At 59.6% G+C, this 56,765-nt stretch carries 50 protein-coding genes, 1 other RNA gene, 2 pseudogenes and 1 riboswitch (1 of these 54 running past the window's edge); of the genes and pseudogenes, 20 read left to right on the top strand and 33 right to left on the bottom strand.

Annotated features, from left to right (window positions below; translation table 11 throughout):
* The 6 genes from ACW9JC_RS02845 to rsmI form a co-directional block, all read right to left on the bottom strand.
* Positions 1 to 1,696, bottom strand: partial view of a peptidoglycan D,D-transpeptidase FtsI family protein gene (locus tag ACW9JC_RS02845; RefSeq protein WP_416126409.1) — the 5' portion only. It extends 44 nt beyond the left edge of the window; the window shows 1,696 of its 1,740 coding nt (coding positions 1-1,696); it begins with the start codon at positions 1,694 to 1,696; the stop codon falls past the left edge of the window.
* Positions 1,696 to 1,989, bottom strand: coding sequence for a cell division protein FtsL (gene ftsL / locus ACW9JC_RS02840; protein WP_338582919.1), 294 nt, complete (start codon positions 1,987 to 1,989; stop codon positions 1,696 to 1,698). The genes ACW9JC_RS02845 and ftsL overlap by 1 nt, the downstream gene beginning before the upstream one ends.
* Positions 1,986 to 2,933, bottom strand: a complete 948-nt coding sequence (gene rsmH / locus ACW9JC_RS02835) for a 16S rRNA (cytosine(1402)-N(4))-methyltransferase RsmH (RefSeq protein WP_445177282.1) — start codon at positions 2,931 to 2,933, stop codon at positions 1,986 to 1,988. The genes ftsL and rsmH overlap by 4 nt, the downstream gene beginning before the upstream one ends.
* Complete coding sequence (gene mraZ, locus ACW9JC_RS02830; RefSeq protein ID WP_338582920.1) at positions 2,930 to 3,385, bottom strand: division/cell wall cluster transcriptional repressor MraZ; 456 nt, start codon at positions 3,383 to 3,385, stop codon at positions 2,930 to 2,932. Before mraZ ends, rsmH begins: the two co-directional genes overlap by 4 nt.
* Before the next feature lie 354 nt (positions 3,386 to 3,739).
* Positions 3,740 to 4,093, bottom strand: an RNA gene (gene rnpB, locus ACW9JC_RS02825) — RNase P RNA component class A.
* 75 nt (positions 4,094 to 4,168) lie between these two features.
* The gene (rsmI, locus tag ACW9JC_RS02820; RefSeq protein ID WP_457453440.1) at positions 4,169 to 5,041 is read right to left on the bottom strand and encodes a 16S rRNA (cytidine(1402)-2'-O)-methyltransferase; all 873 of its coding nucleotides are present in this window, start codon (positions 5,039 to 5,041) and stop codon (positions 4,169 to 4,171) included.
* A 208-nt stretch (positions 5,042 to 5,249) separates the two neighbouring features.
* On the opposite strand from rsmI, the gene ACW9JC_RS02815 reads away from it, so the two are divergent.
* From ACW9JC_RS02815 to ACW9JC_RS02800, 4 genes are all read left to right on the top strand, one after another.
* Complete coding sequence (locus ACW9JC_RS02815) at positions 5,250 to 7,061, top strand: penicillin-binding protein activator (RefSeq protein ID WP_457453438.1); 1,812 nt, start codon at positions 5,250 to 5,252, stop codon at positions 7,059 to 7,061.
* Positions 7,061 to 7,423, top strand: a complete 363-nt coding sequence (locus ACW9JC_RS02810; RefSeq protein WP_457453463.1) for a YraN family protein — start codon at positions 7,061 to 7,063, stop codon at positions 7,421 to 7,423. Before ACW9JC_RS02815 ends, ACW9JC_RS02810 begins: the two co-directional genes overlap by 1 nt.
* Before the next feature lie 101 nt (positions 7,424 to 7,524).
* Positions 7,525 to 8,118, top strand: a complete 594-nt coding sequence (locus ACW9JC_RS02805) for a phosphoheptose isomerase (RefSeq protein ID WP_007972584.1) — start codon at positions 7,525 to 7,527, stop codon at positions 8,116 to 8,118.
* Entirely contained in the window at positions 8,115 to 8,693 is a 579-nt protein-coding gene (locus ACW9JC_RS02800) for a BON domain-containing protein (RefSeq protein ID WP_338582924.1), read from the top strand. Before ACW9JC_RS02805 ends, ACW9JC_RS02800 begins: the two co-directional genes overlap by 4 nt.
* Positions 8,694 to 8,864: 171 nt before the next feature.
* Here ACW9JC_RS02800 and ACW9JC_RS02795 read toward each other — a convergent pair whose 3' ends face one another.
* The 7 genes from ACW9JC_RS02795 to rplM form a co-directional block, all read right to left on the bottom strand.
* Positions 8,865 to 9,278: a ClpXP protease specificity-enhancing factor gene (locus ACW9JC_RS02795; protein WP_338582925.1), complete on the bottom strand. Its 414-nt coding sequence runs from the start codon at positions 9,276 to 9,278 to the stop codon at positions 8,865 to 8,867.
* Positions 9,279 to 9,294: 16 nt separating this feature from the next.
* Positions 9,295 to 9,912 (bottom strand): glutathione S-transferase N-terminal domain-containing protein, encoded by a 618-nt coding sequence (locus ACW9JC_RS02790; protein WP_007972581.1) that lies wholly within the window; start codon positions 9,910 to 9,912, stop codon positions 9,295 to 9,297.
* Between the two features lie 150 nt (positions 9,913 to 10,062).
* A complete protein-coding gene (locus ACW9JC_RS02785; protein ID WP_419708622.1) occupies positions 10,063 to 10,845 on the bottom strand; it encodes a cytochrome c1 in 783 nt (260 codons plus the stop codon).
* Positions 10,845 to 12,056 (bottom strand): cytochrome b, encoded by a 1,212-nt coding sequence (locus tag ACW9JC_RS02780; RefSeq protein ID WP_034149536.1) that lies wholly within the window; start codon positions 12,054 to 12,056, stop codon positions 10,845 to 10,847. The genes ACW9JC_RS02785 and ACW9JC_RS02780 overlap by 1 nt, the downstream gene beginning before the upstream one ends.
* The gene (gene petA, locus ACW9JC_RS02775) at positions 12,056 to 12,649 is read right to left on the bottom strand and encodes a ubiquinol-cytochrome c reductase iron-sulfur subunit (RefSeq protein ID WP_338582928.1); all 594 of its coding nucleotides are present in this window, start codon (positions 12,647 to 12,649) and stop codon (positions 12,056 to 12,058) included. The genes ACW9JC_RS02780 and petA overlap by 1 nt, the downstream gene beginning before the upstream one ends.
* 268 nt (positions 12,650 to 12,917) lie before the next feature.
* Positions 12,918 to 13,310, bottom strand: a complete 393-nt coding sequence (gene rpsI, locus ACW9JC_RS02770; RefSeq protein ID WP_003228056.1) for a 30S ribosomal protein S9 — start codon at positions 13,308 to 13,310, stop codon at positions 12,918 to 12,920.
* A 14-nt stretch (positions 13,311 to 13,324) separates the two neighbouring features.
* A complete protein-coding gene (gene rplM, locus ACW9JC_RS02765; protein WP_019693576.1) occupies positions 13,325 to 13,753 on the bottom strand; it encodes a 50S ribosomal protein L13 in 429 nt (142 codons plus the stop codon).
* A 245-nt stretch (positions 13,754 to 13,998) separates the two neighbouring features.
* Here rplM and ACW9JC_RS02760 point away from each other — a divergent pair, with 245 nt between their 5' ends.
* Positions 13,999 to 15,039 carry an NADP(H)-dependent aldo-keto reductase gene (locus ACW9JC_RS02760; RefSeq protein WP_457453434.1) on the top strand — a complete coding sequence of 347 codons (1,041 nt, stop codon included), beginning with the start codon at positions 13,999 to 14,001 and terminating at the stop codon, positions 15,037 to 15,039.
* Positions 15,040 to 15,144: 105 nt separating this feature from the next.
* Here ACW9JC_RS02760 and ACW9JC_RS02755 read toward each other — a convergent pair whose 3' ends face one another.
* Positions 15,145 to 16,281, bottom strand: coding sequence for an acyl-CoA dehydrogenase family protein (locus ACW9JC_RS02755; protein ID WP_457453432.1), 1,137 nt, complete (start codon positions 16,279 to 16,281; stop codon positions 15,145 to 15,147).
* Between the two features lie 221 nt (positions 16,282 to 16,502).
* Between ACW9JC_RS02755 and ACW9JC_RS02750 the strand changes: the two genes are divergently transcribed.
* The 5 genes and pseudogenes from ACW9JC_RS02750 (at position 16,503) to ACW9JC_RS02730 (ending at position 22,924) form a co-directional block, all read left to right on the top strand.
* A complete protein-coding gene (locus ACW9JC_RS02750; RefSeq protein ID WP_178120848.1) occupies positions 16,503 to 17,423 on the top strand; it encodes a GlxA family transcriptional regulator in 921 nt (306 codons plus the stop codon).
* Positions 17,424 to 17,614: 191 nt separating this feature from the next.
* Positions 17,615 to 19,560, top strand: a pseudogene (locus ACW9JC_RS02745) (flavin monoamine oxidase family protein).
* A 178-nt stretch (positions 19,561 to 19,738) separates the two neighbouring features.
* Positions 19,739 to 20,626 carry a nitrilase family protein gene (locus ACW9JC_RS02740; RefSeq protein WP_457453431.1) on the top strand — a complete coding sequence of 296 codons (888 nt, stop codon included), beginning with the start codon at positions 19,739 to 19,741 and terminating at the stop codon, positions 20,624 to 20,626.
* A gap of 19 nt (positions 20,627 to 20,645) precedes the next feature.
* Positions 20,646 to 21,848 carry a hypothetical protein gene (locus ACW9JC_RS02735; RefSeq protein WP_457453429.1) on the top strand — a complete coding sequence of 401 codons (1,203 nt, stop codon included), beginning with the start codon at positions 20,646 to 20,648 and terminating at the stop codon, positions 21,846 to 21,848.
* A gap of 77 nt (positions 21,849 to 21,925) precedes the next feature.
* The gene (locus ACW9JC_RS02730; RefSeq protein WP_457453427.1) at positions 21,926 to 22,924 is read left to right on the top strand and encodes an asparaginase; all 999 of its coding nucleotides are present in this window, start codon (positions 21,926 to 21,928) and stop codon (positions 22,922 to 22,924) included.
* Between the two features lie 96 nt (positions 22,925 to 23,020).
* Here the strand turns inward: ACW9JC_RS02730 and zapE are convergent, their stop codons facing one another.
* The 3 genes from zapE to ACW9JC_RS02715 form a co-directional block, all read right to left on the bottom strand.
* Positions 23,021 to 24,115 carry a cell division protein ZapE gene (gene zapE, locus ACW9JC_RS02725; RefSeq protein ID WP_150702964.1) on the bottom strand — a complete coding sequence of 365 codons (1,095 nt, stop codon included), beginning with the start codon at positions 24,113 to 24,115 and terminating at the stop codon, positions 23,021 to 23,023.
* Positions 24,116 to 24,205: 90 nt separating this feature from the next.
* Positions 24,206 to 25,561: a tryptophan--tRNA ligase gene (locus ACW9JC_RS02720; protein WP_457453425.1), complete on the bottom strand. Its 1,356-nt coding sequence runs from the start codon at positions 25,559 to 25,561 to the stop codon at positions 24,206 to 24,208.
* Between the two features lie 24 nt (positions 25,562 to 25,585).
* Positions 25,586 to 26,215 (bottom strand): alpha/beta hydrolase, encoded by a 630-nt coding sequence (locus ACW9JC_RS02715; RefSeq protein ID WP_338586583.1) that lies wholly within the window; start codon positions 26,213 to 26,215, stop codon positions 25,586 to 25,588.
* 144 nt (positions 26,216 to 26,359) lie between these two features.
* Between ACW9JC_RS02715 and ACW9JC_RS02710 the strand changes: the two genes are divergently transcribed.
* Positions 26,360 to 26,794 carry a YhcB family protein gene (locus tag ACW9JC_RS02710; protein ID WP_008016678.1) on the top strand — a complete coding sequence of 145 codons (435 nt, stop codon included), beginning with the start codon at positions 26,360 to 26,362 and terminating at the stop codon, positions 26,792 to 26,794.
* A gap of 188 nt (positions 26,795 to 26,982) precedes the next feature.
* Here ACW9JC_RS02710 and ACW9JC_RS02705 read toward each other — a convergent pair whose 3' ends face one another.
* From ACW9JC_RS02705 to ehuR, 8 genes are all read right to left on the bottom strand, one after another.
* Positions 26,983 to 28,368 carry an aminotransferase gene (locus ACW9JC_RS02705; RefSeq protein ID WP_457453423.1) on the bottom strand — a complete coding sequence of 462 codons (1,386 nt, stop codon included), beginning with the start codon at positions 28,366 to 28,368 and terminating at the stop codon, positions 26,983 to 26,985.
* An 11-nt stretch (positions 28,369 to 28,379) separates the two neighbouring features.
* Positions 28,380 to 29,852: an NAD-dependent succinate-semialdehyde dehydrogenase gene (locus ACW9JC_RS02700; protein WP_457453421.1), complete on the bottom strand. Its 1,473-nt coding sequence runs from the start codon at positions 29,850 to 29,852 to the stop codon at positions 28,380 to 28,382.
* A gap of 187 nt (positions 29,853 to 30,039) precedes the next feature.
* The gene (locus tag ACW9JC_RS02695) at positions 30,040 to 30,519 is read right to left on the bottom strand and encodes an Lrp/AsnC family transcriptional regulator (protein ID WP_448109265.1); all 480 of its coding nucleotides are present in this window, start codon (positions 30,517 to 30,519) and stop codon (positions 30,040 to 30,042) included.
* A 131-nt stretch (positions 30,520 to 30,650) separates the two neighbouring features.
* Positions 30,651 to 31,652, bottom strand: coding sequence for a N(2)-acetyl-L-2,4-diaminobutanoate deacetylase DoeB (gene doeB / locus ACW9JC_RS02690; protein ID WP_457453419.1), 1,002 nt, complete (start codon positions 31,650 to 31,652; stop codon positions 30,651 to 30,653).
* Positions 31,653 to 31,655: 3 nt separating this feature from the next.
* A complete protein-coding gene (gene doeA, locus ACW9JC_RS02685; protein ID WP_457453418.1) occupies positions 31,656 to 32,846 on the bottom strand; it encodes an ectoine hydrolase DoeA in 1,191 nt (396 codons plus the stop codon).
* 43 nt (positions 32,847 to 32,889) lie between these two features.
* Positions 32,890 to 33,882 carry an ectoine utilization protein EutC gene (gene eutC / locus ACW9JC_RS02680; protein ID WP_457453417.1) on the bottom strand — a complete coding sequence of 331 codons (993 nt, stop codon included), beginning with the start codon at positions 33,880 to 33,882 and terminating at the stop codon, positions 32,890 to 32,892.
* A gap of 36 nt (positions 33,883 to 33,918) precedes the next feature.
* The gene (eutB, locus tag ACW9JC_RS02675; RefSeq protein WP_457453416.1) at positions 33,919 to 34,890 is read right to left on the bottom strand and encodes a hydroxyectoine utilization dehydratase EutB; all 972 of its coding nucleotides are present in this window, start codon (positions 34,888 to 34,890) and stop codon (positions 33,919 to 33,921) included.
* 106 nt (positions 34,891 to 34,996) lie between these two features.
* Positions 34,997 to 36,391: a MocR-like ectoine utilization transcription factor EhuR gene (gene ehuR, locus ACW9JC_RS02670; protein ID WP_457453415.1), complete on the bottom strand. Its 1,395-nt coding sequence runs from the start codon at positions 36,389 to 36,391 to the stop codon at positions 34,997 to 34,999.
* 291 nt (positions 36,392 to 36,682) lie between these two features.
* Here ehuR and ehuB point away from each other — a divergent pair, with 291 nt between their 5' ends.
* From ehuB to ehuA, 4 genes are all read left to right on the top strand, one after another.
* Positions 36,683 to 37,540: an ectoine/hydroxyectoine ABC transporter substrate-binding protein EhuB gene (gene ehuB, locus ACW9JC_RS02665; RefSeq protein WP_457453413.1), complete on the top strand. Its 858-nt coding sequence runs from the start codon at positions 36,683 to 36,685 to the stop codon at positions 37,538 to 37,540.
* A 75-nt stretch (positions 37,541 to 37,615) separates the two neighbouring features.
* Positions 37,616 to 38,275, top strand: coding sequence for an ectoine/hydroxyectoine ABC transporter permease subunit EhuC (ehuC, locus tag ACW9JC_RS02660; protein ID WP_457453411.1), 660 nt, complete (start codon positions 37,616 to 37,618; stop codon positions 38,273 to 38,275).
* Complete coding sequence (ehuD, locus tag ACW9JC_RS02655; RefSeq protein ID WP_457453410.1) at positions 38,272 to 38,928, top strand: ectoine/hydroxyectoine ABC transporter permease subunit EhuD; 657 nt, start codon at positions 38,272 to 38,274, stop codon at positions 38,926 to 38,928. The genes ehuC and ehuD overlap by 4 nt, the downstream gene beginning before the upstream one ends.
* Positions 38,928 to 39,803 (top strand): ectoine/hydroxyectoine ABC transporter ATP-binding protein EhuA, encoded by an 876-nt coding sequence (ehuA, locus tag ACW9JC_RS02650; RefSeq protein ID WP_412071275.1) that lies wholly within the window; start codon positions 38,928 to 38,930, stop codon positions 39,801 to 39,803. Before ehuD ends, ehuA begins: the two co-directional genes overlap by 1 nt.
* 130 nt (positions 39,804 to 39,933) lie before the next feature.
* Here ehuA and ACW9JC_RS02645 read toward each other — a convergent pair whose 3' ends face one another.
* From ACW9JC_RS02645 to ACW9JC_RS02615, 7 genes are all read right to left on the bottom strand, one after another.
* Complete coding sequence (locus ACW9JC_RS02645) at positions 39,934 to 40,665, bottom strand: OmpA family protein (protein ID WP_416126380.1); 732 nt, start codon at positions 40,663 to 40,665, stop codon at positions 39,934 to 39,936.
* Positions 40,666 to 40,769: 104 nt separating this feature from the next.
* On the bottom strand, positions 40,770 to 41,411 hold the full coding sequence (locus ACW9JC_RS02640; RefSeq protein WP_223588427.1) for an MBL fold metallo-hydrolase: 642 nt from the start codon (positions 41,409 to 41,411) through the stop codon (positions 40,770 to 40,772).
* 87 nt (positions 41,412 to 41,498) lie between these two features.
* On the bottom strand, positions 41,499 to 44,234 hold the full coding sequence (locus tag ACW9JC_RS02635; RefSeq protein ID WP_457453407.1) for a LuxR C-terminal-related transcriptional regulator: 2,736 nt from the start codon (positions 44,232 to 44,234) through the stop codon (positions 41,499 to 41,501).
* Positions 44,235 to 44,407: 173 nt separating this feature from the next.
* The gene (locus ACW9JC_RS02630; protein WP_457453405.1) at positions 44,408 to 45,772 is read right to left on the bottom strand and encodes a DUF1329 domain-containing protein; all 1,365 of its coding nucleotides are present in this window, start codon (positions 45,770 to 45,772) and stop codon (positions 44,408 to 44,410) included.
* Positions 45,773 to 45,800: 28 nt separating this feature from the next.
* The gene (locus ACW9JC_RS02625; RefSeq protein ID WP_457453403.1) at positions 45,801 to 47,687 is read right to left on the bottom strand and encodes a DUF1302 domain-containing protein; all 1,887 of its coding nucleotides are present in this window, start codon (positions 47,685 to 47,687) and stop codon (positions 45,801 to 45,803) included.
* Positions 47,688 to 48,024: 337 nt separating this feature from the next.
* Positions 48,025 to 49,707, bottom strand: a complete 1,683-nt coding sequence (locus ACW9JC_RS02620) for a fatty acid--CoA ligase (RefSeq protein WP_457453401.1) — start codon at positions 49,705 to 49,707, stop codon at positions 48,025 to 48,027.
* A 152-nt stretch (positions 49,708 to 49,859) separates the two neighbouring features.
* Entirely contained in the window at positions 49,860 to 50,489 is a 630-nt protein-coding gene (locus ACW9JC_RS02615) for a LysE family translocator (RefSeq protein WP_008060238.1), read from the bottom strand.
* Positions 50,490 to 50,580: 91 nt separating this feature from the next.
* Here ACW9JC_RS02615 and ACW9JC_RS02610 point away from each other — a divergent pair, with 91 nt between their 5' ends.
* From ACW9JC_RS02610 to ACW9JC_RS02600, 3 genes are all read left to right on the top strand, one after another.
* Complete coding sequence (locus ACW9JC_RS02610; protein WP_448109280.1) at positions 50,581 to 51,546, top strand: 2-hydroxyacid dehydrogenase; 966 nt, start codon at positions 50,581 to 50,583, stop codon at positions 51,544 to 51,546.
* A 33-nt stretch (positions 51,547 to 51,579) separates the two neighbouring features.
* On the top strand, positions 51,580 to 52,578 hold the full coding sequence (locus ACW9JC_RS02605) for a methyltransferase (RefSeq protein WP_448109281.1): 999 nt from the start codon (positions 51,580 to 51,582) through the stop codon (positions 52,576 to 52,578).
* 39 nt (positions 52,579 to 52,617) lie between these two features.
* A riboswitch (yybP-ykoY riboswitch) is annotated at positions 52,618 to 52,743 on the top strand.
* Between the two features lie 89 nt (positions 52,744 to 52,832).
* Complete coding sequence (locus ACW9JC_RS02600) at positions 52,833 to 53,417, top strand: TMEM165/GDT1 family protein (protein WP_338582973.1); 585 nt, start codon at positions 52,833 to 52,835, stop codon at positions 53,415 to 53,417.
* Positions 53,418 to 53,482: 65 nt separating this feature from the next.
* Here the strand turns inward: ACW9JC_RS02600 and ACW9JC_RS02595 are convergent, their stop codons facing one another.
* Positions 53,483 to 54,301 carry a M48 family metallopeptidase gene (locus ACW9JC_RS02595; RefSeq protein ID WP_416126388.1) on the bottom strand — a complete coding sequence of 273 codons (819 nt, stop codon included), beginning with the start codon at positions 54,299 to 54,301 and terminating at the stop codon, positions 53,483 to 53,485.
* 156 nt (positions 54,302 to 54,457) lie between these two features.
* On the opposite strand from ACW9JC_RS02595, the pseudogene ACW9JC_RS02590 reads away from it, so the two are divergent.
* Positions 54,458 to 55,858: pseudogene (locus ACW9JC_RS02590) on the top strand (HAMP domain-containing protein); the annotation flags it as partial.
* 15 nt (positions 55,859 to 55,873) lie between these two features.
* Positions 55,874 to 56,716 (top strand): methyl-accepting chemotaxis protein, encoded by an 843-nt coding sequence (locus ACW9JC_RS02585; protein ID WP_457453460.1) that lies wholly within the window; start codon positions 55,874 to 55,876, stop codon positions 56,714 to 56,716.
* The last annotated feature ends 49 nt before the right edge of the window (positions 56,717 to 56,765 follow it).

Genomic DNA, 56,765 nt, shown 5'->3' with positions numbered 1-56,765 from the left:
CGTTCGCTTGTTGAGTAGGTGGCAGGTTGTCCGGTGTGACGTTCATCAGGCGCAGGGTGCCGGACATCACACGGCTGAATACCGGCGCCGATACCAGGCCACCGAAGTAACCGGCCTTGGTCGGTTCGTCGATCACCACCACGATGGCGTACCGCGGATCGCTCATCGGGCCGAAACCGGCGAACAGCGAGCGGTAGGAATTCTCGGCATAGCCTTTGGTGCCGACCGAGGTTTTACGTGCAGTACCGGACTTGCCGCCCACGTGATACGCCGGCACCTGCGCACGGAATACACCGCGCGGGGCTTCGATCACTTGTTGCAGCATGCCTTGCATGGTTTTCGCGACAGCTTCCGGCAATACCTGGGTGGTTTGCGGCGCCTTGTCGGTTTTGATCAGTGTCAGCGGTGCAAGACGACCGTTGTTGGCCAGCGCCGAGAAGGCGTGCACCAGCTGGATCGCCGTCACCGAAATACCGTAGCCATAGGACAGCGTTGCGGTTTCAGCCTTGCGCCACTCGCGGTAGTTCGGCAGGTTGCCGACGCGCTCGCCCGGAAAGCCAAGACCGGTGTCCTGGCCGAGGCCGACTTTCTGCGCCAGACGGAAAATGGTTTCGCCGCCGATATCGAACGCGACCTTACTCATGCCGACGTTACTGGAATTGATCAGAATGCCGGTCAGGTCGAGCACCGGACCTTCGGTCTTGGAGACGTCCTTGATGGTGTACTTGCCGATCTGCAGGGAGCCCGGGTACACCTCGACGGTGTCGCTCGGTTTCCAGCGCCCGGTTTCGATCGCGGCGCTCATCGAGATCGCTTTCATGGTCGAGCCTGGCTCGAACACGTCGATCATCGCGCGGTTACGCATCATCGCCGGTTGCAGGTTGCGACGGTTGTTCGGGTTGTAGGTCGGCTGGTTGACCATGGCGAGGATCTCGCCGGTCTTCACGTCCATGATCACCAGGCTGCCGGCCTTGGCGCCGTTCTCGATGATCGCGTTACGCAATTCGCGGTTGGCCAGGTATTGCAGGCGCAGGTCAATGGACAACGCCAAGGGCTTTCCGGCCTTGGCGTTTTTGGTGACCTGGACATCTTTGATCAACCGGCCACGCCGGTCCTTGATCACCTGTCGTTTGCCGGGCACCCCGGCGAGCCATTCGTCGTAGGCCAGTTCGACACCTTCTCGACCGTGATCGTCGATATCGGTGAAACCGACCATATGCGCGGTGACTTCACCGGCAGGGTAGAAACGGCGGAACTCTTCGATGCCGTAGACGCCCGGCACTTTCAGATCGAGCACAGCCTGGCCCTGCTCAGGCGTCAGCCCGCGCACCAGGTAAATGAATTCTTTATTGGCTTGTGCTTCGAGGCGCTCGGCCAGAGCTTTCGGGTCTTGCCCGAGTGCGGCGGCGAGTGCTGGCCACTTCTCTTTGGCCAGTTGCATTTCCTTGGCGTTGGCCCACAGGGTCGTCACCGGTGTACTCACGGCCAATGGCTCGCCGTTACGGTCGGTGATCAGGCCACGGTGAGCCGGAATCGGAATGTGACGAACGCTGCGCGCGTCGCCCTGACCTTTGAGGAAGTCACGGTCAACCACTTGCAGGTCGATGATGCGCCAGGCAATCGCTGCCACCATGACGCCGAGCAAACCCACCACCAGGCGGAAGCGCCACGGAAAGAGTGCGCCCTCGAGTTTCATCATGGCGCCACCATCTGCACTTCGGCGGCACCGGGAATGCGCATTTTCAGTTGTTCGGTGGCCAGCACTTCGATACGGCTATGCGCCGTCCAGGTGCTCTGCTCAAGAATCAACCGGCCCCATTCAGCCTGCGCCTTGTCGCGCACGCTCAACTCGTTGTACAGCGAGTTCAGCAACTGACGATTCCAGTGCGCGCTGTAGGACACACCGATGGCCGAAACGAGCACGCCAACAAACAGCAGCAGCATGAAAAAGCTTCCGCCGGGCAGTGGCTTGGCGAAAAGCCTGCTCACCGCAGCTTCTCCGCCACACGCATGACAGCGCTACGGGAACGTGGGTTGGCTTTGAGTTCGGCGTCGGAGGCCGTCTGCGCTTTGCCATGGACTTTGATTTTCGGTTCGAAGGCGACGTGCCGAACCGGCAGGTTGCGCGGCAGGTTGTCGGCTTCACCCTTCACCAGCTTGCGCATGAACAATTTGACGATGCGGTCTTCAAGCGAGTGGAAGCTGATCACCACCAGGCGACCGCCCACTTCCAGACATTCCAGCGCGGCTTCGAGGCCGGTTTCCAGATCGCCCAGTTCGTTGTTGACGTGAATACGCAGGCCCTGGAACGCACGGGTTGCAGGGTTCTTGCCCTTTTCCCACGCAGGGTTGGCGACTTTCAACACTTCGGCCAGATCAGCGGTGCGCTCGAACGGCTTGATGTCACGGCGCTCGGCCACGGCACGGGCCATGCGACCGGAAAAACGCTCTTCGCCGTATTCCTTGAACACCCGGGCGATTTCTTCCGCGGGCGCGGTGTTGACGAACTCGGCCGCACTGATCCCCCGGGACGGGTCCATGCGCATGTCGAGCGGGCCATCGTTGAGGAAACTGAAGCCGCGTTCAGGATCGTCGAGCTGCGGCGAAGACACGCCGAGGTCGAGCAAAATACCGCTGACCTTGCCGTGCAGACCGCGCTCGGCCACTTCGGATCCGAGCTCGGCAAAGCTGCGCTGCACAACGACAAAGCGGCCGTCTTCGGCCGCTAGCGTCTGCCCGGTGGCAATCGCTTGAGGATCCTTGTCGAATCCCAGCAACCGGCCATCTGGACCGAGCTGGCTGAGGATCAACCGGCTATGCCCGCCGCGCCCGAACGTGCCATCCAGATAGCAGCCATCAGGACGTACGGCGAGAGCCTCGACGGCTTCGTCAAGCAGTACGGTGATGTGGTTAAAGCCGCTATCAATAGTCACAGGATCAAATCACGCAGTTCGTCAGGCATGGCGCCCGGTTGTTGAATAGCAGCCAGGTCAGCGGCAGCAACCGCATCCCAGGCATCCTCGTCCCACAATTGGAACTTGTTCAATTGGCCTACCAACATCGCGCGCTTATCCAACTTGGCATATTCACGAAGACGCGGTGGAACCAGAAAACGACCACTGCCATCGAGCTCGAGGTCGACGGCATTACCAATCAGTAAACGTTGCAGGCGGCGGTTCTCTTCGCGAAGCGAAGGCAAAGCGCGCAGTTTGGTTTCAATAATTTCCCACTCATCGAGGGGGTAAACACACAAACACGGATCAACGGCATCAATTGTGACGATCAACTGACCGGAACTACGCGAAACGAGCTCGTCACGGTACCGGCTCGGCATGGCGAGACGGCCCTTTGCATCGAGACTGATAGCGTTGGCTCCGCGAAACACGTCAGCGTTTCTCCAAATTCTAGCGTTTTGAGTTCAAAAAACCCACTTCATGCCACTTTCCGCCACTTGCGCACACTATAGGAATGCGCCCACCACACCGTCAAGGCGCGGATTAAAGGAAAACCCTTACAGAACTGAGATTTAGGAGCATAAAAGGAGGGGTAACGAGAATCCGGCAGGTAAAACTGCCCGATAACTTGAATCAGCACAGAAGGCTGCGTTCGAAAGTTAAAGTAATTTATTAAGAGTAAGATTTTTTCGGTATTACAACAGGGGTTCTGCAGATGATTGTGTAAGAAGGGAAATTGCTATCACCGCCCCCTGCTCAATGATTTAAGCAGAGGAGAGAAAAAGGTGGAGAGTCGATCTGTAAGCCGGGTTCTGTCTTGAACAGTCATTCGTCTACGATGGCCATCACTGGACATCTTTAGCAACCTACCCGGTCCCAGCGCGGGCCACGCCTTGGGACCCTATTTGGTCTTGCTCCAAGTGGGGTTTACCTAGCCACGAACTGTTGCCAGACGTGCGGTGCGCTCTTACCGCACCTTTTCACCCTTACCGGCGCCGAAGCGCTTAGGCGGTTATTTTCTGTGGCACTTTCCGTAGGCTCACGCCTCCCAGGCATTACCTGGCACTTCGCCCTATGGAGCCCGGACTTTCCTCCCCCCCCTAATTTTCATAGAGGGCAGCGACTGTCCGATCGACTCTCCGCCGCGAAGGTTAACGGCAGAGCGCCCGAAGAACAAGCGCTAAACGCCTTCGAGCATGCCTATGCGTCGGGTTTTACTCGCTTTTCTGTTTATCCAGCGCGACCTGGTAAAGAACATTCTTGCGCTCGCCGGTAATTTGCGCCGCCAATGCCGCAGCTCGCTTGAGCGGCATTTCTTCGAGCAACAGATTGAGAACGCGCATCGCCTCACTGCTGACCGCATCTTCGGACTCTGGCGCCGTCCAGCCCGCCACCAACACCACGCATTCACCGCGCTGCTGATTGCTGTCCGACTCGACGAACTGGCGCAATTCGGCCAGAGGCAAGCCCTTGAGGGTTTCGAACGTCTTGGTCAGTTCGCGAGCCAGCAATGCCGGACGCTCGGCGCCGAACACCAGTTCCATATCCTGCAGACATTCAAGGATGCGGTGCGGGGCCTCATAAAAGATCAGCGTGCGCGGCTCTTCCTTTATCGCCTCGAGACGAGCGCGTCGTCCCACCGCCTTGGCCGGCAGAAAACCTTCGAAGATAAAACGGTCCGACGGCAACCCGGCCGCCGACAGTGCCGCGATCAACGCGCAGGCACCCGGCACCGGCACCACATTGATCCCGGCAGCGCGGGCCTGGCGGACCAGGTGATAACCCGGATCGGAAATCAGCGGCGTCCCGGCATCGGAGATCAACGCCACACTGTCGCCGGCGAGGAGACGGGTAATGAACCGACTGCCTTCATCGCGCTCGTTGTGCTCATGGCAAGCTGCCAGCGGCGTCTGGATACCGAAGTGCTGCATCAAACGCTGGGAATGGCGGGTGTCCTCGGCGGCGATCAACGCGACATCGCGCAGGATTTTCAGCGCGCGCGCACTGATGTCGTCCAGGTTGCCGATGGGCGTCGCCACCACATAAAGCGAGCCAGCAGCGGAATTCAAAGCACCTGGAGCAGTCAAAGCGCACACCTCATGATCGATAAAGCCGCCATTGTAACGCGTCGCGACGCTCGCGATACGCGCAAGCAGCACTCGGTTTTGCAGCCGTTTTTGCCGCACCGCAACATTTTCACCAGCTAAATTGATCGATTGATGCCAGTAACATCGCGCCCCGGCCAGTGCTTGGGTACAATTCCACGCTAATTTGATCGAGTATCAGGAACACTACATGATCGCTTGCCTGCGGCTGTTCACTGCCCTCTGCCTCGCTGCCTTGCTGGCGGCTTGCGCCAGCTCGCCCTCCTCCAGCCTTGGCGAACTTCCACGGACCCCGGATGCCAGTATCGAGCAACTGCTCGAGAAGGCCGCCCAAAGCAAATCGCCGGAAGACGCCGCCCTGTTGCGCCTGAGCGCAGCGGACCTGGCCTACCGCCAGGGCAATGCCGCTCAGTCCGCGCAAATCCTGCAGCAAGTGCCCGTGGAGCAACTCAAGCCCGGCCAGCAGGTATTCGCCAGCACACTGGCCGCAGAGCTGGCCATGACCCGCAATCAGCCGAAAGCTGCGCTGACCGCTTTGAGCCATCCAAGCATGCAGCGCCTGGGCGAATTGCCGGAAGAGCAACAGATCCGTACCGGCACCGTTCGCGCCCGCGCCCTTGAAGCCGATGGCCAGACACTGGCCGCCGCAAAGGAACGCATCTTTATCGCGCCGATGCTCAAAGGTGAAGCCGCCAGCAAAAACCACGAAACGATCTGGGCATTGATCGCTTCGCTGCCGACCGACCAATTGCAGCCAAACACCACTGACGATCTCGGCGGCTGGATGGGCCTGGCGCTGGCGGTGAAAACTGCTGGCACTCTGGAACAGCAGCAGGCCGCCATCGACAACTGGCGCAAGCAGAATCCAAAACACCCGGCCGCCGTTGAACTGCCGCTGCCACTGACCAAGCTCAAGGAACTGGCCAGCCAGCCCCTGAGCAAGATCGCTCTGCTGCTGCCACAGGATGGCCCGCTGGCCTCGGTCGGCAAGGCGCTTCGCGAAGGTTTCATGGCCGCGCACTACCAGGCACAACAGGCCGGGCAGAAGCCGCCAGCCATCGAGTTCTATGACAGCTCGCGCCTGACGTCCATGGACGAGTTCTATCGCAAGGCCCAGGCCGATGGCGTGCAACTGGTGGTCGGCCCACTGGAGAAGCCCCTGGTCAAACAGCTGAGCACTCGCCCGCAACTGCCGATCACCACCCTGGCGCTGAACTACAGCGAAGGCGATCAAGGTCCGGCTCAACTGTTCCAGTTTGGTCTGGCCGCCGAAGACGAAGCCCGTGAAGTGTCCCGCCGCGCTCGCGCCGACGGCCTGCATCGCGCAGCCATCATGGTGCCGAAAGGCGAATGGGGCGACCGTGTACTGCGGGCGTTCAGCCAGGACTGGCAAGCGAACGGCGGCAGCATTGTCGCCACCGAACGTGTCGATCAGCCGGTTCAACTGGCCCAGCAGATTGCCGACATGTTCCAGCTGCGCCAGAGCGAAGGTCGCGCCAAGAGCCTGCAAAGCACGGTCGGCTCGCAAGTCGCCGCCCAGCCTTCGCGTCGCCAGGACATCGAGTTCATCTTCCTGGCCGCCACACCACAACAGGCGCAACAGATCAAACCGACCCTGAACTTCCAGTACGCGGGTGATGTGCCGGTCTACGCCACTTCCCACGTGTTCAGCGCCAGCGGCGACGTAAACCAGTACAACGACATGAACGGCATTCGCTTTTGCGAAACCCCATGGCTGCTGGATGCCAATGATCCGCTGCGCCAGCAAGTCACGGCACAATGGCCGCAAGCGGCCGGCAGCCTGGGTCGTTTGTACGCAATGGGCGTCGACGCCTATCGCCTGGCGCCACGCCTGGGACAACTCAAGGCCCTGCCGGACAGCCGCATCGAAGGCCAGTCGGGCAGCCTGAGCATGACCCAGAACCAGCGCGTCGTGCGGCAGTTGCCGTGGGCCGAGTTCGTCAACGGTCAGGTTCAACGCCTGCCGAACACACCTCGCTGATGCCTGACAGGTCACGCCAGCAAAGCGGCAAGGATGCCGAGCGCCATGCGCTCGAGCATCTTCAACAACGAGGGCTGCGCCTGCTGGCGCAGAACTGGTTGTGTAAACGCGGCGAGCTTGATCTGGTCATGCTAGATGGCGATACAGTAGTATTCGTTGAAGTTCGCTACAGAAAAAACACTCAATGGGGTAGCGCGCTCGATAGCGTCGATGAGCGCAAACGGCAGAAACTGATTTTTGCCGCGCAGTATTTTCTTCAGCGTGAGTCACGCTGGGCCAATTCCCCTTGCCGCTTCGACGTGGTTGCCATTGATAGCAACTTCGATCAGCTGAACTGGTTGCAGAATGCCTTCGACAGCTGATCGCCTGCGCCACGAAGCGGACACCACCCAACACTTTTGCTCTTTGTTTTGCGGGCTGCACTTTCACGTGCCGGACAGCCGCGCTCATTAAGGTCACACAGATGGACATGCAATCGCGAATTCGCCAGCTTTTTCAGGCCAGTATCGACACCAAGCAACAGGCGATGGAAGTACTTGCACCGCACATCGAGCAAGCCAGCCAGGTCATGGTCAACGCCCTGCTCAACGAGGGCAAAATGCTCTCCTGCGGCAATGGCGGCTCTGCCGGTGACGCCCAGCACTTCTCGTCGGAGCTGCTCAATCGCTTCGAACGCGAGCGCCCGAGCCTGCCGGCCATCGCGCTGACCACCGACAGTTCGACGATCACCTCGATCGCCAACGACTACAGCTACAACGAAATCTTCTCCAAGCAGATCCGCGCGCTGGGTCAACCCGGCGATGTACTGCTGGCGATTTCCACCAGCGGCAACTCGGCGAACATAATTCAAGCGATCCAGGCCGCACATGATCGCGAAATGATTGTCGTAGCTTTGACCGGTCGCGATGGCGGCGGCATGGCGTCGCTGCTATTGCCCGAGGACGTGGAGATTCGCGTACCGGCCAACGTCACCGCACGTATCCAGGAAGTCCACCTGCTGGCGATCCATTGCCTATGCGATCTGATCGACAGCCAACTGTTCGGGAGTGAAGAATGACCCCTAATCGCCTCGGCCTACTGGCCCTGACCCTGTGCCTCGGCATCAGCGGCTGCACCTCAGTGGTGAATGCCAGCCGTGAAGCACCGATCGAAGATGACCGTGGCACCCGCACCTTCGGCAGCAAGATCGACGATTCCCTGATCGACACCAAAGTCGGCGTGAACATCGCCAAGGCCGATCCCGCGCTGGATAACGACTCGCACATCGTCGTCACCAGCTTCAACGGCGTCGTGCTGCTCGCCGGTCAAACCCCGCGCGCCGACCTCAAGGCCAAGGCCGAACAGGCCGCTGCCGCCGTTCAACGCGTGAAGACGGTTCACAACGAAATACAGGTCCTGCCACCCTCCGGCTTCCTTGCCCGTCAGAATGACACCTGGCTGACCTCCAAGATCAAGACCCAGATGCTGACCGACCCGAACATCCCCGGCTCGCGCATCAAGGTCGTGACCGAAAACGGTATCGTCTATCTGTTGGGCCTGTTGACCAAACAGGAAGCCGCCCAGGCAACCAATCTGGTGCAAAGCGTTTCCGGTGTGCAGAAGATTGTGAAGCTGTTTGAGTACATCGATTGATGCAAACCGCTTATTGATCTGAACACTACCGTGTAGGAGCTGCCGCAGGCTGCGATCTTTTGATCTTAAAAAGCAAAGTCAAAAGATCGCAGCCTCGTTTCACTCGACAGCTCCTACGTTTGAAGGTGGTGAAGTAATAAAAAAAGGCGATCCGAGAGGATCGCCTTTTTATTACTTCACCACCTTCAAACTTGGCCGTCCGCTTGGTCGCGGCGGCTCGCTGTCCGGTGGCGGAAGATCATCATCCGGCTCGATGTCGTCGTCTTCGCCCATAGGCGATTCCAGATCAAACACCATGCCCTGACCATTCTCCCGGGCGTAGATCCCCAGGATCGATGCGATAGGCACGTACAGCGTATGCGGCACACCACCGAAGCGGCCTTCGAAGCTCACCGCGTCGTTGTCCATGTGCAAATGACGCACGGCTTGCGGCGATACGTTCAGGACAATCTGCCCGTCACTGGCAAAACCCTGCGGCACCTGTACCGAGGGATACTCGGAGTTGACCAGCATGTGCGGGGTGCAATCGTTATCAACAATCCACTCGTAGAGCGCGCGGACCAGATAAGGTCGACTGGAGTTCATAGCGGCTCCTTAAGCCTTAGCGCATATCGCGTTCGACACCAGACAGACTCGCCTGGAAAGCCTCACGCGCAAACTGGCGCTCCATGTAATCAAGCAGCGGCTTGGCAGGCCGCGGCAGTTCTATACCCAGAATCGGCAATCGCCAGAGTATTGGCAATAGGCAGCAATCCACCAGGCTTTGTTCCTCACTGAGGAAAAACGGCTTGTCGGCGAACAACGGCGACACGCCAGTCAGGCTTTCACGCAACTCTTTACGCGCCACGGCGCGAGCGGCTTCCTTGGTCCGCGAATCCAGGATCAGATCCACGAGCCCGCACCAGTCGCGCTGGATGCGGTGTATCAACAGACGACTGTTGGCACGCGCCACCGGATAAACCGGCAGGAGTGGCGGGTGCGGGTAACGCTCATCCAGGTATTCCATCACCACCGTAGATTCCCACAACGCCAGGTCACGATCGACCAGGGTGGGCAAACTGCCGTAAGGGTTCACTTCGATCAGTTTAGGCGGCTGGCGGCCAGCTTCCACGTAAATGATCTCGGCGCTGACACCCTTCTCTGCCAGTACGATTCGCACTCGGTGGGAATAGTGGTCGGCGGGGTCGGAGTAACAGGCCAACCGATTGGTCACGCCCATGGCGGTCCTCCTCGCTTGTAGAAATTATCGTAAGCGGAAAAACGAGCGCGCCCAGAGGGCGCCTCCCGTAACGCCTGGAAGACCAGGCTCGTTACACTTTCAGAGGCGCCCTTGGGCGCGCGCGATTAACAGCAATTGCTTGAAGCTTTATCAGTGCACGTCTTTCCAGTATTCACGCTTGAGCAAGTAAGCGAATACGAAGAAGAACGCCAGGTACAGCAATACATACGTACCGATGCGCTGATGTTGCAGCTTAACCGGGTTAGCCGAGTAAGCCAGGAAGGTTACCAGATTCTTGACCTTCTCATCGAACTGCTCTTCGGTCAGAGCACCGCTTTTCGGCACGATGGTCAACTGATCGCACGCTTCATGAGTCAGCGGCGTGCCGGTCAGCGGATCATATTGCTTCTTGCCGTCTTCGACGATCTGAACCTGTTTGCAACCGACAACCTGACGACCTTGCAGGCCGACCAGCACGTTAGGCATACCGACGTTCGGGAAGACCTTGTTGTTCACACCCCAAGGACGCGACGGATCTTCATAGAACGACTTCAGGTAACCGTAGAGCCAGTCAGTACCGCGAACGCGAGCAACCAGGGTCAGGTCGGGTGGCGCCGCACCGAACCAGGTCTTGGCGTCAGCCGGCTGCATGCCGATGTTCATGTGATCGCCGATCTTGGCGCCAGTGAACACCAGTTTCTCAAGCATCAACTCGTGAGGAATGCCCAGGTCATCGGCAACACGCTCATAGCGCTGGAACTTGGCACTGTGGCAACCCATGCAATAGTTGGCGAACGTACGTGCGCCATCCTGCATGGCAGCCTTGTCGGAAACGTCGATGTCGACTTTTTCCAGCTCGGGACCACCGTGTTCAGCAGCGAAAGCGAATACCGGCAGTGCGGCAAGCATCAGTACAGCAAATAGTTTTTTCATCAGCCAGTCACCCTTTCCGGTACCGGTTTGGTCTTCTCGAGCCTGGTGTAGAACGGCATCAGAATGAAGTAGGCGAAGTACAGGAAGGTACATACCTGCGACAGCAACGTACGGCCTGGAGTCGGAGCCAGAACACCCAACACGCCCAGGATCACGAACGAGATGCAGAACACCCACAGCCAGATCTTGCTCAGCCAGCCTTTGTAGCGCATCGACTTGACCGGACTACGGTCCAGCCACGGCAGGACGAACAGCACTGCGATGGCGGCACCCATGGCGATAACGCCGAGGAGCTTGTCCGGAACCGCGCGCAAAATCGCGTAGAACGGTGTGAAGTACCAGACCGGAGCAATGTGCTCTGGGGTCTTGAAGGCGTTCGCCACTTCAAAGTTCGGCTTCTCGAGGAAATAACCGCCCATTTCCGGGAAGAAGAACACGATCGAACAGAAGATGAACAGGAACACCACCACGCCGACGATATCTTTCACGGTGTAGTACGGGTGGAAGGCAATGCCGTCCAGCGGTATGCCGTTTTCGTCTTTGTGTTTCTTGATGTCCACGCCGTCCGGGTTGTTCGAACCCACTTCGTGCAGCGCCAGGATGTGCAGCACCACCAGACCGAGAATCACGATCGGCAAGGCCACCACATGCAAGGCGAAGAAGCGGTTCAGGGTAATACCGGAAATCAGGTAGTCACCACGGATCCACTGGGTCAGGTCGTTGCCGATGACCGGGATCGCACCGAACAGCGAGATGATCACCTGGGCGCCCCAGTAGGACATCTGGCCCCATGGCAGCAAGTAGCCCATGAAGGCTTCAGCCATCAACGCCAGATAGATCAGCATGCCGAAGACCCACACCAGCTCACGCGGCTTCTGGTACGAACCGTAGAGCAAGCCACGGAACATGTGCAGATAGACCACGATGAAGAACGCCGAAGCGCCGGTGGAGTGCAGCAGACGCAGGATCGAGCCGTACTCGACGTCGCGCATGATGTATTCGACGGAAGCAAATGCCTCCTCCGCCGACGGGGTGTAACTCATGGTCAGCCAGACACCAGTGACGATCTGGTTGACCAGAACGAGCAATGCCAGGGAACCAAAGAAATAGAAGAAGTTGAAGTTCTTCGGGGCGTAGTACTTGCTGAGATGGTCTTCCCACATTTTGGTTGCGGGGAAGCGCGCATCAACCCAATCCATGAACTTGCTCATCACGCTTTCTCCGTATCGACGCCAATGACAATGATGTCATCGGTCTCATAGGAATGCGGGGGAACTGGCAGGTTCAAAGGCGCAGGTTGCGACTTGTAGACGCGGCCAGCCAGGTCGTAGTGGGAGCCGTGGCAAGGGCAGAAATAGCCACCTACCCAGTCCTTGCCCAGGTCAGCAGGTGCCACTTCGGGACGGAAGGTCGGTGAGCAACCCAGGTGGGTGCAGATACCGATCAGCAGCAGAATTTCAGGTTTGATCGACCGAACTTCCGGGTCGACATAGGTCGGTTGTGTCGAGTTCTTGGAGGTCGGGTCAGACAACTGGCCCTCGATCTTTTTCAGATTCCCCAGGATTTCCTGTGTACGGCGGACGATGAATACCGGCTGGCCGCGCCACTCAGCAATCATCTGCTGGCCTGGCTCGATTTTGCTGACATTCACTTTCACCGGTGCACCTGCGGCTTTCGCCTTGGCACTGGGAAACCATGACCCCACGAACGGGACCGCAGCCCCCACCGCTCCTGCAGCACCCACCACGGATGTGGCTGCTACCAAGAAGCGACGCCGGCCTGCATTCACGCCGTCATTGCTCATTCAGTCCTCTCCCATCAGCTTTGTGGCCTGTTAAATCAGGCATCTACTAAGTAAATCTATGTACTTATAAAAATTTTGCCGAATGGTAATGAAAAGCCCCAATTCTGACAAGGTAATTACCCCAGGGCACCACTGCCAAGCCTTGTAGTATAGGGCGTCTACGGATGTGGCAAGTTGTCACAGCGCAATTCTTTGATAAATCGCACGCATAAAAAAACGCCCGGTTCCGTGAGGAATCCGGGCGTTCTTTTTTGAACGTGGAAGCGAATTAACGCTTCGAGTACTGCGGACGCTTACGCGCTTTACGCAGACCAACTTTCTTACGTTCAACTTCACGTGCATCGCGGGTTACGAAGCCGGCTTTACGCAGAGCGCTGCGCAGAGTCTCGTCGTAGTCCATCAGAGCGCGAGTGATGCCGTGGCGGATTGCGCCAGCTTGACCACTTACACCACCGCCGATCACGGTGACGTAGATGTCGAACTTCTCGACAGTCTCAGTCAATTCCAGCGGCTGACGAACTACCATGCGGGCAGTTTCGCGGCCGAAGAAATTATCCAGCGAACGGTTGTTGATGGAGATGTTACCAGTACCCGGACGCAGGAAAACGCGTGCGGTTGCGGTCTTGCGACGGCCAGTGCCGTAATTTTGAGTCGCCGACATAATGTACTATTCCGTTAAAACTTCAGTTCTTGGGGCTGCTGAGCAGTATGTGGGTGTGCAGCGCCCGCATAGACTTTCAGCTTACGGTACATGTCGCGACCCAGCGGGTTCTTAGGCAGCATGCCTTTGACCGCGGTCTCGATCACGCGCTCAGGGGCCTTGGCGATCAGCTTTTCAAAGTTGATCGACTTGATGCCGCCCGGGAAACCGGAGTGGGAGTAGTAGATTTTGTCAGTGGTTTTAGCGCCAGTAACACGGATCTGCTCAGCGTTGATTACGACGATGTAGTCGCCGGTGTCAACGTGAGGAGTGTACTCAGGCTTGTGCTTGCCACGCAGACGGCTCGCGATTTCGGTGGCCAGACGACCCAGGGTCTGACCAGCAGCGTCGACGACAAACCAGTCGCGCTTTACTGTTTCCGGTTTAGCAGTAAAAGTTTTCATTCTTTATAGCCTCAGGGGCCGCCCTGTAAATTAGACGGCGGATCTTACTGAATAGTGCGTACTTTGACAAGTCAAAGGCAGCCGGATACAGACGCTTTCGGGGGCTCGGGTCGGCGCGTCCGTTCAACGGCAAGATTCTTCGGCGGCGGCGCATCACTTCCACTGCAGAAAGAGGTGCGCAATTATGCAGATTGCGAAAAATATTTCAACCTGCTTTTATGATTGTTTTGCCCAAGGAGCACCCGATGGACTATCGCCAGCTAGGCCGGACCAATCTGAATGTGAGTGCCCTCTGCCTCGGAACCATGACCTGGGGCGAGCAAAACAGCGAGGCAGACGCCTTCGCCCAGATTGAACGGGCCAAGAGTGCAGGGATCAATTTCATCGACACCGCCGAGATGTACCCGGTGCCGCCCAAGGCCGAAACCTACGCCACCACCGAACGCTACATCGGCAATTACTTCAAGAGCCGCGGTGACCGTGCCGACTGGATCCTGGCCAGCAAGATCGCCGGGCCGGGCAACACCATTGATTACATCCGCGACAAGAATCTTCGGCACAATCGACAGCACATCACCGAAGCCGTGGATGCCAGCCTCCAGCGCCTGCAGACCGACTACATCGATTTGTACCAACTGCACTGGCCGGAGCGCAGCACCAATTTCTTCGGTCAGTTGGGCTACAAGCACAAGATCGAAGCCAACCTGACGCCGCTGGAGGACACCCTCGAAGCGCTCGACGAACAGGTCAAGGCCGGCAAGATTCGCCATATCGGCCTGTCCAACGAAACCCCGTGGGGCACCATGCGTTTCCTCGCCCTGGCCGAAGCCCGTGGCTGGCCGCGCGCGGTGTCGATCCAGAACCCTTACAACCTGCTCAACCGCAGCTTCGAAGTCGGCCTGGCGGAAATCGCCATTCGCGAACAGTGCGGCCTGCTCGCCTATTCGCCGCTGGCGTTCGGCTTCCTGTCGGGCAAGTACGAAGGTGGCGCGCGCCCGCCAAAAGGTCGCCTGAGCCTCTACAGCCGCTTCAGCCGCTATTTCAACCCGCAGTCGGAAGCAGCATGCAGCCGTTATGTTGCACTGGCCCGTGAACACGGCCTGGACCCGGCGCAAATGGCCCTGGCATTCGTGACGCAGCAGCCGTTCGTGACCAGCAACATCATCGGCGCGACCACGATGGAGCAACTGGAGAGCAACATTGCCAGTTTTGATCTGAAGCTATCGGACGAAGTGCTGGAAGGGATCGAGGCGATTCACATGGATCATCCGAATCCGGCCCCGTAATTTGTCATGACCACGAAAAGATCGCAGCCTTCGGCAGCTCAGGGTGTACGCCAATTCCGTGTAGGAGCTGCCGAAGGCTGCGATCTTTTCAACCATCACCGCCGATCAAAGCGACCGCGCAATAATCTCCTTCATGATCTCATTGGTCCCCGCATAAATCCGCTGCACCCGCGCATCCGCCCACGCCCGCGCAATCGGGTACTCCCACATGAAGCCGTAGCCGCCATGCAACTGCACGCACTCGTCGAGCACCTTGCATTGCAGGTCAGTGCCCCAGTACTTGGCCATCGCCGCCGTCGGTACGTCGAGCTTGCCTTGCAGGTGCAGTTCCAGGCAGCGGTCGACGAAGACCCGGCCGATCTGAATTTCGGTCGCCATCTCCGCCAGTTTGAACCGGGTGTTCTGGAAATCCGCAATCGCCTTGCCGAACGCTTTGCGGTCGCGGGTGTAGTCCAGCGTCCATTGCAGCGCCGCTTCGGCTGAAGCCAGGCCGCCAATGGCCACGGTAAGGCGCTCCTGCGGCAGCTCCTGCATCAGGTAAGCGAAGCCCATCCCGGCCTGGCCCAGCAGGTTTTCCTTCGGCACGCGCACGTCCTGGAAGAACAGTTCCGAAGTGTCCTGCGCCTTCATGCCGACTTTTTCCAGGCGCTTGCCCTTCTCGAACCCCGGCGTATTCGCCTCGACCAGAAACAGACTGGTGCCTTTGGCACCAGCCTTCGGATCAGTCTTGGCCACGACGATGACCAGATCGGCGAGAAACCCGTTGGTGATAAAGGTCTTCGAGCCGTTGATCACGTACTCATCACCATCGAGCACCGCAGTGGTCTTCACCCCTTGCAGATCAGAGCCCGCGCCCGGCTCGGTCATGGCAATGGCAGTCACCATCTCCCCGGAAACCAGTTTCGGCAGGTATTTGTGTTTCAGCGTTTCACTGCCGTAATGCAGGATGTACGGCGCCACAATGTCCGAATGCAGGGAGAAACCGATGCCGGTCAAACCCAGGCGCCCGACTTCCTCGATCACCACCGCACTGTAGAGAAAGTCCGCCCCCAGTCCGCCGTACTCTTCCGGCAGGTGCGAGCACAACATCCCCGCCTCGCCGGCCTTGTTCCAGAGTTTGCGATCGATATGACCCTGTTTTTCCCATTGCCCATGGAACGGCACCGCCTCTTTTTCGAGGAACGTTCGCACGCTGTCGCGGAAAAGTTCGTGCTCGGAGCTGAACAGGGTTCTGGGGATCATGCGGCACCTTTTCATTGTTTTTAGAAGGAGTTGACCTTCAGAGACTATGCCTCGCTTCCGATACAGGACACTGGACACATCCGACAAAAAATAAGACGATCCAGCCGTCTGGTGACCACTTTCCCCTATAAGAATAAAGTTGAATTATGTCTAACCAAGCCTCCACGCCCCTGCGGCGCGTCAGCATCCTGGCCATCGACCGGGTTTTCGCTTCCACCCTCATGCAAGCCAAGGATTTCTTCCACCTCGCCAGCCTGCGCTACGGCAAGCAGCTGGGCCAAGGCCTGACCCCGGCGTTCGAAACCCGCTTGGTCAGCCCCGACGGCAAACCGGTCAACACCTTCAGCGACGTGATGATTCCGGTGGATGGCGGACTGGAAAATGCTGACATCATCGTCCTCCCAGCCTTCTGGGACGATTTCGATTCGCTGTGCAAACGTTATCCACAGGTCCTGCCCTGGCTGCGCCAGCAACATGCGCGCGGCGCGGTGCTGTGTGGCGAGGCCACGGGTGTGTTTTGGCTGGCCGAAGCCGGATTGCTCAACGGCAAGGAAGCGACCACTTACTGGCGCTTCTTCAATGCCTTCGCCGAACGCTTCCCACAGGTCCAGCTCAATCAGGACAAACACCTGACCGACGCCGACAACCTGTATTGCGCAGGCGGCACCACCTCGGCCTGTGATCTGTACATTTACCTGATCGAACGTTTCTGCGGGGCCAACGTATCCCAGGCTGTGGCGCGGGACATTCTGTATGAAGTGCAACGCAGCTATTCACCGGGACGTATCGGTTTTGGCGGACAGAAGCTGCACCAGGACGTGATCATCCTGCAGATCCAGCACTGGCTCGAAGAACATTTCGCAGACAAGTTCCGCTTCGAAGACGTCGCCCGCGAACACGGCATGAGCATCCGCAACTTCATGCGCCGCTTCCAGACCGCCACCGGCGACAAACCGCTGCATTACCTGCAACGCCTGCGCATCGAAACCGCCAAGGGCCTGTTGTCCGGCAGCCGCAAGAGCATCAAGACCATCAGCTACGAAGTCGGCTACGACGATGCCAGCTTCTTCGCACGGTTGTTCCGCCAGCACACGGAGCTATCGCCGAACCAGTATCGGCAGCAGTTTCAACAAGCGGCGTAACAACTAAACCGTGTGGGAGCAGGCTCGCTCCCACAGGTTCTGGCGGGTGACTTCGCCGAAGGGATTACTTTTCCTACGCAAAACCCGGAATACAGAACCACCAAGCATACGATTTGGCTGATGGTCACCAGCCCTTCGCCACGCAACTATTTCCCTGCACACACCTTCAGTGCTGACAGGGACGTTCAACAGTGACTATCGGATCAAGCTACAACTACCCCTCAATCATTGCCGGGGAAACCAGGCGAACAAAACGCTCGGCCAAAGGCAAATGGGCGGCCCGCTTTCCAAACCCACCCGATTTGTGCTTCGACTACCGGGCCTTGGTCGAGCAAAAAGACGGCATCGCCAAGGCAACTGACCCCAACCATAGAATCTGCATCATTGGCGCCGGCGTGACAGGCCTGACTGCCGCCCGAGAGCTTTATCGCTGCGGCTTCACCCAGATCACACTCATCGAACAATCCAGACGCGTCGGCGGCAGGCACCTGACCGTCCCCGGAAGCCCCAACTCGGCAGCGAGCCATACACCGTTTGAAATGGGTGCCATGCGCATGCCGTTTTTCAACCGGGCGGATGAGCCACCGACAGAAGGCCGCTCGCTGATGGCTTACTACGCCCAAGCGTTTGACCTGGCACATTCGGATTTTGCCAACCCAGGAAGCCAGTGGGTCAACTCGACCGGGATCTACCTTCGTGAAGGCAGCCTGGGAGGCGGAGCAACTCCGCAGATGCTGATATGGAAGAACGAAGACGGCTTGACCCCACCTCCTGGCGAGGAACTGCAAAAGGTCTACGCCAAATGGAAAGCCTTTGCCGATCAAATGACCCGGCAGGTCGCAGAAAGTTATGCCGGCCTGGAGTGGGAGGCCATGTGGGCCGCCATCGTCGATAAATACCAGAGCGTTTCCTTTAGGGATCTGGTCAGCATGCCAGCCCTGCAAGCCTGGGATAAACGCGCCCCCGGGGATTTTGGCGGAATGGGCATGACCGCCGAGGAGTCGGCGATTTTCTACGCCATTGGTATCGGCGACGGCAGTTGGGGCGCCTTTTACGACGTGTGCTGCCTTTATCCCCTGCGTACGGCCATTTTTGGTTACAGCAGCCAGTTGCAACTGATTCATGGCCGGGTAGATGCCAACGGTGATCCTCTGGCTTCACCCTACTTGCACAGTGAAGCTGTTTACGACTCGACAGGGCTGAGCTTCGACAGACCCCGCTACATCGGGCTCGCCGCACTGGACGAATGCCTGTTGTTCATGAACATCGATGAAACCGGAAAATCCGTCTACGAACACAGCCGTGAACGAAGCAATGGCCTGCTGACGGACTCATCTGTCACCCGACTCAAAAAGCTTACCAACCGGCAAACCCGCGTGTACTTCAATTGGAAACACAGCCTGCCCGAAGAAACCCAGGAGCACTTCGAAGACTTTGACTCGGTCATCGTCACCCTTCCGTCCTGGCTGATCGAAACCCGAATCAGGCTCGAAGACTTCACACAAGAGATGCTGCCATTCGAGACGATCAATGCCTGGAAAACGGCGCACTGGGAAACCAGTTGCAAGGTGTATGCGCCATTGAAAAAGTCGTTCCTTTCGAACAACACCAAAATCCCGCAAGCAATCGTCACCGACAGCTTCATCCATGACGTCTACACCTATCGCTACAACGAGAATTACAGCTATGACTGCATATTGCTGAGTTACACATGGGAGGATGACGCCACCAAACTCGCCGCATTCACCGACAAAGAGCTGGTCAGCAAGTGCGTCAGGGAACTGGACCGCATCCTCATGAATTCTGCCAATATCCAGCAGCGCATTTCGCCCTATGTCGGCATTGATCAAGCCGTGGTTCAACGCTGGATAACCGATAAAAACGCCTTGGGTTGCGCAAAGCTTTATCGGCCCGGCACGTATTACGACGCCGTCGGTTTGATGAAATACAACAGAGACTATGGGCATGTTTCGGGTCTGTACTTTTCCGGTGAGTCATTCTCGGTCGACGCCGGCTGGACGGAACCTTGTTGCGGGGAGCCGTGGACGCTGTCATCCATATCTGCAACAAAACCGACGCCTCGTTCAATGGCGATTTTTCCATGACCGATTACCCGCATTACCAAGTCAAACCCTGATCCTGCTTCGGAGCCATGCACGCGATGTGCTGGCTCATCCTCCCCGCCCCGTTAATGCATCTTCGGACAAGGACTACACCCGTACCGGAAGCGGCTGACTTCCGCCCGCTTGCTGTTTCACCTCTTATAAACACGCACTTAAATGGCGTGAATAACAATAAAAAAGAGGTTATCGGGAATGAGCAATCCAACCAGTCCTGTTCGTGTAGCAGTCGTGCAGTTCGATCCACAAGTCGGCATCGAGAATCGTGAAGGCAATCTGCGTCGAAGCCTGGAATTGGCTTTAGAGGCGGTAAACGGCGGTGCGAATCTCATCGTCTTGCCCGAGCTTTCCAACACAGGTTATTTCTTCAGCACCCGCCAGGATGCCTTCGACCATTCGGAGTCAGTGCCCGATGGGCCAAGTGTGCAGACCTGGATGGATTTTGCGCGCCAGCACAAGGTTTACCTTGTCGCGGGTTTGGCCGAACGCGACGGCATGCGACTCTTCAACACCGGCGTTCTTTGCGGGCCTGACGGCTTTATCGGCAAGTACCGCAAAGCCCATTTGTGGAATCTGGAGAAACTCTGGTTCACACCGGGCGATCTGGGTTTCCCGGTTTTTGAAACGCCCATCGGCCGCATCGGATTGTTGATCTGCTGGGACATCTGGTTTCCGGAGGTACCGCGAATTCTCAGTCAGCAAGGCGCAGACATCATTTGCAGCCTGAACAACTGGGTGTGGACGCCACCGCCGCTGTTCGACGAGGCCGGCAAGTGCATGGCGTCGTATCTGACGATGACCGCAGCTCACGTCAACAACGTGTTTATCGCAGCGGCCAGCCGGATCGGCGAAGAACGCGGCGCTCGCTACCTGGGTTGTTCCCTGATTGCCGGAACCAATGGCTGGCCAATAGGCAACGTGGCATCGGCGGACCAACAGGAAATCCTGTTTGCCGACATTGACCTGACCAGTTCTCGCAGCGCGCCAATCTGGAACAACCTGAACGACCTGCATCGCGATCGCCGAACAGATCTCTACGATCAAATGCTCGGCTGCACCCAACACGCTTGTCTCCCGCGTTGATGAAAGGGGGACCTGACTGATGGAAATCACAACCGACAAAAAACCGCTGACCCGCAGTTCCACTGTTGATCTGGCGGTCATCGTGCTGCTGATCGGCATCGCTGTGCTGGCGATCTGGCTTTCATTTTCCTACCGTTCCTTGTGGTCTGCACACTGGCCGAGCTACAGCGATATGGTGTCCTCGCTGCCCGAGCCGAGCGCATGGCTGCGCTGGGTCGTGGGCGACATCAGCGAAGTGGCGTTCTACAAACACGAGTTCGCTTCGATTGGGCTGCTGGCGGGCGCCTACCTCGCCTATTGGGCAAATCGAACGGGGAAATCCTGGCAAGGCTTTGCCATTTCCTATGGAACGGGGCTTTGGCCTTGGCTAGTGACCAGTTCATTGCTCGGGTTGTTGCTGAGTAACCTGCTATGGGGCTGGACGGTGAACGCCAATGACTGGCAACCCACATTCGCCGCGTTTGTATCGCTGCCTGCGGCGATGGTGCTGATGTTTGGCGGCGGCTGGAAAGTTGCGATCAACGGCGCAATCCTGGGCGCTGCACTCGTCACGCCCATGTGCCTGCTGATCGTCAACTACGTGTGCAACCCGTTGGTCTTGCCCGCAGTGATCGGCAACGTGCTGGGCATGGCGATTGCCAGCGTCCTGGCGTTCCTGCTCTGCCGCTATTGGCCTGCGCTGATGAAGTCCGAGCAACCCGAGATACCAGCCCTCACGACCGTAGCGCACGTCACCAAAAAGGCACCGGACTACGGCGTGATCTGGAGTTTGCGTCGGGTACTGGCGGACTTTTCCGAAGCGCCGTTCTTCGGCAATGAGCTGGCCAGCCTTGGCCTGCTGGCAGGCGCATTGCTCGCGTACAGCTTGAACCCCATGAGCCCCGCGTATGGATCGGGCCTGCTGCCGCACATCATTGCCGGCCAGGCTCTGACGTCGGCCATCGGGGTGCTGGTCTGGCGCCGACAGTGGATGTTGCTCGGCTGGTATCCGACTTACGTGCCACTGGTGTCGGTGGTTCCTGCGGCGATTCTGGCCTATGGCGGCAGTTGGCAGGTGATCGTTTCCAGTGCCCTGCTGGGGGCGCTTGTTGCGCCACCTCTGGCGTGTGCACTGTCCAGACGATTACCGGCGGACATGCACGCCTACATTGGCAATGTCCTGTCCATGGCTATCAGCACGCTATTGATCGTTTCACTCATCGGCTACCTGATCGCGGATTAACGCCTCTAGCCATTCGGCTGTATCACGGCCAGAAACCGGGTACAGCCACTTTTCATGACAAACAATCGAGGTATGACATGGACCTGCCCAAACTGGCCATCGCAGCGCTCGGCGGTACGGTAAGCATGCAAGCAAGAAATGCCGGTGAAGGCGTTATTCCGACCATCAGCGGCGAAACGCTGTTGGCCTCCCTACCGGAACTGTCGACGCTGGCCCGAGTGACCGTTGAGACGCTTGGCCTGCTACCCAGCGCCTCGCTGGATTTCGAGTTTTTGCTGAGCGTCTTGTCCTGGGCAAGCTTTCAGGTAAAACAAGGCGCCGCGGGTGTCGTGATCACCCAAGGCACCGACACCCTCGAAGAAACAGCGCAGTTTTTCGAATACCTGTGGCCCCACGACACGCCCCTGGTATTGACCGGCGCCATGCGTTCGGCAGCACAGCCAGGCGCCGACGGACCAGCGAATTTGCTGGATGCGTGCCGCGTTGCCCTGGCTGACGGCAGCCGGCAGCGCGGTGTTCAGGTGGTGATGAACGGGGAGATACATCGAGCGAGTAGCGTGCGCAAAACCGATTCGCTTGCGTTGCAGGCATTTTCCTCTCCGGTCACCGGACCCTCTGGCCTGTTGATGGAGGACCGCGTTTGTTACCTGCACCCTCCGGTGCAGCGTAAGGTTTTGCCCCTGCCGCAACAGACCACTCAGAAGGTCGCAATGCTCGAGGCATCGCTTTCGGCAGACACCCTGCTGCTGGAGAACATCCTCACGCTCGGCTATGACGGGCTGGTGATCGCCGGTTTCGGTGCCGGCCACGTATCGCAGCGTTGGGCGACGATTATTGAGCGCATCGCCGAAAAAATCCCGGTGATCATTGCGACACGCACCGGTTCGGGCTCCACCGCGCAAGCCACGTATGGCTTCGACGGCAGCGAGATGGACCTGACCCGCAAAGGTGCCTTGATGGCCGGATTTCTCTGTCCGCGCAAAGCCAGGATTTTGCTGTGGCTGCTGATTGGCTGCCAGCGACAGCATGAGTTGACGCACTACTTGAAAGGCAACATCCAGCATCGATGTGACTGACATACCGCCATCGCGAGCAGGCTCACTCCTACAGGGGTTTTCAGCGCACAAAAAAAGGCCTGCGTTCGCAGGCCTTTTTTGCCTTTCCGAATAGTCCTACGGCTTGTGCGCCCGGGACAGGAATTCGTGGGACTGCATTTCCAGCAGACGGCTCAACGTTCGCTGGAACTCGAAGTTCAAGCGACCGCCGGTGTACAGATCCTTAAGCTCGACTTCAGCAGAAATGATCAGTTTCACGTTGCGGTCGTAGAACTCGTCGACCATGTTGATGAAGCGTCGGGCGATGTCGTCGGTGGTGACGCTCATCTGCTCGACGCCGCTGAGCAGCACGGCGTGGAAGATCTTGCCCAGTTCGATGTAGTCGTTCTGGCTGCGTGGACCGTCGCACAGCTCACGGAATTCGAACCAGGCCACGTCATCGCAGGTGCGCAGGGCACGGATTTCGCGGTTCTCGATCATCAGCACGTCGTTCTCGACCGCTGCGGTGCATTCCGGTGTCAGCGCGCGGAAACTCTTGCGCAGGCTTTCGTGGGACGCTTCGTCGAGCGGGAAGTGGAACAGTTCCGCTTGTTCGAGGTGACGCAGACGGTAATCGACGCCGCTGTCGACGTTGACGATTTCGGTGTTCTGTTTGATCAGCGCGATGGCTGGCAGGAAGCGCGCGCGTTGCAGGCCGTCCTTGTACAGACCGTCCGGCACGATGTTCGACGTTGCGACCAGGGTCACGCCGTTCTTGAACAACTCTTCCATCAGGGTGCCGAGAATCATGGCGTCGGTGATGTCGGAAACGAAGAATTCATCGAAGCAGATCACCCGGGCTTCGGTGGAGAAACGCTTGGCGATGATGGTCAGCGGGTTTTTCTCGCCGCCCAGGGTCTTCATCTCTTCGTGCACGCGCTTCATGAAGCGGTGGAAGTGAGTGCGGGTCTTTTCCTTGAACGGCAGCGCTTCGAAGAAGGTGTCGACCAGGTAAGTCTTGCCGCGACCTACACCGCCCCAGAAGTACAGGCCCTTGACCGGGGTCTGATCCTTTTTGCCAAACAGTTTGCCCAGCAGGCCCGGTTTATTTTGCTCGGCCGCGACCAGATCGTCGTACAGGCGCTGCAAATGACGCACGGCCGTTTCCTGCGCGGCGTCATGGAAGAATTCCGGGCGTTTCAGATCAGCTTGATATCGTTCTAGGGGCGTCATAATTCGTTAGCAAGGCAACAAAAACGGGCCGACACTGTAGCGACGGCCCGCAGGAATGGCAATCGGCCCTTGGTAGGGCCGAACCGTTGTTTATTCCTGAACCGGGGTCAGGGCAATGCGCAAAGCCTCGATGGCAGCATCCCGCGCAGTGCTATCGGCAAAGGCCGGGCTGTCGGCAACGCACTCGCCTTCCAGCCACACACTGAAGCTCAGGTCTTCATTGCGCACGTCCAGCGCTTGGCCCGATTGCAGCTGCTTGGTCACCTGACCGGCGGTCTTGCCGTCGGCGAAGTTGCGCGACAACAGCAGTTGTTCGCCATCGGCCGCCAGCAGACGGAAGCGGAAACTGCCGTCGTCTTCGCGGAAGCTGACAAAACGCGCGGCTTTCGCGGCTTTCTTCTTGGTGGTCGCCGCCACTTGGGTCTGGGCCACGAAAGAACGCAGGCCAACGGCTTCACGCAGTTCGTTGAGGAACGGCGTCGCTACCGAACGGGCCTTTTTCGCGCCGTGCTGCAGGATGTCTTCGAGATCCGCCGGACGCTCGATCAACTGGTTATAGCGCTCGCGAGACTCGCCCAGTTCGTTGTCCAGCAACTGGAACAGACGATTCTTCGCCTCACCCCAGCCCAGGCCTTGTAGCAGTTCGCTGCGGAACTCGTCGGCCTGCGCCGGAGTAGCAAAGGCCTGGAACAAGGTGAACAGGTGCGAGTTATCCGGATCTTTCGCTTCGCCCGGCGCACGGGAGTCGGTGACGATCCGCGAGATCGCGTCCTTCATCTCTTTGGCGCTGCTGAACAACGGGATGGTGTTGTCGTAGCTCTTCGACATCTTCCGGCCGTCGAGGCCCGGCAGCGTGGCAACGCTTTCTTCGATCAGCGCTTCAGGCATGGTGAAGAATTCTTTGCCCTGGCCAAACAGGTGGTTGAAACGCTGGCCGATGTCGCGGGCCATTTCCACGTGCTGGATCTGGTCGCGACCGACCGGCACCTTGTGCGCGTTGAACATCAGAATGTCAGCGGCCATCAGTACCGGGTAGCTGTACAAGCCCATGGTGATGCCCGCATCCGGGTCTTCGCCGGTCTCGACGTTCTTGTCCACCGAAGCCTTGTAGGCGTGGGCGCGGTTGAGCAGGCCCTTGGCGGCGACGCAGGTCAGCAGCCAGGTCAGCTCGGGGATTTCCGGGATGTCGGACTGGCGATAGAACGTCACGCGGTCCACATCCAGGCCACCGGCCAGCCAGGTCGCGGCGATTTCCAGACGCGAGCGCTGGATGCGCAGCGGGTCATCGCACTTGATCAGGGCGTGGTAATCCGCCAGGAAATAGAACGAATCGGCATTGCTGTCACGGCTGGCCAGGATCGCCGGGCGGATGGCGCCGGCGTAGTTGCCCAGGTGCGGCGTGCCGGTGGTGGTAATGCCGGTGAGGATACGGGTACGAGTCGTCATGGGTAATCGCTTGTCAGACTGCAATCAATTCGAGAGGCGCGGCAGGATCAGATCCTTGAGATCGGTCAGCTTGCCATGAAAAAAGTGTCCGCATTCTGCCACTTTCAGCAGCTCATGGGGACGTTCGAGCTTGTCGGACCATTGGTAAACCAGCTGTGGATCGATCACTTCGTCGGTTTCCGGCTGAATCACAGTGAGCTCGCCGTGTTGTGGCAGTTGATCCTGATCGCCCAGGCGCATCACCGCTGGCGCCACCATGAACAGGTGTTTGAGCTGCTCGCCCTGCGCTTCAAGACGTCCGCCGAGACTTGCTGCAACAAAACCGCCGAAGGAGAAACCGAACAGGGTCAGCGGCAGATCCGGGTGTTTTTCCCGAAACCATGCGGCAACAGCCTGGGCATCATCGACTTCACCGGTGCCCATGTCGTGGGAACCTTCGCTGGCGCCAACGCCGCGATAGTTGAAGCGCAAGGTGATCAAACCGGCATCGCGCGCGGTGCGCTGCAGGGTCGAGACCACTTTGTTGAGCATGGTGCCGCCCTGCACCGGGTTTGGATGGCAGATCAGTGCCAGGCCGCGCGGCTGTTCGCTGTCCAGGTAAAGTGCTTCCAGTTGACCAACCGGGCCATCAATCACTACAGGGGTTTCACGCATCAGCAAGGAAAGAACTCCGTGACCTCGAATCGGGTCGACTCGTCTAGCAAATTGTCTGCAACTGTCTATTGCGAGCGAATCGCGGTATACAGCGCAGGTTCGAGCCGTTAACGTAAAGCAAAGCCGTTTATAGAGGAAGGACTCGTGGAACACTCGCTCTTAGTTTGGTTGTTGCCGACTCTTGCCCTGGTTGTGGGTGTCGCCATTGGTTTCCTGATCGCTCGCCTGGCGCCGAATGCCGCGCCTAGCAGTACCCAACGTCAGCTGGACGATATTCAGGAACGTTTCGACAGTTATCAGAACGAAGTGGTGACCCACTTCAACAGCACCGCGACACTGGTCAAGAAACTGACTGCGAGCTATCAGGAAGTGCAGGATCATCTCGCCGAGGGTGCCAACCGCCTGGCCCTGGACGAGCAGACCCGCCAACGCTTGCTGGCCTCCCTGCACGCCGATGCGGCGCAGGCTCCACGGGAACGCCTGACGCCGCCGCGCAATCAGGAACCGCCACGCGACTACGCGCCCAAAGCCCCGAACGCCCCGGGCATGCTCGATGAGCATTACGGCCTGAAGAAGTAATCAGGTTTCAGGCGATGTAAAAAGCCCCCGGACAAGTGATTGTCCGGGGGCTTTTTTGTTTTTGACGAATCAATTGAGGCAGGTAGGAGCTGTCGAGTGCAACGAGGCTGCGATCTTTTGATTCCAAGAAGCAAGATCAAAAGATCGCAGCCTGCGGCAGCTCCTAGACGTGACCGTTGTGGCGGGGGTTAGCCCAGCACCTCCCCCGCCACCTGATCAATTGCATCCTTGGTGATACCAACGATCAAGTCTGCCTCTGCTTCGGTGAGAACCAACGGCGGTGCAAAACCAAGGATGTCGCCATGGGGCATCGCCCGGGCGATCATGCCGCGCTCCAGGCAGGCCGCCGACACTTTCGGCCCCACCTTCAAGGCCGCATCGAATGACGTGCGCTGTTCACGATCCGCCATGAACTCGACCGCCGCGAGCATCCCGTCACCGCGCACTTCACCCACCAGCGGATGGCCTTCGAGCGTCTCGCGCAGCCGACGGTTGAGATAAGCGCCAACCTTGTCGGCATTGGCCGTAAGGTTCTCCCGCTCCAGAATGTCGAGGTTGGCCAATGCCGCCGCCGCGCAGATCGGATGCCCGGAATACGTCCAGCCATGGCCCATGGCGCCTTGGGATTCAGAGGCTTTTTTGATCACATCCCAGACCTTTTCGCCGACGATCACCGCCGACAGCGGCGCATAAGCACTGGTCAGGCCTTTGGCCGTGGTGATCAGGTCCGGGCGCATGCCATAACGCTGGCTGCCCATCTTCGAACCCAGGCGACCGAAGGCGCAGACCACTTCGTCGGCGATCAGCAGCACGTCGTACTTGTTCAGCACTGCCTGAATCGCCGCCCAGTAACCGGCCGGCGGAACGATGATGCCGCCAGTGCCCATCAATGGTTCACCGATGAAGGCTGCAACGGTGTCCGGCCCTTCGGCGAGGATCATTTTTTCCAGCTCGTCGGCGCAGTAGCGCACGAACGCGGCTTCATCCATGCCGGTCGGCGCCTTGCGATACCAGTGCGGACACACGGTGTGCTTGATGCCTTCGGCCGGCAGGTCGAAATGCTGATGGAAGCTCGGCAGGCCGGTCAGGCTACCGGTCATGATGCCCGAGCCGTGATAACCGCGATCGCGGGAGATGATTTTCTTTTTCTGCGGGCGACCGAGCACGTTGTTGTAGTAGCGCACCAGTTTGATCTGGGTCTCGTTGGCATCGGAACCGGAGAGGCCGTAGTAGACCTTCTTCATGCCTTCGGGCGCCCAGTCGATGATGCGGCTCGACAGCTCGATGATCGCCTCGGTCGAGTGCCCCATGTAGGTGTGGTAATAGGCCAGTTCCTTGGCTTGCTTGTAGATTGCGTCGGCGACTTCGGTACGGCCGTAACCGATGTTCACGCAGTACAGGCCGGCAAAGGCGTCGATCAGTTCGCGGCCTTCGTGGTCGCGGATGCGGATACCCGAGGCGCCCTTGATAATGCGTCCCTTGAGTGCGCCGCTGGCGTGGTCATGGGCGTGAGTGGACGGGTGCATGAAATGCGCACGGTCTTGCTCGAACAGGGTGTCGAATTCTTGGCTCATGGTAGATCTCCTCAGAACTGGCCTTGATGGTGCAGGCAGAAGTATTTGGTTTCGACAAAGGCTTCGAAGCCCTCGGTGCCGCCCTCGCGGCCCAGCCCCGAGGCTTTCATGCCACCGAACGGGATCGGGTGGCCGGTGAACTTGACGCCATTGACCGCGACCATCGCGTGGTCGAGTCGGCGGATCAGCGGGTAAATCAGGTCCAGGCGATTGGAACAAATGTAGGCGGCCAGACCGTATTCGGTGTCGTTGGCCATCTCGACGGCCTGATCGAGGGTGTCGAACGGCATCACCCCGGCGATTGGCGCGAAGTTTTCTTCGCGGTAGATGCGCATTTGTGGTGTGACGCCGGCCAGCACCGTTGGCTGGTAGAACAAGCCGCCGAGGGCGTGCGCCTCCCCGCCCACCAGCCGCTGCGCGCCATGTTGCAGGGCATCGGCGACACGTTCGGCCGTGACATCGAAGGCGGCCTGATGCATCAACGGGCCAATGTCGACCTGTTGCTCGCGGTCGCCGATCATGGCCGGGCCGACCTTCAACTCACGCACGGCAACGGCAAAGCGCTTGAGAAATTCCGGATAAACCGAACGCTCGACCATGATCCGGTTGGCTGCACAGCAATCCTGGCCGGAGGTCTGGAATTTGGCCGCCACCGCGACTTTCACCGCCAGCTCCAGATCAGCATCGGCGCAAACAATGAACGGCGCGTTGCCGCCCAGTTCCAGTGCAACCTTTTTCACGTCCTGGGCCGCTGCTTGCAGCACCAACTTACCGACACGGGTCGAGCCGGTGAAACTCACCGAGCGCACGCGGTTGTCCTGCACCAGGGTTTGCATGGCCATCTGCGGTTCGCCCAGTACCACGTTGAACACGCCGGCCGGGAAACCCGCTTCCTCGGCGAGTTGCGCGAGGGCGAATGCCGAGTAAGGCGTTTCATGGGCGGGCTTGATCACCACGGTGCAACCGGCGGCCAGGGCGGCGGCGGCTTTGCGGGTGATCATCGCCGAAGGGAAATTCCACGGGGTCAGCAACGCGCAGACTCCGACCGGCTCCTTGACCGTGCCCAGATGCGCACCGGGAATGTGGCTGGGAATGTTTTGCCCATAGAGGCGCCGGGCCTCTTCGGCGAACCACGGAATGAAACTGGCTGCGTAGGCAATTTCGCCACGGGACTCGGCCAGGGACTTGCCCTGCTCCAGACTGAGAATCCGCGCCAGGTCTTCCTGATGCTCAAGAATCAAAGCTGCCCAGCGCCGCAAAATCGTCCCGCGCGCCTCAAGGCTTTGTTTGCGCCAATCGGCGAACGCGCGGTGCGCGGCATCGATGGCAGCGACGATTTGCGGCTGATCGAGCATTGGCACATGACCGATCAGTTTTTGATCCGCGGGGTTATGCACCGCGATGCTGTGGCCGCTGTCGCTGTGTACCCAATGGCCATCGACATAGCAAAGGGCCTTGAACAGCAGTGGATGTTTGTAAGTCATGGCGTTCACTCCAATCCGTGTGCGTGGAACCATGCTAGGGCAGCGAAGCCGTGGGGATTTGGCGTTTGGAGGGGGTGCGGCAGGTGGTTTTTTCTGATTGGGCGGGGTCAATCGTGGATTTTTGCGGTTGAAGTAAATCCATTGTAGGAGTGAGCCTGCTCGCTCCTACAGGGTTACTGTGGTGATTTCAGGAATCTTGAGAGAGTTCGGCCGGCAAGGCGCCGCCGGTCTTGATGGTTTTGGTGACGATGTAGGTGAAGTAGCGTTCGATGCCCAGATCGTCGAGCAGCAGCTGATCGATGAAGCGCTGGTAATGATCGATGTCCGGTGCCTGGATCATCGCCATGTAATCGACACCGCCGCCGGTGGCATAACAGAACGCGACTTCGGGTGCTTCGCTCATGCGTTGCTCGAATCGCCGCATGTCTGGCGCGGTATGGCGGGCCAAGGTGATTTCCACCAGCACCTGCTGACTTTTGAACACCGCGTTCCAGTCGATTTGCGCACGGTAGCCCTTGATCAGGCCGAGGGCTTCAAGTTTGCGCACCCGCTCCCAGGCCGGGGTCACCGAAAGATTGATCGCCTCGGCCAGGCTCGACTTGGTGATACGCCCGTCGTCAGCGAGGATTCGCAGGATTTTCAGGTCATAGCGATCGAGTTTGTGCATGGGTGGCGATCTCGTGAATGTTTAGGAGCCCCTGTGGGAGCGAGCTTGCTCGCGATGGCGGTATTTCAGTTGCATCAATGTTGGATGTGCCGACGCAATCGCGAGCAAGCTCGCTCCCACAAGGATTGTGGTCAGGTCAGTACTTCGGCGATCACCGCAATGGTATCGCCACAACCCACCAACCCCGGAAAGTGCCGCGCCGCCAGCAAACCGCTGCGCGCCGCGCGATATTCCACCGGGGCCACACCGCTGCGGGTGGCGTCGTAGACGCGGGCGATCACTTCGCCCTTGTTCACGTTATCGCCCAGGTCGCGACACATTTCCAGCAGGCCGTCGTGCTCGCTGGCGATGAAGCAATCGCCGTCGGGCATGTCGAGCATGAACGACGGCGCCGTCTGCACTTCGCCCTCAAGAATCCCGGCATGCACCAGCAGATTGCGCACCCCGCGCTCGGCAATCGCCACGCTGCGCGCCGTGGACGAACCGCCGCCGCCCAACTCCGTCGTGACGAAGATTTTGCCTTGGGACTCAGCGGCGGTGTCGTACATCGCCCCGGCGTCGAGTTCGAGCATGCGCATGCTGTACGGCGCATTGAACGCACGCATGCCGGCCTCGCATTGCGCCTGTTGCTGTTTGTCCGGCAGTACATGACACGCGGCGAACGGCAAGAAATCCAGGGTGCGCCCACCGGAGTGGATGTCCAGCACGATGTCGGCCAAAGGCAGCAAAGTTCGGGTGAAATAGTCGGCGATCTTCTCAGTCACCGTGCCTTCCGGCTTGCCAGGAAAGCTGCGGTTGAGGTTGCCCTTGTCGATCGGCGACGTGCGCCGCCCGGCATGGAACGCCGGGGTGTTCATGAACGGTACGATGATCACTCGCCCGCTCACGTCCTCGGCCGTCAGGCTTTGCGCAAGTTTGCTCAACGCCACCGGGCCTTCGTATTCGTCGCCGTGGTTACCGCCGGTGAGCAGCGCGGTCGGTCCCTGACCGCGCTGGATCACCGTGATTGGGATCATCACCGCGCCCCAGGCAGAATCATCCCGGGAATACGGCAGCTTGAGAAAACCGTGCTGCACGCCTCCGCGGCTGAAATCCACGGTGGCGCTGATCGGGTTGTCAGGCAGTTCACTCATGGCTCAATCCTTCACGAACAATTGGCGCGGCACATTGCACAACGTCTCGACGCCGGTTTCGGTGATCAGAATGCTCTCGGTGATTTCCAGCCCCCAATCGTCCATCCACAGACCCGGCATGAAGTGGAAGGTCATGCCCGGTTGCAACACGCTGCTGTCGCCGGGACGCAGGCTCATGGTGCGCTCGCCCCAATCCGGCGGGTAGCTGATACCGATCGGGTAGCCGCAGCGGCTGTCTTTGTGGATGCCAAATTTCTCCAGCACCTTGAAAAACGCCACGGCGATATCGCCGGTGGTGTTCCCTGGTTTTGCGGCTTCAAGCCCGGCGGCAATGCCTTCGACTACGGCTTTCTCGCCATCAAGGAAATGCTGCGGCGGTTTACCGAGGTAGATCGTGCGCGACAACGGGCAGTGATAGCGCTTGTAGCAACCGGCGATTTCAAAGAAGGTGCCGGCGCCCTTTTCGAAGGGTGAATCATCCCAGGTCAGGTGCGGCGCACTGGCGTCTGCACCGGTCGGCAACAGCGGCACGATGGCCGGATAATCGCCGCCGTGGCCGTCGGCACCAAGAATGCCGCTGCTGTAGATCTCGGCCACCAATTCGTTTTTACGCATGCCCGGCTCGATGCGTTCAAGGATCCGCCCGTGCATCTTTTCGACGATGCGCGCGGCGATGCGCATGTAGTCGATTTCTTGCGGCGACTTGACCGCACGCTGCCAGTTCACCAGCCCGACCGCGTCGATCAGTTTGGCCTTCGGCAGGTTTTTCTGCAGCGACAGGAACGCGGCAGCGCTGAAGTAATAGTTGTCCATCTCCACGCCGATGGTCAGCGCATCCCAGCCACGAGCGCTGATCACTTCCCGCGACAGGTAGTCCATGGGATGGCGTTCCCGCGACTGCACATAGATGTCCGGGTAACCGACGATGTTCTCTTGCTGCATGAACACCGTGCGCTTGGCGCCGTTGGCGTCCTGGCCGCGACCGAACCACACCGGTTCGCCATCGAGCGCCAGCAACACGCATTGATGAACATAGAACGACCAACCGTCATAGCCGGTCAGCCAGGCCATGTTCGACGGATCGGTGACCAGCAACAACTCGATGCCCTGCGCCTGCATGGCCACTCGCACCTTGGCCAGACGCTGGGCGTATTCCTCCCGTTGAAACGGAAGATTGACGACTATCTGAGACATGCACATGCCCTCTGATAAATGACGCACGGATGAAAAAAGCGGTTTAACTGCCGAACTGAAATCCTTTGCCCGCCGAACGCGCACGCTCGAAGGCCAGGTTGGCCATGGCCGTGTCCTGGGCGCCGGTGCCGGTGAGGTCGCACAAGGTGATTTGCGTTGAATCCGTGCGACCGGGCCGTTGGCCGGCCAGCACCTGACCCAGTTCTGCGAAGCCCGATTCGTCGCTGACTACGCCTGCAGCGAGGGCGTGATGCAGCTCACCGAGGATGCGTGTCTGACTCAAGCGATCCGCCACATAGCGGTCGACCTGCGCCAGCGCACGGGGGGAAATTTCGTTCTTGTGCTCGGCGTCCGAGCCCATGGCGGTGATGTGCAGGCCGGGCTGCAAATGACGTACATCGATCAACGGCTCGCGGCTCGGCGTGCAGGTGATCGCGATGTCGACATCAGCCATGGCCTCGTCGATGTTTGCGCACGGTTTGACTGCCAGGCCGCTGTCGCGAGCCAGTTCGACACAGAAGGCCTGCGCCTTGGCAGAGTCCCGCGCCCAGACCCGCACGCTGTCGATCGGCCGCACCAAACGCAAGGCTTGCAGTTGCAACGCGGCCTGCTCACCGGCACCGATCAGCGCGACACTGCGGCTGTCTTCCCGCGACAACGCTCGCGCCGCCACGGCACCCGCCGCCGCTGTACGCACGGCGGTCAAATAACCGTTATCCAGCAATAACGCGTCCAGCAGACCGGTGCGGGCGGACAGCAACATCATCATGCCGTTGAGGCTGGGCAAGCCGAGTTTCGGGTTATCGAAAAAACCCGGACTGACCTTGATCGCAAAGCGTTCCAACCCCGGCAAGTAAGCGGTCTTCACATCCACTTCGCCGTTATGTTCAGGAATGTCCAGGCGCAGGATTGGCGGCATAGCCACGGCAGCGGTGGCGAGCAGCACGAAGGCCTGTTCGACAGCTTCGATGCTCAGCAGATCCAGCGCCACACAGGCACGCAGATCGGCTTCGCTCAACAAGGTGATTTCACTCATCAACGCGGCACTCCATTGAATCGTTATTGTTGGAATTCAGGCATCGGCGCCGTTCAGCACGCGCAGGTGCTGATCGATATCGACGTTGCGTCCGCTGACCACCACCACGACCGGCCCGCGCGGTTCGATCAAGCCTTCGAGCAACGCGGCAATGCCCACCGCCGCCGCGCCTTCCAGCACCAGGCATTCTTCGCGGTAGGCGTGGCGGATGGCATTGGCGATGGAGGCTTCGCTGAGCAGGTGCAGGTGATCGCAGGTGTCGCGGGTCATGGCAAAGGTGAAACGGTTGTCGAGGCCGATGCCACCGCCGAGCGAGTCGGCGAGGGTCGGCAGCTCTTCGACTGCCACCGGATGCCCGGCCGCGAGGCTGGCGTGCATGGCCGCGCCGCGTTGCATGCTGATGCCGTGGGTGACGATCTGCGGGTTGGCACTTTTCAGCGCCAGTGCCACGCCGGCGAACAGCCCTCCGCCGGACAATGGAATCAGGACTTGAGAGACGTCCGGTTGCTGTTCAAGGATTTCCAGCCCCAGCGTGCCCTGCCCAGCGATGATTGCCGGATGGTCGAACGGCCGCAGCAGCGTCGCACCCTGCTCATGGGCAATCCGCTCGGCCTCGCGCTGGGCGTCATCCTGGGACTGGCCGACGATGCGGACTTCGGCGCCGAGATCCCGGATGGCCTGGACTTTGTTTCCCGGCACCAGATGCGACAGGCAAATCGTCGCCTTCACACCTTGCCGCGATGCGGCGTAAGCGAGCGCCCGCCCATGATTGCCGGTCGATGCGGCGACGACGCCACACGCCTTTTGCTCGGCACTGAGCTGCGCCACGGCATTGCTCGCGCCACGCAACTTGAAGCTGCCGGTGATCTGCTGGGATTCGAGCTTGAGGTAAACCGGCACGCCCACATGCCGCGACAGGCTGGGCGAATGCTCCATGGGCGTACACCGGACCAGCGCTGCGACGCGCTGGCGTGCGAGGTAAATATCGTTGAGCTGTAGCGCTGACATGACCGCATCCCCAAGAGGTATTGGGCGCAGTCTAAGAGGGCTGGATTGTCGCGCTGAATGTACTAGGGCAATTTAGTCGAGAAAATTTTCGGCGTCTTTTTTCCACTCAAAAGTCGTGGATTTGCGGGTACTGGCCGAAGATTTCACGCATGCCCATCAACGCATCGCGCATCTCGTCGTCGCTGCATTCGGCGCCGACGCACACCCGTACCGCCCGTGGCCGGGGCGTGCCGCGCACGGTGAACGGGTCGGGCGATGTGACCGCAATATGCTTGTGACGCAGCGCACGCACCAAGCTGTCGAGCTCCCAGTGCGGCGGAATTCCGATCCAGGCATTCAAGGCATGCGGGTGCTGGCCGAGCAGGTATTCGCCGAGGTATTCGGTGACCATCGCCTGACGCCCGCCCAATAATTTGCGCTGCAAACCCACCAACGTGTCGGCGCGCCCGTCGCGAATCCAGCGCGCGGCGATTTCCGAAACCATTGGCGTGGCCATCCAGCTGTTGACCCGCAAAATGCTTTCGGTACGCAACGCCAGACGTTTGGGCATCACCAGATAACCTATGCGCAAACCGGTGAGCACCGACTTGGTCATGCTGGTGCAATAGAACGACAGTTCCGGCAAGTAATGGCTGATCGGCGGCGCGCGACGCTCATCGAGCAGCGGTCCGTAGACGTCGTCCTCGATAATGTGCACGCCGAAGCGCCGAGCAATTTCGGCTATTTCACGCCGGCGGTTGTCCGGCATCAGGCTGGTGGTCGGGTTGTTCAGGTTCGGTGTGCAGACCAGCGCGGTGATGCGTTCATTGCTGCACATGTCCTCGAAATGCTCCGGATCAATGCCGTAGCGATCCATTTCCAGGCCTTTGAGGGTAAAGCCCAACACCTGGGAATTGCCGATCACGCCATGGTCGGTGATGCCTTCGCAGAGCACCACATCATCAGGCCCGGCCAACGAGGCCAGGGCCAGGAAAATCCCGTGGGCCGCACCGTTGGTGATCAGGATGTCGTCGCGTTCGACCCGCAAGCCCTGACGCCCGATCCAGTGCATCGCTGCTTCACGGTGCGATTCGAAACCGGCGATGGGGCGAAACGCGTGAATCCACGGCTGATCTTCTTCAGTGCTGAGTTCGCGGCAGGTCTCGCGCCAGAACTGGTCGTGCTCGCGGGTGTGCATGATCCGCGTGATGGAAAAATCCACCAATGCGCGTTCGGGACTGTCGAGAATATAAGTGGCGACCCGATCGCTCATGCGCCGCGACACGAAACTGCCGCGCCCTACTTCGCAACGCACCAGGCCCTGACGCTCCAGTTCCTTATAGGCATTGGTGACCGTTTGCACGCTGATGCCCACCGCGTCGGCAACCTGTCGCTGCGGCGGCAAGCGCTGATCGTTGACCAGCACACCCTGCTCGATGTCGTCGGCAATCGCCTGCACCAGGATCTTGTATTTCGACTCGCCGCTGCGAGCGATTTCCAATGCTGCCTTCCACTTGTCCATCGGCGCCGAACCCACGTATTAGCCAGTGCCGACAGCATCCCGCGAGAAACCATGCAAAGCAATTGTCCTAGTGCAATGCAATGTGGCGCAGGGCTTTTGTATGCTCGGTCCAAGGTCGATGCACAGGCTGCTGAACCTGCCGCCAATAACAACCAATCGATCTGTACCGGAACTGTGCCCCAAAGCTTCGGCTCAACAGGACAACGGCTCTCGTACGCTTTGCTCTTGTCACACTGCCTCCTACCACAGAGCCGTCAACGACGGGTCCACAAGAAACAGGAGATTTTATCGATGAGCAATTCCCTTCCCCGCAGTTCCAATGTGTTGCGTCACCTGTTCGTGGCTTGTGCGATGTTCGGTCTGGCCGCCAGCGCCCACGCCGCCACGACGCTGGAAACCATCACCAAAAACAGCAGCATCCGTATCGGCTACGCCAACGAAACCCCGTTCGCCTTTACCGAGACCGATGGCCGGGTCACCGGTGAATCGCCGGAAATCGCCAAAGTCATCTTCGCGAAAATGGGCATCAAGCAAGTCGATGGCGTGTTGACCGAGTGGGGCTCGCTGATTCCGGGCCTGCGCGCCGGGCGCTTCGACGTGATCGCCGCAGGCATGTACATCACGCCGGAACGCTGCAAACAGGTCATCTTCACCGATCCGCAATACCAGTTGCCCGACGCTCTGCTGACCGCCAAAGGCAACCCGAAGAATCTGCACAGCTATGAAGACATCGCCAAGAACCCGGATGTGAAACTGGCGATCATGGCCGGCACGGTCAACCTGAAATATGCGCGGGATTCCGGCGTGAAGGATGCGCAAATCCTCCAGGTGCCGGACACCACCGCCCAGTTGCAAGCCGTGCGCGCCGGTCGCGCCGATGCCGCCGTGGGCACCCAACTGACCATGAAAGGCCTGGCCGCCAAGGGCGGTGAAAAGGTCGAAGCGGTCACCGAATTCAAGGATGACCCGTCGCATACCGGTTACGGCGCCCTCGCCTTCCGCCCGGAAGACAAGGACCTGCGTGACGCGGTCAACGCCGAACTGAAAAAGTGGTTGGGCTCTGAAGACCATCTCAAGACGGTCGCACCGTTCGGCTTCGATAAATCCAACGTGACCAGCAAAACGGCTGCCGAGCTCTGCGCTCAATAGTCGAGACAGGCATGGCGCATTGGCGCGATGCCTATCCCTGCTGACTCCGGATGTTGAACCACGCAGGTGTGAACAATGGGTGAATTACTTCCGCTCTTGATACAAGGCGCCTGGGTCACGCTCCAGGTGACCTTCTTCGGCTCGATCCTGGCGATTGTCGCGGCCATTCTGGCGGCGCTGGGGCGCATGTCGCCGTGGCGGCTGCTGAGCTGGTTCTCGGTCGCCTACATTGAAGTGTTTCGCGGCACGTCGTTGCTGGTGCAGCTGTTCTGGCTGTTTTTCGTGTTGCCGCTGCCACCGTTCAATCTGGAACTGAGCCCCTACAGCGTGGCCATCGTCGGCCTCGGCTTGCACATCGGCGCTTATGGCGCCGAGGTGATGCGCGGTGCGATCAGCTCCGTGGCCAAGGGTCAGTATGAAGCGGCGACCGCGCTGAACTTCAGCGGCTACAAGCGCCTTCGGCGGATCATCCTGCCCCAGGCCTTGCTCGCCGCCATCCCGCCGGGCACCAACCTGCTGATCGAATTGCTGAAAAACACTTCGCTGGTGTCGCTGATCACCTTGTCCGACCTGAGCTTCCGCGCTCGGCAACTGGATCAGGCCACGTTCCAGACGTTGGAAATTTTCAGCCTGGCGCTGGTGATGTATTTCATCTTGGCGCAAGCGATCAACCTCGGCATGCGCAGCATTGAACGTCGCCTGGCGCGGGGCCGGATGCGTGGAGGTCTGTCATGACCCTGTTCGACTGGACATACGCCTGGCAGATCCTCCCCGATTTGCTGCGCGCTTCGCTCAACACCGTGGGCATTACCCTGATCGGCTTCCTGATCGCCATCGTGCTGGGGCTGTTCCTCGCCATCGGCCGACGAAGCCGCCTGTACTGGTTGTCGTGGCCGATCGCCGGGATGATCGAATTCATCCGCAGCACACCGCTGCTGATCCAGGTGTATTTCCTCTACTACGTGCTTCCCAACTACGGGGTGAGCATGACGGCCATGCAGGTGGGGGTCATCGGCATCGGCGTGCACTACGCCTGCTACATCGCCGAGGTCTATCGCGGTGGGCTCGATGCCGTGCCGCGTGCGCAATGGGAAGCGGTGACCGCGCTGAACATCGCGCCCTACAGCGCCTACCGCAACATCATCCTGCCCCAGGCTTTGCGGCCGATCCTGCCGCCGCTGGGCAACTACCTGGTGGCGATGCTCAAGGACACGCCGGTGCTGTCGGCCATTACCGTGGTTGAAATCATGCAGCAGGCCAAGAACATCGGTTCCGAGAATTTCCGCTACCTGGAGCCGATCACCATGGTCGGTCTGTTTTTCCTCGCCCTGAGCATCGCCCTGGCTTATCTGGTACGGCGCCTCGAATTGCGCCTGGAGCTTCGCTAATGACTTCTCCACTCTCGACTTCCAACGACCTTTCCCGGCGCGGCAACCTGACGCCGCTGCATCCGCAAGAGGCCACGGCCATGCATCAACCGAAAGCGGTCAAGCCGATTGTCAGCTTCCAGGACGTCACCAAGAGCTACGGCAATTTCACGGTGCTCGACCATTTGAACCTGGATGTCACGCCCGGCGAAAAAGTCGCGATCATCGGCCCCAGCGGCTCTGGGAAATCCACGCTGTTGCGGGTATTGATGACCCTCGAAGGCATCGATGACGGACTGATCCGCATCGAAGACGATTTGCTGACGCACATGCCCAATCGCAACGGCGTGCTGGTGCCGGCCAACGACCGGCACATCCGCCGTGTGCGCGGCAAGATCGGCATGGTGTTCCAGAGCTTCAACCTGTTCCCGCACATGACCGCGTTGCAGAACGTCATCGAGGCGCCGGTGCAGGTGTTGGGGATGAAACCCGCCGAAGCACGGGAGCGTGCGGCGGATCTGCTGGAACTGGTGGGGCTGGGCAGCAAGCTAGGGCACTACCCTTCGCAGCTGTCCGGTGGCCAGCAGCAACGGGTGGCGATCGCTCGCGCCTTGGCCATGCGGCCGAAAGTCATGCTGTTTGACGAAGTGACCTCGGCGCTGGACCCGGAACTGTGCGGTGAAGTGCTCAACGTGATCCGCAAGCTCGGCGCCGAACATAACCTGACCATGCTGATGGTCACCCACCAGATGGGCTTCGCCCGGGAGTTCGCTGATCGCGTGTGCTTCTTCTATAAGGGCCAGATCCACGAACAAGGCACGCCTGCGCAGATCTTCGAACATCCGCAGCAGGAGCGGACGTGCGCGTTTCTCAGTGCGGTGAAGGAAGCCAACTAACCGGAGTAACCCCTGAAACAAATGTGGGAGCGAGCCTGCTCGCGATGGGGCAGTCACATTCAACATTGATGTTGACTGACCGGCCGCCATCGCGAGCAAGCTCGCTCCCACAGGGTTTATGTCGCTGGTGTTATGGATACTGCTGAACAGTGCCCGGCTGTTGCTGGCCGCCATACTGCTGGCCAGGAATCGCCTTGAGGTTGACCTCTACACGGCGGTTCTGCGCGCGGCCATTGACGTCGCCGTTGCTGGCAACCGGATTATCCGGGCCGGCGCCACGGGCGCTGAGGTTGGTGCCGCTGACGCCTTGCGAGGTCAGGTAAGTCGCAACGCTTTGAGCGCGGCGCTGGGACAGGTCCATGTTGTGCTGACGGCTGCCGGTGCTGTCGGTGTAGCCGACGATCTCGATCTGGTTCTGGTTGAACTCTTTCAGCGAACCGGCCAGGTTGTTCAGCGGCTGGTAGAAGCTCGAAGCGATGTTCGCCGAATCGGTGGCGAACGTGATGTTACCCGGCATGATCAGTTTGATCTGATCGCCCTGACGCTGCACTTCGACACCGGTGTTGGCCATGCTGGCCCGCAGTTTTTTCTCTTGCTGGTCGGCGTAGTAGCCGTAACCGGCAGCGGAAGCACCCACCACAGCGGCGCCGATCAGCGCGCCCTTGCCACGGTTGTTGTGGTCGATCGCGGCGCCGGCCAACGCACCGGCCAATGCCCCGAGGCCACCGTACTTCGCGGTCTTGCTCATGCCTTGGGAACCGCTGTCAGCCTGACCCTGATTGTCATAAGGGTTAGGCGAGGCACAGCCGGACAATACGGCCACTGCGGTAGCGACAATCATCAAACGACGCGTGGTGAACATGAAGAGCTCCTACTTTTTTGCATTCTGTGGTGCAACGGACGTAAGCATCGAACCTTTGCGGGCGTTGGATTACTTCCCGGGACAAAAATTCCGCCCGTTACAATTCAGGCCCGAACAAACGGGTTTTCGCGCATTTCATCGCCCAGACGCGTATCGGGACCATGCCCGGCCACGACGATCGCCTCTTCATCGAGGGTATACAGGCGTTGCTTGATCGAACGCACGATCGTCGCTTGATCGCCACCCCACAAATCCGTGCGCCCTACCCCGCGCTTGAACAGCGTATCTCCGGCGATCAGCAGCTTGGCGTCGGCAAACCAGAAACTCATCGACCCCGGCGTATGACCCGGCGTGTGCAGCGCCACACCGCAGCCGCAGGCCAGTTCTTCATCATCGGCCAGCCAACGATCCGGCGATGGCACCGGCGTGTAGGGAACCCCGAACATCTGGCACTGCATCTCCAGATTGTCCCAGAGGAATTGATCCTCCTTGTGCAAGTGGAGCGTGGCACCGGTTTTCTCCTTCAACTGACCGGAGGCCAGGAAGTGATCGAGGTGCGCGTGGGTGTGGATGATGCTGACCACTTTCAAACCGAGGGCATCGAGGCGAGCGAGGATCAGTTCATGATTGCCGCCCGGATCGACGACGATGGCCTTTTTCGTGACCGGATCGCCAATGATCGTGCAGTTGCACTGCAACGGGCCGACGGGGAAGGTTTCGCGGATGAGGGTGGGTTGCTGGGACATCACTTGCCTGCTCGATAAACGGGGATGGGCGATTTTCGCACAATTGAGTATTCAGTCATCTGGCGCGGCGTGTAACGTGAAAATTCCTTAACCCAACACTCCCAACGCCTTCGCCCTCGCCACCGCCTGCGTACGCCGTTCAACCCCAAGCTTACTGTTGATATGGCTGGCGTGGGTCTTGACCGTGTGCAGGGAAATGAACAGCTGATCGCTGATTTCCTGGTTCGAGCAACCCTGGGCGATCAGTCGCAGGACAGCCAGTTCCCGGGTACTGAGCTGCTCCGCAGGAGCGCAATCCAGTACCGCACGGGCAGGCACTGTCGGCAGTCTTGCCGCAAGGTCCTGGGAAACAGGTGTCGGCGCGTTGAGTTGTAGCTGTCCGCGCAGCCAGTCCGGATGCTCTGTCAGCAAGCTATCAAACGGCTGCAGCACACCGCCACCAGCGGCATCCATTGCCTGACTCAGCGCCTTGCGCGCCTCAGGCTCGCGCCCTGTGCCGAGCAACAGCGAGACTTTTTGCGTCAGTGCCATTGCGCTGAGCATTTGTCGACCGCTTTGCTGACCGTGTTCGAGCAGTGCATTCAAACGCCCTTCGGCCAGCATGGGTTGCCCCTGGATGACTTCCAGCAAGGCTTGTTGCAGTTCGATGTGCAGCGGCAGTTGCGGATGGAATTCCGGTGGTGCTGCCGGGTGTTCGCCGTTATAGGTCTGCCCGAGTCGCGCGAGCCAGGCTTCGGCCAGATCGATGCGTCCCTGGGCCAGCCACAGTTCACATTTGACCAGAGTGATCATCGCCAGGTAGTAAATCGGCGGCACGTCCCAGATATGCATCAGCCGCTCGGCTTCGGCAAGTTCGGCGAAGGCCTTGGCGAATTCACCGCTGCTGCCTTCAAGCCGGGCAATCACGCAGTGCCCGATCAACACGCTGATGTCGCGACAGGCGCGCGCTTCACTCAAGCCGGCCTGCAAACGAAGGCGCGCCGCTTGCGGTTGCAAACGCAGCGCCAGCAGGAAACCTTCGTACAACGTCAGCCGCGCGCGTACGGCATAGAGTCGCTGCGGTGACAGCCCTTGCAGGCGTTGCAGGCCCTGGCGGACCTCATCCAGCGAACGCAGGATTTCGCCCCGGGCTTGCAACACTCGGGCACGGTCGTAATGCGCCAGCGCTTCGAACAACGGATTGCCGACCCGTTGCGCCAGCTCCAGGGAGTCACGATTCAACCCGCGCGCACGCCATAAATCGCCATCGGCAATGGCCAGGTTGGAAAGGGTCGAGAGGCACATCAATCGCTGGCCGTAACGTTTGCCTGGAAGACTCTCCAGCGCTTCGGTGCAATAGCGCAGCGTGAGTTCACGATTGCCGCGCCCGCGAGCGATGATCCCGCTCAAGGCCAGCCATTGCGCCAGCATCGATTTTTGCGCCGTGGCTGAAGGGGCCGGCAGGAAGCGACTCAAATGACTGGCCAGCTCCTCGGCGGCGTCCAGTTGACTTGCCAGGCCCAGCGCCCAGCTGTAGAGCACGATCAGCCGTGGCGTGCTGATCAGCAGGCTGTCGGGCAAGTCCATTTTCCAACGCAGCAACATGCCGACATTCTGTTCGGCCAGCAGTTGTTCTTCGGAAAGGTTCTGCACCAGGTTCGCCGCGACATCCAGATGCCCGGCACGCAACGCCTGCTCCACCGCTTCGTCGAGCAGCCCCTGGGCATTGAACCAACGGCAGGCACGCAGGTGCAGACTGGCGGCCGGGACCATCGACTGCGCGCCAGGTCGCGTGCGCAGCAAATCGGAAAAAAGATGATGGTAGCGATACCAGTGGCCATGTTCGTCCAGCGGCACCAGGAACACCTGGTGGGAAGCCAGAAAGCGCAGGATCTCGGCACTGTCATGGGCATCACGAACAGCGTCGCACAACTCGCTGCAAAAACGTTCCTGGGGCGCGGTGTCATAAAGGAATGCCTGCACCTCGGCGGGCAGGCAATCGATCACCTCTTCCAGCAAATAATCGCGGATCAGCCCTTCCCCGCCGTGAAGCGCCTGGGGCAACGCACCTTGCGCACCCGCTTCGGACGCCGCCAGCAACCAGAAACGCAAACCGGCTACCCAGCCTTCACTGCGTTGGATCAGGTTCTCCAGCGCTTCACCGCGCAAGGAACTACTGTGCCGATCGAGCAGGCTCAAGGCTTCATCGTGGGTCAGGCGCAAGTCCTGTTCATGCAACTCAAGCAGTTGCCGTGACAGGCGCAGCCGCGCCAGATGCCAGTCAGGACGCTGGCGACTGGTGACCATCACCAGCAAACCATCGGGAAGGTGGTTGAGGAAAAACTGCAGGCAGCGATCAAGAACCGGTCCCTGGGCCAGATGATAGTCATCGAGCACGAGCAACAGCGGCGTCGCTGTCGAGAGGTGTACGGCCAGTTCGTCGAGCAGGCCATCCAGCCACTCTTCGAAGGCGAACGGCTGATGCCGCTGACGCATTTTCAGCAAGCCGAGGGACTGCCTGCCCAGTTGCGGATAAAAGTCTTGAAGGCCTTCGAGCAACCGCTCGAGGAATCGACCCGGGTCACTGTCCCGTGGACTCAATCCCAGCCACAGGCTTTGCCAATGCGCCGGTAGCGCCTGACAGAACTCCACCGCCAATGAACTTTTGCCGAACCCCGCCGGTGCGCTGACCAACAGCAACCGACCACCGAGCCCCGCACTCAGGCGCTCGCAGAGACGCGGCCGCAGCACATGGCCGTCGGGCAATGGCGGTCGGAAAAAACGCCCGTCCAGCGCGGCGACAGCGACGCTTGCAGGACCTGGGGGTGGGGACAGATCAGTCATGGCCGGCTCTTGTTTGAATTGCGGGTGGCGGCGTTGCAGATGTCCGCAGACTAGCTGTAAACGAAGAGGGAATGAAGGTTATTGCTACAAATGGCTACAAAAAGTCTACGAACAAAAAAACGCCCCGAACCAGTCGGGGCGTTTCCAGAGGATGCAGCTCTGCTCAGTCGCCGTTAGCGAACACCATCCTGACGCAACGCCGCCGGGGTGAAGTCGCTGGTAGTGGCAGTGAAGCCGAAGTCATACGCCGACTTCTCTTCGTTCTTCATGCCCAGCGCCAGGTAACGACCCGATTGCAGGTCATACAGGGCTTCGAGGGCGTACCACGGCACTTGCTTGTCGTAGTAGTTCTCGGCATGCGCCTCGGCAACGCGCCACAGTTGACCGCGACCGTCGTAGTGATCGATCACTGCCGCTTGCCAGGTGTCTTCGTCAATGTAGAAGTCACGCTTGGCGTAGATGTGACGCTGACCTTCCTTCAGGGTTGCAACCACATGCCACACACGACGCAGTTCGTAGCGAGCCAGGTCCTGGTTGATGTGACCGGCCTTGATGATGTCGGCGTACTTGAGCTTCGGATCGTCGAGCTTGTAGGCGTCGGAGCCGATGTACATCTCTTTCTTGCCTTCGAGCTTCCAGTCGTAACGATCCGGTGCACCGTTGAACATGTCCAGGTTGTCGGAAGTACGCAGGCCGTCGGCTGCAGTACCCGGGCCGTCATAGGACACTTGAGGTGCACGACGCACACGACGCTGACCGGCGTTGTAGACCCACGCCGAACGCGGTTCCTTCACCTGGTCGAGGGTTTCGTGCACCAGCAGCACACCACCGGCCAGACGTGCCGGGGCAGTCACTTTCTGCTTGAAGTAGAACAGGATGTTGCCCGGGTTCGCCGGATCGTAGTCCTTCATCTTGTCGCGGAATACGAACTGGTCCTGGAAGTACACCAGGCTGAACGAGCCGTTCGGTTGCGGCGTGGCCTGGGTTACCAGACGGGTCACGCTGCCACCGCGATAACGGGTGATGTGGTTCCAGATGACTTCAACGCCGCTTTTCGGAATCGGGAACGGAATGGCGGTTTCGAAGTTCTCCAGGCCGTTGCCGCCGGACACCAGTTTGGTGTTGGTGGCGTTCTTCTTGATGGCGGCGAACACGTCATCCGGCACGGTGGCACCGCGATGGGACGGGTAGACCGGCATCTTGAAGGTTTCCGGGTAGCGCTTGAACATCGCGTACTGACCCGGCGCGAGCTTTTCCTTGTACTGGTCGACGTTCTGGGCGGTGATGGTGAACAGTGGTTTTTCACCCGGGTACGGATCCGACAGGAAACCTCTGCTGTCGACACTGCCGGCGTTCTTCGGCAGTGGTTTCCAAGCCGGGATCGAACCATCGGCGTTACCCGCCATTTCAGCGCCCATCGGGGTCAGGCTCTTGCCCAGCTTATCCGCTTCGGCCGCCGGGACCGCCGCCATGACACTGGTCGCCAGCAGCGAAAACCCCAGAACACCGGCGTGGAACAGACTCTTTGTTATTTTCATAATTACGTTCGTCCTGAAAATACAGTGCTTAGAAGTTCACGCCGAAGCTGAGCGCAACGAAGTCGCGATCATCCACGGTGGTGTACTTGCCGTCGAAGAAGTTGGTGTACGCCAGGCTCGCGGTGTAGGTGTTCTGGTACTCGGCATCGACGCCCAGGCTGACCGCTTTGCGACCTTCCTCGAAGTTGCCGCCAGGACCAGGCGAGTAACCTTCAACGTCGTGGGACCAGGCCACGTTCGGCTTGAGGTTCACGCCGGCGAACACGTCGTTGTATTCCCAGATGGCACGACCGCGGTAGCCCCAGGAGGTGGACGTGGTGAAGCCTTCGTCGTTGCAATTGCGGTTGAGGTTGTTGGTCGGCGTACCAGGGCCGGCACCGGCGATGGTGCTGGCGTTAAGCGCCTGGCAAGTATTCTGTCCGCCGGTAGCTGGCAGCTCGCCAGGACCGTAGACCGGGTCACGGCCATAACGAACATCGGAGGTGCTTTCCAGGCCGCCGACGTGGGTTACGCCCACTTCGCCCACCAGGGTCAGACGGCTGGCGCCCATGACTTGGTCGAAGAAGTGCGTCAGGGTGGTCTGGAACTGGGTCACTTCCTTGCGGCGATAGCCGTGCAGATCCGAACCCGGAGGGGCGGAGAGCAGCGAAGCATTGGTCAACGCGCCGCCCAACGGACGTACGCCGGCGAACAGAATGTCGGTGGAGTTGAGCTGCACCGGTGCGTTCGGCCGGTAGCTGACTTCACCGCTCCACGCCGTACCGGTAGGCAGGGTGGTGGAGAAGCTCAAGCCGTAGAGGCGGATGTCTTCCGGATATTCGACAAAGTAGCTCGAGTTACCCGCGACGATCAGCGGTGCCAGAGCACGCAACTGCGCCGGCAAGGCTGCAACGCCGGCAAAGGTCGACGCTGGCGCACCGGTAGCGCTGAAGATTGGCGCGCGGCTGTGGTAGTTCATGAAGTAGGCACCGAATTCGGTGTCCAGCGGGTCGAACATGTACTTGAAGGACGCGCCCCACTGGCCGCTGTCGCGCGCATCGCGATCCGGACCACGGCGTACCAGCACACCTTCGTTATCGACGTCGACGCCCAGTCGGGTCAGTGTTGGCAGAGCAGCGGCCGGAATGGTCGAACGCTTGTTCAGCACGCGCAGGTTGTTGTCGCAACCGTCGGCAATGATGTCTGGCTGAGAGAAGAAGGTGCCGCAGTTGTCGACGACGGTCTGGTCCCATTCCAGTTGATAGAAGGCTTCAGCCGACAGGTTCTCGGTGAGGCTTTGGGACACGTAGAACATGTTGACCGGGATCAGGCCTTCCTTGATCTCGGCACCTGGACGGCGGAACGCGGACACGTCGATCGGGTTGATCGAGTTGATGCCGCTGCCGATGAAAGTACTTTCACCCCAGCTCACTACCTGTTTGCCAAGGCGAACCGAACCCGGCTGATCGGCAATGGAGTAGTTGTGGTAGACGAAGGCGTCGAGGATCTGGCCGCCGGAGGACTTGGCGCCTTCCTTGCGGTTGCTGTCGCTGATGTCCTTGAACGGACGGCTTTCGTCCTTGAGTTCAAAGTCGTACCAGTATTTGCCACGGACGAAAACACCGGTGTCGCCGTACTTCAATTCAAGGTCATGGATGCCCTTGAAGATTTTCGAGAAGGTGTCGCCGCTCTTGAAGTTCAGGTGACCGTCATCGGAAGTCTGGGACAGGCCTTTGCCACCGTTGTTGACGCCGATGAGGTTCTTGTTGGCGCTTTCAGTTGACCAACTGGCACCGATCGACAGGGAAGAGTCGAACTGACCTTCGATTTCACCAACGTTGAAACTGACGCCGAATGCAGGCCCGGCGAGCGTAGAGGCAAGGCTGACGGCCAGAGGCAGTTTTGCCCGGCGCCAGAACTGGTTTACTGATGTCATCGACGCTACTCCATGTGCATTTTATTGTTATGGCAGTGAGCACTTTTAAAAACGCTTGGATGACAGGGAGCCATGGCGTCCCAAAGTCATTCCAAAGTTGCATCGCCCCGGTTTGTGCGTTTGCTCCGTTCTTAAAAATCCTTGAGCGGACTATAGCCAGCAGGTAGTAGTGCTTGATCCCTCTAAAGTGTGATTTGCGTCTGCCAGCCACTCTGGAACAGTCCTTTGCCATGCCGACACCCGTCGGCACGGCAAGAATGGCTGAAAATTCGGATTTGACAAGCCAAGCGCTTGCTTGGTGGGGCTGGCGTGCCATTTCGGGCACGCCAAAGGAGGCTTAAAGCGTCGAAAGGAAGGTGCTGTTGGTAGCCTGCCATTCGATGATGTCGACGCGGATTTTCTTCTTGTCGAGCTTGCCGACACTGGTCTTGGGAATTTCAGTAACAAGGGCGATCTGGCTCGGGATGGCCCACTTGCTAAGGTGCCCCAGCTCCACGAATGGCTTGAGGTGTTCCTTGAGTTCCCGGGCCCCGATCTCATGGCCTTCACGAAGCACCAGCAAGGCAAACGGCCGCTCGCCCCACTGTGGATCGGCAATGCCCACCACTGCTACTTCGCGTACCGCCACGTGACGACTGATAAGGTCTTCTAGGTCGAGGGAGGAAATCCATTCGCCACCGGTCTTGATCACGTCCTTGATCCGGTCGCGGATATCGATCACGCCCATGCTGTCGAGGGTCGCCACGTCACCGGTGTGCAACCAGCCTCCGGCCCAGAGCTCGGCACCCTTCTGCGGCTCGTTGAAATAACCCTCGGTGAGCCACGGCGCGCGCAGCACCAGTTCGCCCTGGGTCTCGCCATCGGCGGGCAGGAAGTTGCCCTCGGTGTCGACGATTGCCGCCTCCACCAAAGGTCCAGGAACACCTGCCTTGATCCGGTAGGTGGTGCGTTCGTCTTCGCTGCCGGCCATCAGCTCATCGTTGAGATGCGCGCACGATACCAGCGGCCCGGTTTCCGACATGCCGTAAGCGGCGGTCAACTGAATGCCCTTGGCCTTGGCCGCTTCGTACAACGCACGATTGAGCGCACTGCCGCCGATGACGATTTTCCAACCACCGAAATCGGTGTTTTGCGCACCCTTGGCGTTGAGGACCATTTGCAGGATGGTCGGCACGCAGTGAGAAAAGGTGACCTTTTCCTTGCGCCACAGCTCCACCAGGAATTCCGGGTCGTAGCGACCGGGATACACCTGCTTGAGCCCGAGCATGGTCGCCACATACGGCAGGCCCCAGGCGTGGACGTGGAACATCGGGGTGATCGGCATGTACACATCGTTGGTGCCCAGCAGGCGCACGCTGTCGATCGCACCCATGATGGTCGACACGCCCATGGTGTGCAGCACCAGTTGCCGATGGGTGAAGTAAACGCCCTTGGGATTGCCGGTGGTGCCGGTGGTGTAGAACGTGGTCGCGACCGAGTTTTCGTCGAAGTCCTGGAAGTCGTACTGCGGACTTGCGGCCGCCAGCAACTGCTCGTACTCACCGATCAGGTTCGGCAAGTCAGCGGTTTTCTCCGGCAGGTCGGTCAGCAGCAGGGTTTTCTCGACCGTGGTCAGGTGCCCGGCGATCGCGTTGTACAGGCCCACGAACTCGCTGTTGACCAGCACGTAGCGGTCCTCGGCGTGGTTCATGGTGTAGAGGATCTGCTCCGGCGACAGACGCACGTTGATGGTGTGAATCACCGCACCGATCATCGGAATGGCGAACATGCATTCCAGATAACGATGACTGTCCCAATCCATCACCGCCACGGTGTCTCCAGGCTTGACTCCGGCCGCCGTCAACACGTTGGCCAGCCGGGCGACCCTTTCGATCAGGGTCGGATAGCTGTAGCGCAACTGGTCGCGGTACACGATTTCGCGGGTTTTCTCATAACGCGCGCCGGACATGAGCAGCCGTTTGATCAGCAGCGGATACTGGTAAGCGCCTTCGGCTGGGGGAATAACGCGTGTCTGCAACATAAGAATCCCTTTTCTGACTGCACGGTCGTGGCTGTTAAGTACGCACTGTAGTGCCCTTGTTCGCCAGCCAAATCAGCCAAAGGAATGATTTGCAGAGCCGCACAAATGCTAGCGTTGCGCCAGCATTTGCGGGTTATCGAGGACGGTTTCGGTCAGTGCATCTCGGTAAACGCGAGCTTCACGCCGATTGCGATCAACACCGCGCCCATGGTCCGGTCGAACCAGTGCCCCATACGGGCAAACCCGGCACGCACGCGCTGCTGGCTGAACAGCATGGCCACCAGGCAGAACCAGATCGCCGTGGCCACCGCCAGGTAAACCCCGTAACCGGCCTGTACAGCGAGCGGCGTGTGCGGATTGATCACCACGGTGAACAGCGACAGGAAGAACAGCGTGGCTTTCGGGTTAAGACCGTTGGTCACAAAACCCGAAGTGAAGGCGCCACGTGCGGTGCGCTCGCCGGCTTCCTTGTGCAGATCGTCAGTCACCGCTTTGGCCGGTTGTGCCCGCAGCGCCTTGAAGCCGATGTACAGCAGATAAGCGGCGGCGGCCCATTTCAAGGCGTTGAACAGTACGATTGACTGCGACACGATCAGGCCGATACCCAACAGCGAATACCCCACGTGCAGGAAAATCGCCGTACCGACGCCCAGCGCCGTCCAGGTGCCGGCGCGACGACCGTGGGTTACGCTTTCACGCACCACTACGGCGAAGTCCGGGCCGGGGCTGGCGACGGCCAGCAGATGGATCAGGGCAACGGTCAAGAACTCGGTCCAGTACATGGGGGCTCCTTTAGGCCAAGCGTAACTATTTATTTCATCTGGTAGGCTCGGCAGATTACGCCTTCAGTTCATTGCACAAAAGGTACAGTTGATGACGAACATTCGCCGCGCCGTTTTCCTCGACCACCCATCCCTGGACCTGGGCGATCTCGACCTCAGCCCGCTACGCGATTGCTTCAGCGATTTACAGCTGTTCGCCCAGACCTTGCCGGATCAGGTCATTGATCACCTCAAGGGCGCCACCGTCGCCATCAGCAACAAAATCCTGATCGATGCCGCCGCGATGGCTGCCAGCCCCGACCTCAAGCTGATCCTGATCACCGCTACCGGCACCAACAATGTCGACCTCGCAGCCGCCCGCGCCCACGGGATTACCGTGTGCAACTGTCAGGGTTACGGCACGCCGTCCGTGGCGCAACACACGATCATGCTGCTGCTCAACCTGGCGACGCGCCTCGCCGACTATCAGAAAGCCGTCGGTGAAGGTCGCTGGCAACAGGCCAAACAGTTCTGTCTGCTGGATTACCCGATCGTCGAACTCGAAGGAAAAACCCTCGGCCTGCTCGGTCATGGCGAACTGGGCGGCGCAGTCGCGCGACTCGCCGAAGCTTTCGGCATGCGCGTATTGCTGGGCCAGATTCCCGGGCGCCCTGCCCGGCCCGACCGTTTGCCGCTGGACGAATTGCTGCCGCAAATCGATGCGCTGACCCTGCACTGCCCGCTCAATGAACACACCCGTCATTTCATCGGCGCCCGCGAACTGGCCTCGATGAAACCCGGCGCGTTCGTGGTCAACACCGCCAGGGGCGGCCTGATCGATGAGCAAGCGCTGGCCGATGCCTTGCGCAATGGCCACCTCGGCGGCGCTGCCACCGACGTGCTGAGCGTCGAACCGCCCATCAACGGCAACCCATTGCTGGCCAATGACATCCCGCGCCTGATCGTCACCCCGCACAATGCCTGGGGCAGTCGCGAAGCGCGCCAGCGCATCGTGGGGCAAGTGACCGAAAATGCCCTCGGATACTTCAGCGGTAAGGCACTGCGGGTCGTCAGTTGATAAACTGCGGCACTTTTTTCCACAGGAGCAGTTATGGATCCGCGCAGTGAAGTACTGCTTCGTCAGGCTGAATTATTCCAGGGTTCGGTTTTGCTGGCCGGTTTGCCCGCCGACGATTTGCTCGGCCGCCTGCCTGACGCTCACGGCTGGTGCTGGCATGCCGGTGACCAGGCCGCGCTCGACGCCCGTTTCGCCGAGCGCAGCCATTTTGGCGTGAATGTGCCCGAACAGGCTTTCGAGGCGGCCGTGGTGTTTTTGCCCAAGTCCAAGGATCTGACCGATTACATCCTCAACGCCGTAGCCTCGCGCCTGGAAGGTCGTGAGGTGTTTCTGGTCGGCGAGAAAAAGAGCGGCATCGAAGGCGCGGCCAAGCAACTGATGCCTTTCGGCAAGCCGCGCAAGCTCGACAGCGCGCGGCATTGCCAGCTCTGGCAAGTCACGGTGACCAACGCCCCCGCCGCCAAATCGCTGGAAAGCCTGGCCCAGGAATACGAACTGCCGCTGGCTGAAGGCCCGCTCAAAGTCATCAGCCTGCCGGGCGTGTTCAGCCATGGCCGACTGGATCGCGGTAGCGCGCTGTTGCTGGAGCATTTGGACAAATTGCCAAGCGGCCATTTGCTGGACTTCGGTTGCGGCGCGGGTGTGTTGGGCGCGGCGGTCAAGCGTCGTTATCCGCACAATCAGGTGACTTTGCTCGACGTCGACGCGTTTGCCGCCGCCAGCAGTCGCCTTACCCTGGCTGCCAACGGTCTGGAAGCTGACGTGATTACCGGTGACGGCATCGACGCAGCACCGATGGGTTTAAGTGCGATTCTGAGCAACCCACCGTTCCATGTCGGCGTGCATACCGATTATTACGCGACAGAGAATTTGCTGCGAAAAGCAGCCAAACATCTGAAAAACGGCGGCGAACTGCGCTTGGTGGCGAACAGCTTCCTGAAGTATCAACCACTGATCGAAGAGCATCTGGGCGTCTGCGCCATCAAGGCCGAAGGACAGGGTTTCAGAATCTACCGAGCCAAACGCGGCTGAAAATTTGTTCTTGCCGAATGGATTTTGCCTAGGCAGAATCCGCTCCGTCCTAGGGGAGTAGTCTCCCACGAGCGCCATGCTCGTCCGGCATACGTCAACATACTTGGTCCTCAGACCATGGCGTATGCGACCCAAGCGTCCGCATCAGACGGATCGCCAGGGTTTGACAAGACCTATGACACGAACACCTTACCCGGGGCGGGAAGGCTGTACGTGTCATAGCCGTGTCGACCCGCCCCTTAGGAAAACCCCTGATGCTGGATTCATTACTCGTACCCACCGCAATCGTTGCCTTGGCCGAAATCGGCGACAAGACGCAACTGCTCGCGCTCATTCTCGCTGCCCGCTTCCGCAAACCCTGGCCGATCATCGCCGGCATCGTTGCCGCGACCCTGGCCAACCACGCGGCGGCCGGTGCGGTGGGCGCCTGGGTCGGAGGTTTCTTCTCGGATACGTTGCTGCACTGGATCCTCGCGGCGAGCTTCGCAGCGACCGCGTTGTGGACCCTGGTGCCGGACAAAATGGATGACGACGAAGCCAGCACCGCCCGCAAGTTCGGGCCGTTCCTGACCACGCTGATCGCGTTCTTCCTCGCGGAAATCGGCGACAAGACGCAAATCGCAACCGTGATGCTGGCCGCGCAGTACCCGGAATTGTGGTTGGTGATCATCGGCACCACCGTCGGGATGTTGATCGCCAACGTGCCGGTGGTTCTAGCGGGTAACTTTGCGGCGGACAAATTGCCGTTGACGCTGATTCGTCGCCTGGCGGCGTCGGCGTTCTTCATTCTGGCGATTGTTGCGGTGTATAAGGCGATGCAGGCTAGCGGCTGGGTTTGACGGGGTAAGGTAGTCATTGTGGCGAGGGAGCAAGCTCCCTCGCCACAAGTGTCATCGCGACCAGATCAGGACTTCTTGGCCTGCTCGTACAACGGCATCACCTTCGGAATCGCCGCCTGCAACGCCGCGATCCGGCTGGTCGAAGCCGGGTGAGTGCTCATGAACTCCGGTGGCGAACCTTCTGAAGCCTTGGTCATCTTGTTCCACAGGGTGATCGCGGCATTCGGGTTGTAACCGGCGCGAGCGGCCAACTCCAGGCCAATCAGGTCCGCTTCGTTTTCATTGGCGCGGCTATTTGGCAAGGTCATGCCGTAGTTGGCCACGGTATCGGCCAGCGCCAGTGTGTCTTGCCCCAACCCGAACAACGCACCCGCGCCCTGCTTCGCCATCTCCATGCCGTACGCCTTGGACATCGCTTCACGACCGTGCTCACGCAGGGCGTGGGCGATTTCATGGCCCATGACCGCGGCGATTTCATCGTCGGTCAGTTGCAGGCTGTCGATCAGCCCAGTGTAGAAAATGATCTTGCCGCCAGGGCCGCAGTTGGCGTTGAGCTCGTCGCTCTTGATCAGGTTGACCTCCCACTTCCACTGCGCCGCATCCGGACGGAAATTCGGCGCCTGGGCAATCAGCCGGTCGGCAATGGCCTGCACGCGCTTGGCATCGCTGCTGGTCTTGTCCAGCACACCTTTGCTGGACGCTTCGCCGACGGTCTTCTGATAGGACTGCGCATACATCTGGTCGACCTCTTGCGAGGACAACATGCTGAACATGTATTGCTTGCGTTCAACCCCCACAGCACCGCCGCTGGTGGTGTTGACAGACTGGCAACCGGCGAGCAGCAGAGCTGTGCCCAGCGCACACGAAACCAATGTCTTGTTCATCAAAAAACTCCCTGAAAACTTGACCGTATCCTAGGCGCGGAAAGGTATCGGCGCCAGATACAACGGGATATATGACGCGCATTTCAGACAAAGCTCTCTTCGTCGTAGGAAAAAATTCACAAACCTGCGCAAGCCACGGCGGCTAACCCGCCGGCAATGATTCATTTGCGACATCGAGCTCTCCAAAACAGTCATTTCACCCACACCCGCTCATGCCCCTTCCACCCCCTGCCGATACACCTCCGCAGACGACCTTTTGCGTGCGGAGCACCCATGAAATTCAAATCGATCCAGTTTTCCGTGGCGGCCCTGGCCGGCGCCATCGTTCTAAGTGTCGTGGCGGCCCTGGTCGTGTACGCGCTGTTTTCCGGTGCCCGAACGCAAGACATGGTCCAGGAGCGGACCCAGGCGCAATTCGAGCAAGTCATCGAACAGCGCCTGACCTCGCTGGCGCAAACCCAGGTCAGCCAGATCCAGCGTGAACTCGAAGCGCCGCTGCTGATTGCCGGCGGTCTGGTGCGAATCAACGCGCTGATCGGCACACCCGGCGCTGATGGAAAATCTGCGTTGAGCCTCAGCCGTGAGCAATTGATCGGGCTGATCAAGGAAAACGTGGCCAAGAACCCGAAGATCCTCGGCACCTACATCGGTTGGGAAAAAGACGCACTGGATCACAACGATGCGGCCTACATCGGCACACAGGTCGTGGGCATCGATGCCAGCAACGGTCGCTTCCTGCCGTGGTGGTTCCGCAATGAAGACGGCAGCCTGGGCCTGGACAAACTGGTGGACGTCGATGACCAGAAAACCCTGTCCACCGGCGTGCGCGCCAGCGAGTACTACCTGTGCTCGAAAGAAACCAAAAAATCCTGCGTGATCGATCCAGCGCCCTACAAGGTCGGCGACAAAATCGTCATGCTCGCCTCCTTTATTGAACCGATCATGCTCAACGGCGCCTTCCAGGGCATCGTCGGTGCCGACCTGTCGGTGAACTTCATCCAGGAAATGCTCCTGGGCGCCAACCAGAAACTCTACAGCGGCGCCGGGGAAATGGCCCTGATCGGCGGCAATGGCCGAATCGTTGCATACACCAAGGACCCGAGCAAATTCGGCGAAAAAGTCAGCGACATCCTCGACAGCAAGCAGATTGCCAACATGGCCAATCTCAAGCGCGGCGAAGTCACTTACACCGTCGACAAGGCCCAGGGCCGGATCGAGTTATACCTGCCGTTCGGCATCGGCCAGACCGATGCGCGCTGGACCCTCATGCTGCAACTGCCGCTGAACGCGGTGATGGCCGACCTGCAAACACTTCAGGCTGACCTGAACGCACAGCGCAAATCCGACACCTTCGGCATGGCGATGGTCGGCCTGGTGATTGCCGGTATCGGTTTGCTGGTGATCTGGCTGGTGGGCCACGGCATTGCCCGTCCGCTGAAGCAGATGGTTGCCATGCTAGATGACATTGCGCAGGGCGAAGGCGACCTGACGCGCCGCCTGACCAGTGACCGCGCCGACGAACTCGGCTCGATCGCCAAAGGCTTCAACACGTTCCTGGCCAAGTTGCAGGTGATGATCACCCAAGTGGTGACCTCGGTGCAGAGCGTCAGCGATTCCTCGGAACACACCGCCGACATCGCCATCCGCACCAACACCGGCGTGCACAAGCAAATGGCCGAGATCGATCAAGTGGCCACCGCCGTACAGGAAATGACCGCCACCGCTCAGGACGTGGCCCGCAACGCAACCCAGGCCGCGCAAGCCGCCAGCCATGCCGACCAGGCTGCCAGCCAGGGCATGGCGATCGTGCGCGACACGTCCAACTCCATCGGTGCTCTCGCGGTGGAAATCGGCCGGGCGGTCGGCGTGGTGCAAACCCTGGCCAAGGACAGCGAAAACATCAACGCGATTCTCACCGCCATTCGCGGGATCGCCGAACAGACCAACCTGCTGGCCTTGAACGCGGCCATCGAAGCTGCCCGCGCCGGTGAACAGGGCCGCGGCTTTGCCGTGGTGGCCGACGAGGTGCGCAATCTGGCGCAGAAAACCCAGAAAGCCACCGAAGAAATCCAGACCATGATTCAACAGCTGCAACAAGGCACGCGGGATGTGGTGCGGGTGATGGAAGACAGCCAGAACCGCACGGACGAAAGCGTGCAGCACGCGGCCAAAGCGGCCGAAGCCCTGGAAACCATCACTCAGGCAGTGTCGGTGATCAACGACATGAACACCCAGATCGCCAGCGCCGCCGAGGAGCAAAGTGCGGTGGCGGACGACATCAATCGCAACGTGATCAATATCGGACAAGTGGCCAATGAAGTGGCGGGTGGCGCGGATGAATCGAGCGCGGCCAGTGCGGATTTGACCAAACTGGCGGAGCAGCAGCGGCGGTTGATCAATCAGTTCAAGGTTTGATTCAAGGGCCCCATCGCTGGCAAGCCAGCTCCCACAGGTTTGTGACCAC

Source organism: Pseudomonas sp. SDO5591_S426, assembly GCF_054070755.1.
The sequence above is the reverse complement of the archived record's forward strand: the minus strand, read 5'-3'. Positions and strand labels throughout refer to the sequence as shown.

Excerpts from the sequence above, each read along its gene's own strand:
- ACW9JC_RS02815 (WP_457453438.1), top strand. The coding sequence starts at position 5,250 with ATGATCGCTTGCCTGCGGCTGTTCACTGCCCTCTGCCTCGCTGCCTTG.
- ACW9JC_RS02810 (WP_457453463.1), top strand. The coding sequence starts at position 7,061 with ATGCCTGACAGGTCACGCCAGCAAAGCGGCAAGGATGCCGAGCGCCAT.
- ACW9JC_RS02805 (WP_007972584.1), top strand. The coding sequence starts at position 7,525 with ATGGACATGCAATCGCGAATTCGCCAGCTTTTTCAGGCCAGTATCGAC.
- ACW9JC_RS02800 (WP_338582924.1), top strand. The coding sequence starts at position 8,115 with ATGACCCCTAATCGCCTCGGCCTACTGGCCCTGACCCTGTGCCTCGGC.
- ACW9JC_RS02795 (WP_338582925.1), bottom strand. The coding sequence starts at position 9,278 with ATGAACTCCAGTCGACCTTATCTGGTCCGCGCGCTCTACGAGTGGATT.
- ACW9JC_RS02790 (WP_007972581.1), bottom strand. The coding sequence starts at position 9,912 with ATGGGCGTGACCAATCGGTTGGCCTGTTACTCCGACCCCGCCGACCAC.
- ACW9JC_RS02785 (WP_419708622.1), bottom strand. The coding sequence starts at position 10,845 with ATGAAAAAACTATTTGCTGTACTGATGCTTGCCGCACTGCCGGTATTC.
- ACW9JC_RS02780 (WP_034149536.1), bottom strand. The coding sequence starts at position 12,056 with ATGAGCAAGTTCATGGATTGGGTTGATGCGCGCTTCCCCGCAACCAAA.
- petA (WP_338582928.1), bottom strand. The coding sequence starts at position 12,649 with ATGAGCAATGACGGCGTGAATGCAGGCCGGCGTCGCTTCTTGGTAGCA.
- rpsI (WP_003228056.1), bottom strand. The coding sequence starts at position 13,310 with ATGTCGGCGACTCAAAATTACGGCACTGGCCGTCGCAAGACCGCAACC.
- rplM (WP_019693576.1), bottom strand. The coding sequence starts at position 13,753 with ATGAAAACTTTTACTGCTAAACCGGAAACAGTAAAGCGCGACTGGTTT.
- ACW9JC_RS02760 (WP_457453434.1), top strand. The coding sequence starts at position 13,999 with ATGGACTATCGCCAGCTAGGCCGGACCAATCTGAATGTGAGTGCCCTC.
- ACW9JC_RS02755 (WP_457453432.1), bottom strand. The coding sequence starts at position 16,281 with ATGATCCCCAGAACCCTGTTCAGCTCCGAGCACGAACTTTTCCGCGAC.
- ACW9JC_RS02750 (WP_178120848.1), top strand. The coding sequence starts at position 16,503 with ATGCAAGCCAAGGATTTCTTCCACCTCGCCAGCCTGCGCTACGGCAAG.
- ACW9JC_RS02740 (WP_457453431.1), top strand. The coding sequence starts at position 19,739 with ATGAGCAATCCAACCAGTCCTGTTCGTGTAGCAGTCGTGCAGTTCGAT.
- ACW9JC_RS02735 (WP_457453429.1), top strand. The coding sequence starts at position 20,646 with ATGGAAATCACAACCGACAAAAAACCGCTGACCCGCAGTTCCACTGTT.
- ACW9JC_RS02730 (WP_457453427.1), top strand. The coding sequence starts at position 21,926 with ATGGACCTGCCCAAACTGGCCATCGCAGCGCTCGGCGGTACGGTAAGC.
- zapE (WP_150702964.1), bottom strand. The coding sequence starts at position 24,115 with ATGACGCCCCTAGAACGATATCAAGCTGATCTGAAACGCCCGGAATTC.
- ACW9JC_RS02720 (WP_457453425.1), bottom strand. The coding sequence starts at position 25,561 with ATGACGACTCGTACCCGTATCCTCACCGGCATTACCACCACCGGCACG.
- ACW9JC_RS02715 (WP_338586583.1), bottom strand. The coding sequence starts at position 26,215 with ATGCGTGAAACCCCTGTAGTGATTGATGGCCCGGTTGGTCAACTGGAA.
- ACW9JC_RS02705 (WP_457453423.1), bottom strand. The coding sequence starts at position 28,368 with ATGAGCCAAGAATTCGACACCCTGTTCGAGCAAGACCGTGCGCATTTC.
- ACW9JC_RS02700 (WP_457453421.1), bottom strand. The coding sequence starts at position 29,852 with ATGACTTACAAACATCCACTGCTGTTCAAGGCCCTTTGCTATGTCGAT.
- ACW9JC_RS02695 (WP_448109265.1), bottom strand. The coding sequence starts at position 30,519 with ATGCACAAACTCGATCGCTATGACCTGAAAATCCTGCGAATCCTCGCT.
- doeB (WP_457453419.1), bottom strand. The coding sequence starts at position 31,652 with ATGAGTGAACTGCCTGACAACCCGATCAGCGCCACCGTGGATTTCAGC.
- doeA (WP_457453418.1), bottom strand. The coding sequence starts at position 32,846 with ATGTCTCAGATAGTCGTCAATCTTCCGTTTCAACGGGAGGAATACGCC.
- eutC (WP_457453417.1), bottom strand. The coding sequence starts at position 33,882 with ATGAGTGAAATCACCTTGTTGAGCGAAGCCGATCTGCGTGCCTGTGTG.
- eutB (WP_457453416.1), bottom strand. The coding sequence starts at position 34,890 with ATGTCAGCGCTACAGCTCAACGATATTTACCTCGCACGCCAGCGCGTC.
- ehuR (WP_457453415.1), bottom strand. The coding sequence starts at position 36,391 with ATGGACAAGTGGAAGGCAGCATTGGAAATCGCTCGCAGCGGCGAGTCG.
- ehuB (WP_457453413.1), top strand. The coding sequence starts at position 36,683 with ATGAGCAATTCCCTTCCCCGCAGTTCCAATGTGTTGCGTCACCTGTTC.
- ehuC (WP_457453411.1), top strand. The coding sequence starts at position 37,616 with ATGGGTGAATTACTTCCGCTCTTGATACAAGGCGCCTGGGTCACGCTC.
- ehuD (WP_457453410.1), top strand. The coding sequence starts at position 38,272 with ATGACCCTGTTCGACTGGACATACGCCTGGCAGATCCTCCCCGATTTG.
- ehuA (WP_412071275.1), top strand. The coding sequence starts at position 38,928 with ATGACTTCTCCACTCTCGACTTCCAACGACCTTTCCCGGCGCGGCAAC.
- ACW9JC_RS02645 (WP_416126380.1), bottom strand. The coding sequence starts at position 40,665 with ATGTTCACCACGCGTCGTTTGATGATTGTCGCTACCGCAGTGGCCGTA.
- ACW9JC_RS02640 (WP_223588427.1), bottom strand. The coding sequence starts at position 41,411 with ATGTCCCAGCAACCCACCCTCATCCGCGAAACCTTCCCCGTCGGCCCG.
- ACW9JC_RS02635 (WP_457453407.1), bottom strand. The coding sequence starts at position 44,234 with ATGACTGATCTGTCCCCACCCCCAGGTCCTGCAAGCGTCGCTGTCGCC.
- ACW9JC_RS02630 (WP_457453405.1), bottom strand. The coding sequence starts at position 45,772 with ATGAAAATAACAAAGAGTCTGTTCCACGCCGGTGTTCTGGGGTTTTCG.
- ACW9JC_RS02625 (WP_457453403.1), bottom strand. The coding sequence starts at position 47,687 with ATGACATCAGTAAACCAGTTCTGGCGCCGGGCAAAACTGCCTCTGGCC.
- ACW9JC_RS02620 (WP_457453401.1), bottom strand. The coding sequence starts at position 49,707 with ATGTTGCAGACACGCGTTATTCCCCCAGCCGAAGGCGCTTACCAGTAT.
- ACW9JC_RS02615 (WP_008060238.1), bottom strand. The coding sequence starts at position 50,489 with ATGTACTGGACCGAGTTCTTGACCGTTGCCCTGATCCATCTGCTGGCC.
- ACW9JC_RS02610 (WP_448109280.1), top strand. The coding sequence starts at position 50,581 with ATGACGAACATTCGCCGCGCCGTTTTCCTCGACCACCCATCCCTGGAC.
- ACW9JC_RS02605 (WP_448109281.1), top strand. The coding sequence starts at position 51,580 with ATGGATCCGCGCAGTGAAGTACTGCTTCGTCAGGCTGAATTATTCCAG.
- ACW9JC_RS02600 (WP_338582973.1), top strand. The coding sequence starts at position 52,833 with ATGCTGGATTCATTACTCGTACCCACCGCAATCGTTGCCTTGGCCGAA.
- ACW9JC_RS02595 (WP_416126388.1), bottom strand. The coding sequence starts at position 54,301 with ATGAACAAGACATTGGTTTCGTGTGCGCTGGGCACAGCTCTGCTGCTC.
- ACW9JC_RS02585 (WP_457453460.1), top strand. The coding sequence starts at position 55,874 with ATGATCACCCAAGTGGTGACCTCGGTGCAGAGCGTCAGCGATTCCTCG.